General features: G+C 65.6%; 46 protein-coding genes (1 of these 46 running past the window's edge). 21 read left to right on the forward strand and 25 right to left on the reverse strand.

Annotation, left to right across the window (positions count from 1 at the left end):
- The first annotated feature begins 95 nt into the window (after positions 1 to 95).
- The 7 genes from FHY04_RS14470 to FHY04_RS14500 all read left to right on the forward strand — a co-directional run bounded on the left by FHY04_RS14470 (position 96) and on the right by FHY04_RS14500 (position 14508).
- Entirely contained in the window at positions 96 to 752 is a 657-nt protein-coding gene (locus tag FHY04_RS14470; RefSeq protein ID WP_031441816.1) for a response regulator transcription factor, read from the forward strand.
- A gap of 157 nt (positions 753 to 909) precedes the next feature.
- Positions 910 to 2106, forward strand: a complete 1197-nt coding sequence (locus FHY04_RS14475; protein WP_183936942.1) for a multicopper oxidase domain-containing protein — start codon at positions 910 to 912, stop codon at positions 2104 to 2106.
- Between the two features lie 26 nt (positions 2107 to 2132).
- The gene (locus tag FHY04_RS14480; RefSeq protein ID WP_183936943.1) at positions 2133 to 3194 is read left to right on the forward strand and encodes a multicopper oxidase domain-containing protein; all 1062 of its coding nucleotides are present in this window, start codon (positions 2133 to 2135) and stop codon (positions 3192 to 3194) included.
- Positions 3191 to 3841, forward strand: a complete 651-nt coding sequence (locus tag FHY04_RS14485; RefSeq protein WP_183936944.1) for an SCO family protein — start codon at positions 3191 to 3193, stop codon at positions 3839 to 3841. The genes FHY04_RS14480 and FHY04_RS14485 overlap by 4 nt, the downstream gene beginning before the upstream one ends.
- A gap of 369 nt (positions 3842 to 4210) precedes the next feature.
- Positions 4211 to 11434: a peroxidase family protein gene (locus FHY04_RS14490; protein ID WP_183936945.1), complete on the forward strand. Its 7224-nt coding sequence runs from the start codon at positions 4211 to 4213 to the stop codon at positions 11432 to 11434.
- Positions 11435 to 11437: 3 nt separating this feature from the next.
- Positions 11438 to 13198, forward strand: coding sequence for a type I secretion system permease/ATPase (locus tag FHY04_RS14495; RefSeq protein ID WP_183936946.1), 1761 nt, complete (start codon positions 11438 to 11440; stop codon positions 13196 to 13198).
- Entirely contained in the window at positions 13195 to 14508 is a 1314-nt protein-coding gene (locus FHY04_RS14500) for an HlyD family type I secretion periplasmic adaptor subunit (protein ID WP_183936947.1), read from the forward strand. Before FHY04_RS14495 ends, FHY04_RS14500 begins: the two co-directional genes overlap by 4 nt.
- Before the next feature lie 12 nt (positions 14509 to 14520).
- Here the strand turns inward: FHY04_RS14500 and FHY04_RS14505 are convergent, their stop codons facing one another.
- From FHY04_RS14505 to rfbC, 5 genes are all read right to left on the reverse strand, one after another.
- A complete protein-coding gene (locus FHY04_RS14505) occupies positions 14521 to 15402 on the reverse strand; it encodes a polysaccharide deacetylase family protein (RefSeq protein WP_183936948.1) in 882 nt (293 codons plus the stop codon).
- 118 nt (positions 15403 to 15520) lie between these two features.
- Complete coding sequence (rfbA, locus tag FHY04_RS14510) at positions 15521 to 16390, reverse strand: glucose-1-phosphate thymidylyltransferase RfbA (RefSeq protein WP_183936949.1); 870 nt, start codon at positions 16388 to 16390, stop codon at positions 15521 to 15523.
- Positions 16387 to 17328 carry a dTDP-4-dehydrorhamnose reductase gene (gene rfbD / locus FHY04_RS14515; RefSeq protein WP_260171529.1) on the reverse strand — a complete coding sequence of 314 codons (942 nt, stop codon included), beginning with the start codon at positions 17326 to 17328 and terminating at the stop codon, positions 16387 to 16389. The genes rfbA and rfbD overlap by 4 nt, the downstream gene beginning before the upstream one ends.
- Positions 17325 to 18380, reverse strand: coding sequence for a dTDP-glucose 4,6-dehydratase (gene rfbB, locus FHY04_RS14520; protein ID WP_183936950.1), 1056 nt, complete (start codon positions 18378 to 18380; stop codon positions 17325 to 17327). Before rfbB ends, rfbD begins: the two co-directional genes overlap by 4 nt.
- A 10-nt stretch (positions 18381 to 18390) precedes the next feature.
- Positions 18391 to 18999, reverse strand: coding sequence for a dTDP-4-dehydrorhamnose 3,5-epimerase (gene rfbC / locus FHY04_RS14525; RefSeq protein ID WP_311725004.1), 609 nt, complete (start codon positions 18997 to 18999; stop codon positions 18391 to 18393).
- A 132-nt stretch (positions 19000 to 19131) separates the two neighbouring features.
- Between rfbC and FHY04_RS22955 the strand changes: the two genes are divergently transcribed.
- The 4 genes from FHY04_RS22955 (at position 19132) to FHY04_RS14545 (ending at position 24776) form a co-directional block, all read left to right on the forward strand.
- Positions 19132 to 20556 carry an O-antigen ligase gene (locus FHY04_RS22955; protein ID WP_183936951.1) on the forward strand — a complete coding sequence of 475 codons (1425 nt, stop codon included), beginning with the start codon at positions 19132 to 19134 and terminating at the stop codon, positions 20554 to 20556.
- 162 nt (positions 20557 to 20718) lie between these two features.
- Positions 20719 to 21339: a polysaccharide biosynthesis/export family protein gene (locus FHY04_RS14535; RefSeq protein ID WP_311725006.1), complete on the forward strand. Its 621-nt coding sequence runs from the start codon at positions 20719 to 20721 to the stop codon at positions 21337 to 21339.
- Positions 21340 to 21351: 12 nt separating this feature from the next.
- Positions 21352 to 23541 (forward strand): GumC family protein, encoded by a 2190-nt coding sequence (locus tag FHY04_RS14540; protein ID WP_183936953.1) that lies wholly within the window; start codon positions 21352 to 21354, stop codon positions 23539 to 23541.
- Between the two features lie 59 nt (positions 23542 to 23600).
- Positions 23601 to 24776 (forward strand): hypothetical protein, encoded by a 1176-nt coding sequence (locus FHY04_RS14545; protein WP_183936954.1) that lies wholly within the window; start codon positions 23601 to 23603, stop codon positions 24774 to 24776.
- Between the two features lie 277 nt (positions 24777 to 25053).
- Here FHY04_RS14545 and FHY04_RS14550 read toward each other — a convergent pair whose 3' ends face one another.
- Genes FHY04_RS14550 through gmd form a run of 7 tightly spaced genes read right to left on the reverse strand, consistent with a single transcriptional unit; the run spans position 25054 to position 32721 of the window.
- The gene (locus FHY04_RS14550) at positions 25054 to 26295 is read right to left on the reverse strand and encodes a class I SAM-dependent methyltransferase (RefSeq protein ID WP_183936955.1); all 1242 of its coding nucleotides are present in this window, start codon (positions 26293 to 26295) and stop codon (positions 25054 to 25056) included.
- A 6-nt stretch (positions 26296 to 26301) separates the two neighbouring features.
- Positions 26302 to 27270 carry a GDP-mannose 4,6-dehydratase gene (locus tag FHY04_RS14555; protein ID WP_183936956.1) on the reverse strand — a complete coding sequence of 323 codons (969 nt, stop codon included), beginning with the start codon at positions 27268 to 27270 and terminating at the stop codon, positions 26302 to 26304.
- Positions 27263 to 28315, reverse strand: a complete 1053-nt coding sequence (locus FHY04_RS14560; RefSeq protein WP_183936957.1) for a glycosyltransferase family 2 protein — start codon at positions 28313 to 28315, stop codon at positions 27263 to 27265. Before FHY04_RS14560 ends, FHY04_RS14555 begins: the two co-directional genes overlap by 8 nt.
- A complete protein-coding gene (locus FHY04_RS14565; protein ID WP_183936958.1) occupies positions 28312 to 29340 on the reverse strand; it encodes a glycosyltransferase family 2 protein in 1029 nt (342 codons plus the stop codon). The genes FHY04_RS14560 and FHY04_RS14565 overlap by 4 nt, the downstream gene beginning before the upstream one ends.
- Complete coding sequence (locus FHY04_RS14570) at positions 29337 to 30104, reverse strand: FkbM family methyltransferase (RefSeq protein ID WP_183936959.1); 768 nt, start codon at positions 30102 to 30104, stop codon at positions 29337 to 29339. The genes FHY04_RS14565 and FHY04_RS14570 overlap by 4 nt, the downstream gene beginning before the upstream one ends.
- Before the next feature lie 10 nt (positions 30105 to 30114).
- Positions 30115 to 31623, reverse strand: a complete 1509-nt coding sequence (locus FHY04_RS14575; protein ID WP_183936960.1) for an oligosaccharide flippase family protein — start codon at positions 31621 to 31623, stop codon at positions 30115 to 30117.
- Between the two features lie 3 nt (positions 31624 to 31626).
- Positions 31627 to 32721 carry a GDP-mannose 4,6-dehydratase gene (gene gmd / locus FHY04_RS14580; RefSeq protein WP_183936961.1) on the reverse strand — a complete coding sequence of 365 codons (1095 nt, stop codon included), beginning with the start codon at positions 32719 to 32721 and terminating at the stop codon, positions 31627 to 31629.
- Between the two features lie 179 nt (positions 32722 to 32900).
- On the opposite strand from gmd, the gene FHY04_RS14585 reads away from it, so the two are divergent.
- Positions 32901 to 33830 (forward strand): glycosyltransferase family 2 protein, encoded by a 930-nt coding sequence (locus FHY04_RS14585; RefSeq protein ID WP_221211803.1) that lies wholly within the window; start codon positions 32901 to 32903, stop codon positions 33828 to 33830.
- 1022 nt (positions 33831 to 34852) lie between these two features.
- Here the strand turns inward: FHY04_RS14585 and FHY04_RS22960 are convergent.
- A complete protein-coding gene (locus FHY04_RS22960; protein ID WP_183936963.1) occupies positions 34853 to 35770 on the reverse strand; it encodes a glycosyltransferase in 918 nt (305 codons plus the stop codon).
- A gap of 275 nt (positions 35771 to 36045) precedes the next feature.
- Here FHY04_RS22960 and FHY04_RS14595 point away from each other — a divergent pair, with 275 nt between their 5' ends.
- The 3 genes from FHY04_RS14595 to FHY04_RS14605 all read left to right on the forward strand — a co-directional run bounded on the left by FHY04_RS14595 (position 36046) and on the right by FHY04_RS14605 (position 39543).
- Entirely contained in the window at positions 36046 to 37347 is a 1302-nt protein-coding gene (locus FHY04_RS14595) for a glycosyl hydrolase family 28-related protein (protein WP_183936964.1), read from the forward strand.
- 1 nt (position 37348) lies between these two features.
- The gene (locus tag FHY04_RS14600) at positions 37349 to 38164 is read left to right on the forward strand and encodes a glycosyltransferase (RefSeq protein ID WP_183936965.1); all 816 of its coding nucleotides are present in this window, start codon (positions 37349 to 37351) and stop codon (positions 38162 to 38164) included.
- A gap of 188 nt (positions 38165 to 38352) precedes the next feature.
- Complete coding sequence (locus tag FHY04_RS14605; protein WP_183936966.1) at positions 38353 to 39543, forward strand: exopolysaccharide biosynthesis polyprenyl glycosylphosphotransferase; 1191 nt, start codon at positions 38353 to 38355, stop codon at positions 39541 to 39543.
- A 63-nt stretch (positions 39544 to 39606) separates the two neighbouring features.
- Here the strand turns inward: FHY04_RS14605 and FHY04_RS14610 are convergent, their stop codons facing one another.
- A complete protein-coding gene (locus FHY04_RS14610; protein WP_183936967.1) occupies positions 39607 to 40551 on the reverse strand; it encodes a diguanylate cyclase domain-containing protein in 945 nt (314 codons plus the stop codon).
- Between the two features lie 549 nt (positions 40552 to 41100).
- Between FHY04_RS14610 and FHY04_RS14615 the strand changes: the two genes are divergently transcribed.
- The 4 genes from FHY04_RS14615 (at position 41101) to FHY04_RS14630 (ending at position 43744) form a co-directional block, all read left to right on the forward strand.
- Complete coding sequence (locus FHY04_RS14615) at positions 41101 to 42492, forward strand: exopolysaccharide biosynthesis polyprenyl glycosylphosphotransferase (protein WP_311725014.1); 1392 nt, start codon at positions 41101 to 41103, stop codon at positions 42490 to 42492.
- 83 nt (positions 42493 to 42575) lie between these two features.
- Positions 42576 to 42899 carry a hypothetical protein gene (locus FHY04_RS14620; RefSeq protein ID WP_031394409.1) on the forward strand — a complete coding sequence of 108 codons (324 nt, stop codon included), beginning with the start codon at positions 42576 to 42578 and terminating at the stop codon, positions 42897 to 42899.
- Positions 42900 to 42912: 13 nt separating this feature from the next.
- The gene (locus FHY04_RS14625) at positions 42913 to 43401 is read left to right on the forward strand and encodes a PilZ domain-containing protein (protein ID WP_159512266.1); all 489 of its coding nucleotides are present in this window, start codon (positions 42913 to 42915) and stop codon (positions 43399 to 43401) included.
- A 202-nt stretch (positions 43402 to 43603) separates the two neighbouring features.
- On the forward strand, positions 43604 to 43744 hold the full coding sequence (locus tag FHY04_RS14630; protein ID WP_156360375.1) for a hypothetical protein: 141 nt from the start codon (positions 43604 to 43606) through the stop codon (positions 43742 to 43744).
- Positions 43745 to 44031: 287 nt separating this feature from the next.
- Here FHY04_RS14630 and FHY04_RS14635 read toward each other — a convergent pair whose 3' ends face one another.
- A complete protein-coding gene (locus FHY04_RS14635; protein WP_183936968.1) occupies positions 44032 to 45162 on the reverse strand; it encodes a glycosyltransferase family 4 protein in 1131 nt (376 codons plus the stop codon).
- An 84-nt stretch (positions 45163 to 45246) separates the two neighbouring features.
- Here FHY04_RS14635 and FHY04_RS14640 point away from each other — a divergent pair, with 84 nt between their 5' ends.
- Both FHY04_RS14640 and FHY04_RS14645 read left to right on the forward strand, forming a co-directional pair.
- Positions 45247 to 46401: a glycosyltransferase family 1 protein gene (locus tag FHY04_RS14640; RefSeq protein WP_183936969.1), complete on the forward strand. Its 1155-nt coding sequence runs from the start codon at positions 45247 to 45249 to the stop codon at positions 46399 to 46401.
- Between the two features lie 223 nt (positions 46402 to 46624).
- Positions 46625 to 47926, forward strand: a complete 1302-nt coding sequence (locus FHY04_RS14645; RefSeq protein ID WP_159512269.1) for a UDP-glucose/GDP-mannose dehydrogenase family protein — start codon at positions 46625 to 46627, stop codon at positions 47924 to 47926.
- A gap of 66 nt (positions 47927 to 47992) precedes the next feature.
- Here FHY04_RS14645 and FHY04_RS14650 read toward each other — a convergent pair whose 3' ends face one another.
- The 10 genes from FHY04_RS14650 to FHY04_RS14695 form a co-directional block, all read right to left on the reverse strand.
- Positions 47993 to 48397, reverse strand: coding sequence for a hypothetical protein (locus tag FHY04_RS14650; protein ID WP_183936970.1), 405 nt, complete (start codon positions 48395 to 48397; stop codon positions 47993 to 47995).
- A 150-nt stretch (positions 48398 to 48547) separates the two neighbouring features.
- Positions 48548 to 48790 carry an XrtV sorting system accessory protein gene (locus FHY04_RS14655; protein WP_031396237.1) on the reverse strand — a complete coding sequence of 81 codons (243 nt, stop codon included), beginning with the start codon at positions 48788 to 48790 and terminating at the stop codon, positions 48548 to 48550.
- Between the two features lie 296 nt (positions 48791 to 49086).
- The gene (locus FHY04_RS14660; RefSeq protein WP_183936971.1) at positions 49087 to 50157 is read right to left on the reverse strand and encodes a hypothetical protein; all 1071 of its coding nucleotides are present in this window, start codon (positions 50155 to 50157) and stop codon (positions 49087 to 49089) included.
- Positions 50150 to 51604 (reverse strand): lipopolysaccharide biosynthesis protein, encoded by a 1455-nt coding sequence (locus tag FHY04_RS14665; protein WP_042467778.1) that lies wholly within the window; start codon positions 51602 to 51604, stop codon positions 50150 to 50152. The genes FHY04_RS14660 and FHY04_RS14665 overlap by 8 nt, the downstream gene beginning before the upstream one ends.
- Before the next feature lie 3 nt (positions 51605 to 51607).
- On the reverse strand, positions 51608 to 52438 hold the full coding sequence (locus FHY04_RS14670) for a polysaccharide pyruvyl transferase family protein (RefSeq protein ID WP_197977850.1): 831 nt from the start codon (positions 52436 to 52438) through the stop codon (positions 51608 to 51610).
- A complete protein-coding gene (locus tag FHY04_RS14675; RefSeq protein WP_162235403.1) occupies positions 52435 to 53163 on the reverse strand; it encodes a WecB/TagA/CpsF family glycosyltransferase in 729 nt (242 codons plus the stop codon). Before FHY04_RS14675 ends, FHY04_RS14670 begins: the two co-directional genes overlap by 4 nt.
- Before the next feature lie 14 nt (positions 53164 to 53177).
- Positions 53178 to 54065: a CpsD/CapB family tyrosine-protein kinase gene (locus tag FHY04_RS14680; RefSeq protein WP_037530233.1), complete on the reverse strand. Its 888-nt coding sequence runs from the start codon at positions 54063 to 54065 to the stop codon at positions 53178 to 53180.
- Positions 54062 to 55438 carry a GNVR domain-containing protein gene (locus tag FHY04_RS14685; protein WP_166746296.1) on the reverse strand — a complete coding sequence of 459 codons (1377 nt, stop codon included), beginning with the start codon at positions 55436 to 55438 and terminating at the stop codon, positions 54062 to 54064. The genes FHY04_RS14680 and FHY04_RS14685 overlap by 4 nt, the downstream gene beginning before the upstream one ends.
- Positions 55422 to 56735, reverse strand: a complete 1314-nt coding sequence (locus FHY04_RS14690; protein WP_183936972.1) for an ATP-binding protein — start codon at positions 56733 to 56735, stop codon at positions 55422 to 55424. Before FHY04_RS14690 ends, FHY04_RS14685 begins: the two co-directional genes overlap by 17 nt.
- A gap of 106 nt (positions 56736 to 56841) precedes the next feature.
- Positions 56842 to 57671, reverse strand: partial view of a glycoside hydrolase family 5 protein gene (locus FHY04_RS14695; RefSeq protein WP_260171531.1) — the 3' portion only. 253 nt of this gene lie beyond the right edge of the window; 830 of the gene's 1083 nt are visible here — the last part of the coding sequence; the start codon falls outside the window, past its right edge; it ends in the stop codon at positions 56842 to 56844.

Here is a 57671-nt window from a genome sequence, read left to right on the forward strand (position 1 = left end):
TAAGACCCGGCGTGGTCGCAGCCTCGGCCAATGGTCTAGGCAGCTTTGGTAAGATTATCGCGTAATATTACAAAAAAATCCAATGGAGGGGCGTCATGAATGAGCAGATCATTCGCAATGATGAATTGGATAGATCCAACGCTATTGTCGCAAGCAATGCCGAAATATTCCGCTACGCCATATCGAGCATTCTCAGCCAGCAGCATCTAGCCGATACGGTTCTGACGACATCGAACTGGAGCAGCGTCCAGGCGCATCTCCTGAGGGCGCACTGCACCAAGCTCGCCGTCATCAATACCGATGTTCTGAACGGCCAGGGTCACGGGATGATGCGCCGGCTGCGTCTGTCCTACCCGCACCTTCGGATCATCGTCGTCGGGCAGACGCGCGAGCGGATGAAGATCCTGTCGCTGATCAGCGCGGGTGCACACGCCTATATCCTCGAATCCATGCCGATGGACGAGATCGCCAAGGCGGTGCGGATGGTCGCCGCGGGTCACATCTACCTGCCCGACATGGTCGGCGACCTGTCGGCACCCGAACCGGACTCGGTGCGGGCCGAGGGCGCGCTCACCCGGCGGCAGCAACAGGTGCTGCAACTGCTCGTCGGGGGGGCGTCGAACAAGGAGATCGCGCATGCGCTCAACCTCGCCGAGGGGACGATCAAGGTGCATCTGTCGGGGCTGTTCAAGGCGCTCGGGGTGCACAACCGGACCGGTGCGGTCGCGTCGGTGCATGCGCAGGCCTATTGACCCGGCCTGCAACCATGTCGCGCGGCGACCCGCCCGGGCCCCGCATCGTCCATGGTCTTAGACCGAGCGGCCTACTTGATCCTGCAGCAGCGTCTGGCACCTAAATACCGGGAAATCGGGCAGATATTGCGCTGCGCGAACGTCATGGGGATAGTCGATGGAGCGCCGGGACTTTCTGAAGATTGGGGCCGGCGCAACGACGGTGGCGCTCGCGGCGACGGCGCAGCAGATGATCACGCCGACCGACACGCCGCTCAGCAGCCCGACGCCGACGCCGATGTCGCTGTCGGGGGCGTCCGATCTTGCGCAGTCGCTCCGGCTGGTCATCGAGCCGGTCGAGAAGGAGATGATCGACGGCAAGATCGTCTACATGGTGTTTTATTTCCACGAAAGCGGCCAGCCGCAGCCGGTGTTGCGGTACCGCGAGGGCGAGCCCGTCTCGATCAGCGTCACGAACAACGACCTCGTCCCGCACGGCTTTGCGATCACCGGCATCCCGCAGGCGACGGTCTCTGAAATCCCCCCCGGCCAGACGCGGCAGGTGCCAGACTTCGTCGCGCCAGTCGGCGGCTCCTATCTCTATCACGATCCGTATGAGCCGCCGCTCAACCGCATCCTCGGGCTGCACGGCGCCTTCATCGTCGACCCTGCGCTGGGCACGACGGTCGCGGGCTCGGCCACGCCGTTCAGCCGCGCGATGCACACGCCGCAGATCGCCGCGGTGTTCGATGCGTTCGGGCGGCACCCGCGCTTTCCCGGCGAGCGGTGGAAGGCGGGGGATCCGGCCCGCGACAAGCTGTGGCTGTTCTCGCAGACCGATTCGGCGATCAACGCGCGGGTTGCGGCGGGCTACCGGATATCGGGCCAGGCGCTGATCGATGCGTTCCTGCCCGATTATTTCCACATCAACGGCCTGAGCGGGTTCGACACCGCGGTCCACGACACCACGGCGAGCGTCGACAGGGCCGCCGCGCAGGCGATCGAGCCGGTCGGGAAGCAGGGGCAACCGACCTTGCTCCGGGTGATGAATGCCGGGCTGTGCACGCATTCGGCGCACATCCACGGCAACCACCTGTTCGAATGTACCGAGGCGGACGCGAGCGGCGTCCCCTATTGCGAGACCAACGTCTATGAACGCGACGTGTGGGTCATGCGGCCGATGGACCGCAAGGACATGATCCTGCCGTTCGAGCGGCCGCCCGACGTGCCGGTCTGGCCGCCGAGGGAGGAGCCGTTCCCGCTGAAATACGTCATGCACTGCCACACCGAGATGTCGCAGACCGCGGGCGGGGGCAATTATCCGCAGGGACTGGTCACGCACTGGACGATGACCAGCCCGATCTACGCCTTCTGATCCGGTCGAGACGATGGGGAATGACCATGGGCGATGAGAGTATCAGTCCGTCGGGGATCGACTGGACCAAGACCGCGGCACAGGGCGTCACCAATTTCCAGACGTTCGGGTGCAACGTCTTCAAGGCGAGCCTGCCGACGCCCGACCGGCTGACGCCCGACATCAGCTTCGTCCGGCAGGTGACGACCAGCGGCACCCTGGTCGCGCCCGACGAGGTGCGGCTGCGCTACTGGGCGTTCGAGGATCCGGCGAGCGGCATCAAATCGCCCTATCCCTCGCCGCTGATGCGCGTGCGGCAGGGGCAGATCGTGCATGTCACTTTGCTCACCGCCAAGCATGCGCACACGATCCACCATCACGGCATCGAGCCGACGACGATGCATGACGGCGTCGGCCATGTGTCGTTCGAGGTGGCGAACCAGTTCACCTATCAGTGGAAAGCGTCGAGCCCCGGCACCTTCTTCTATCACTGCCACCGCAACACCCCGCTGCATTTCGAGATGGGGATGTTCGGCGGGCTGATCGTCGATCCGCCGGAAGGGCCCGGCTATCTCTATTCGTCGCCGATGGCGAATGCGCCGTACCAGCGCTATCAGGTCGAGCGGCTCTGGGTGTGCGACGACATGGATGCGCGCTGGCACAATGTGCTGAGCAACAACCATGATGCGGGCATGTGCGGCGAGAATGTCGGGTTGAACCGGTTCGAGCCCAGATATTTCCTGATCAACGGCGTGTTCCCGACCAAGACGATGACCGATCAGCGGGTCGCGGCCAAGGCGCGGGTCGGCGAGACCATCCTCATCCGGCTGCTCAACGCGAGCTACTCGATCCTTCGGGTGACGTTCCAGGTGCCGGTGACCTGCGTGTCGTGCGACGGGCACCGGCTGGGCAAGGAAAACTGGAATGCGCCGATCGTCGTTCCCGCGGGCACGCCGATCGAGCTGACCAGCGCCGCTCGGCTCGATTTCCTGATCACCGCGACTCAGCGCGGGCCGATCGGCGCAACGATCGAATATCTCCACTGGATCACCCGCCGCGTCCAGGACAATGGCCGCGGCGTGGCCAAGACGCAGATTGTCGTATCATGACCACATTCCCGACCCGATCCGCTCCCCCGTCCGCACGTCCCGGCCATGCGACGCATGCGGCAATGCCCACGCAGCTGGGCGGGGCGTTCGACTTTTCCGATGTCGCAGGCCGCCCGATCGGGCCTTCGGACTTTCGCGATCGCTGGACGCTGCTGTTCTTCGGGTACAGCCGCTGCCGCGCGAGCTGCCCGATGGCCATTCCGCGGATGGTGCAGACGGCCGAACGGCTGCGCCAGTCGGGGATCGCGGCGCGTGCGCTGTTCGTCGACATCGACGTACCGCCGCTCGGCGTCGTGCGATTCCGCCGGCCGGGCGCGGCGGCGGCGATGGCGCTGCAGGCGCCGCCGCATCATGGTCATGGCGAGCTCGACCGCATTGCCGCGATGCGCGCGCTGGCCAAGAAGTTCGACGGGCGGCTGGTGGTCGCGACCGGCACGCGCGCGCAGCTGAACGCCGCGACGCAGGCGTTCAACGTCGCGCGCGAGCACATCCCACCAAGGCCCGGCGAGATGGGGCACAGCATCAACCATTCCTCGCTCATCTATGTCCTCGCGCCCGACACGCGTGTCGCGGGCTATGCGATGCACGACCAGCCGTCGGTCGCGCTCGAGGACATGATCCGTCATCTGGCACGCCGCCGGGGCTGACCCGGCGGCTCTAGTGTCCAGTATCGTCTCGACCGGCTGACTCGCTCGCCGGATCGGGACCCCGCCGCCGGAACGAGCCCCCCCTCACTGGCGGCGGGGTAGCGCCGCGCATGGCCCCGCTCGACCTCGCACAGACCGGGATCCGAAGCGTGTTCGGGTCCATCGCCAGGCGAAGCGGCCCCGAACCCGGCCGTTCGGCCTAGGACAGGGCCTAGGCTGCCAGGGGCCGGCGTAGGTCCTTCATGGGCCTTATCCCGCCGAACGAAGAATGGAAGGTTGGCGTCACGACGTGTGCCGGTCTTCGATCACGACCCGATCACGATCGCTCGAGACGTTTCGCGTTTCGTCATTCAGAGGGGAAATTGCATCATGTCTGGTGACTTTACCGTCGATCTGGGAGATCTGAACTTCATCCTGGCGCAGATCAGGATCAGCGAGCGCAATGCCGCCGGCGAGTCACTCGCGGATATCCTGGGTCCCCAGGCGCAATTGATCCCCTATGGCCTGCGGACCGTCGATGGCAGCTACAACAATCTGCTGCCGGGCAATGCCGTGCTGGGCGCGGCGGACCAGCTGCTGCCGCGGCTGACGACGCCGGTGTTCCGCAATCTGAACGACGGCGCGACGTTCGGCACCGGGCCCGGCGGGCCGGTCCTGACCAACACCGATTACGGCACGCCGGGCAGCGTGGTCGATGCCGATCCGCGGCTGATCAGCAACCTGATCGCCGACATGACCAACACCAATCCTGCGGCGATCGCCGCCTGGTACGTCAACGCGCATGCGCAGGCGGCCTATGCCGATGCGCATGGCGGCGACGCGCCACCCGATGGCTATATCCCGACCAACGAGGAACTGGCGTCGATCCCGAACCTGTCGCCGGACATCGGCCTGTCGCCGTCGTTCAACGCGTGGATGACGTTCTTCGGCCAGTTCTTCGATCATGGGCTCGACCTGATCACCAAGGGCGGCAACGGCACGGTGCTGATCCCGCTGCAGCCCGACGATCCGCTCTATGTCCCCGGCGGCCCCAATTTCATGCCGCTGACCCGGTCGACGCAATATGACGCCAACGGCAACCCGGTCGTCGGCGGGACCGAGACGGTCAACACGACGACGCCGTTCATCGACCAGAACCAGACCTATACGTCGCATGCGTCGCATCAGGTGTTCCTGCGCGAATACAAGTTCTCGGTCGATTCGGATGGCGACGGGGTGAAGGATTCGCATGCGATCTCGACCGGGCGGCTGCTCGACGGCGCGATCGGCGGGATGGCGAACTGGGCCGAGACCAAGGCGCAGGCGCTGACGATGCTCGGCATCCGGCTCGACGATTACGACGTGCACAATGTGCCGCTGCTGCTGACCGACGCGTACGGCCGGTTCATCCCCGGCGCGAACGGCTATGCGCAGATCATGCTGAAGGACGGCACGCTGCTCGAGGGGACGGCCGAGGGCGTCGCGGTGCCCGCGAACGCGTACTTCACCGGCCACGCGTTCCTCAACGACATCGCGCATCATGCCGAACCGGTGCTGGTCGACCTCGACCATAATCCGGCGACGCCCGCGGTGCGACAGACCGCCGATACCGACCTGCTCGACTTTAATGGCGACGGCGTGTCCGACGAGGCCGACCTGGTCGCGGGCGAGGGGCGGATCGTCGATGTGGATGGCGACGACGTGATCACGCTCGACGACCTGCGTGACGTCAATCTGGACGGCGTGATCAACGCGCGCGACCTGATCGCCGACGACAACAACCCGCTGACCTATGACGACGAGATGCTCGACGCGCATTTCGTCACGGGCGATGGCCGCGGCAACGAGAATATCGGGCTGACCGCGGTCCACACGGTCTTCCATTCCGAGCACAACCGCGTGGTCGAGGCGGACAAGCTGACGATCATCGCATCGGGTGACCTTGCCATCGTCAACGAATGGCTGCGGCCCGCCGCGGACGGCACGCGCAGCGCGATCACGCAGGCGGAGCTCGATGCGATCGAGGCGCTGACCGGGACGGCGAAGACGCAGGCGATCGCCGCGCTCGACTGGGATGGCGAGAGGCTGTTCCAGGCGGGGCGGTTCAGCACCGAGATGCAGTATCAGCATCTGGTGTTCGAGGAATTCGCGCGCCGGATCCAGCCCAATATCGATCCGTTCATCTTCAGCAACACCGCCGACATCGACCCTGCGATCACCGCGGAGTTCGCGCACGCCGTGTACCGGTTCGGCCATTCGATGCTGACCGACACGATCGAGATCACCGATCCGACGCTGTCGACGCAATCGCTGAGCCTGGTCGAGGCGTTCCTGAACCCGCAGGCCTTTGGCGAAGCGGGTCTGGATCCCGTCACCGGCGAGGAGGATGCCGAAATCGCCGCCGGCGCGATCATCCGCGGGATGACGCGCGTCGAGGGGAGCGAGATCGACGAGTTCGTGCCCGATTCGCTGCGCAATTTCCTGGTCGGGCTGCCGCTCGACCTCGCCGCGCTCAACATCGCGCGCGGCCGCGATGCCGGCGTCGCGGCGTTCAACGTGGTGCGTGCGCAGCTCTATGCCTCGACCAACGATTCGCAGCTCAAACCCTATACGAGCTGGTTCGACTTCGCGCAGAACATCAAGAACCCGCTGTCGATCGTCAATTTTGTCGCCGCCTATGGCACGCATCCGCTGATCACCGGCGAGACGACGCTGGAGGGCAAGCGCGCCGCCGCGACCCTGCTGGTGATGGGCGGCGCGGATATCGTCGTCCATGCGAATGCCGCGATGGGCGTCGAGGAACATGTGCTGCAGGCGCCGGCCGATCGGCTCAACTTCCTGCAGAGCAAGGGCAACTGGGCGCCGAGCATCGTCGACGGGGTCAATAGCCACGAAACCGGGCTGAACCTGGTCGATCTGTGGATCGGCGGTCTGGCCGAGGAGAAAATGGAATTCGGCGGGATGCTGGGTTCGACGTTCAACTATGTGTTCGAGCACCAGCTCGAAAGCCTGCAGAACGGCGACCGCTTCTATTATCTCAGCCGCACCCAGGGCATGAACATGCTCAACGAGCTGGAGAAGAGCAGCTTCGCCGATCTCGTCATGCGCAATTCCGACCTTGGCGACGTGCATTCGACGCATGTCGACGGCCAGATCTTCAACACCGCGGACTATATCCTCGAACTCGATCCGCTGACGCCGCAGGTCACCAATATCGGCGAGGACGGCACGTATCTGGCGGGCGGCACGTTCGATCCGGTCTGGGAGGACAGTTTCCAGCAGGCGTTCGATCCCAAGGTGGATCGGATCGCCCCGGGCGAGGACGTCGACGGCGACGGCCATGACGATGGCGGGATGCTCAAATATAGCGGGGGCGAGCATGTCGTGCTCGGCGGGACCGAGGGCAATGACCGGCTCTATGGCGACAAGGGCATCGACACGCTGTGGGGCGATGGCGGCGACGATTACCTGAACGCGGGCACGGAATCCGATCAGGTCTATGCCGGTGACGGCGACGACATCATCGAAGATCCGTTCGGCGACGATTTCCTGCGCGGTGGCGAGGGCAATGACGTCGTCAGCGGCGGCTCCGGGCTCGACATCATGTTCGGTGGCGGAGGCCAGGACTTCATGGTCGGCGGCACCGACGCGAAGGAGATGTTCGCCGGCCGCGGCAACGACTTCCTGCTGGGCGGCAGCGGCAGCGACGGTCTGATGGGGAATGAAGGCGACGACTGGATCGAGGGCGGCGACGGCTTCGACAGCGTGACGGGCGAGAATTCGAACCTGTTCTTCAACAGCCCGATCATCGGCCACGACATCCTGAACGGCGGCGGCAACGACACCGATTATGACGGGGAGAGCGGCGACGACATCATGATCCAGGGGGCGGGGATCCAGCGCAACAACGGCATGGCCGGGTTCGACTGGGTCATCCACCAGGGTGATACGACCGCCGCCAATTCGGATCTGGGGCTGAGTGCCGCGGTCAACCAGCAGGCGTTCACGCTGCGCGACCGCAACGACCTGGTCGAGGCGCTGTCGGGCTGGAAATATGCCGACACGCTGACCGGCCGGCAGATCCCGCTTGGCCTTGTCAGCACGGGCGCGAATTTCCCGGACCTGCTCGGCGACGACAATCCCCGGATCCTCGGCAACAACCTGTACGAGGACGGCGTCCGGCTGATCACCGGGCTGCGCGAGCTGTTGAGCTTCAAGACCTGGGATGCGAACGATGTCGATGCGCTGGTGATCGACGGCAGCACGACCGACGACCTGCTGATCGGCGGCGGCGGCGCGGACGTCATCAAGGGGCGCGCGGGCAACGACATCATCGACGGCGACGCCTATATGCACGTCTTCATCAGCGTGCGCGAAAACAAGGACGGGTCGGGCGCCGAGCTGTTCCGCGCGGATTCGCTGACGGAGATCCAGGCGCGGCTGCTGAACGGCACGATCAACCCCGGCCAGCTCGTCGCGTCGCGCGAGATCGTCTACCGCGAGACCGTCAACGGTTATGCCACGGGTGCGGCGACGATCGGGTCGGGGATGGATACCGCGGTCTATATCGGCAACCGCTCCAACTTCACGATCACGCTGCGGCCCGATGGGCGGGTCAGCGTCGTCGACAATATCGGCGACGAGGGCAGCGACATGCTGCGCAATGTCGAGCGGATCCAGTTCGCCGACAGCGTCGCCGAGATCAACCGGCAGCATGTCGGCAGCTTCGGGATCGATAACGTCGAGCCGGAAATCGATCAGGTGCTGAAAGTCACGACGGGCAGCTTCATCGATTATGACGGCACGACGAGCTTTGCGCGGCAGTGGCAGCGTCAGGTCGAAGGGACGTGGGTCGATATCGCGGGGGCGACCGACGACACGTACAAGGTCACGGTCGACGATATCGGCCAGCCGCTGCGCGTCGCGACCAACTATACCGACAATCGCGGGTTCAGCACGCAGGGGACGAACCAGCCGGAGGCGGTGGTCTATTCCGACGCGACGATGGCGGTCGCGATCCCCGATTACGCGATCCTTGGCGACGAGGAGGCCAACGCGCTCACCGGCACGGAGGACGCCGACCTCGTCTTCGCGCGCGGCGGCGATGACACTTTGCTCGGGCTGGACGGAGACGACCGGCTGTTCGGCGAGGCGGGGAATGACAGTCTCGACGGCGGGGCCGGGGCCGACCGGATGGCGGGGGGGCTGGGCGACGACACCTATGTCGTCGATGACGGCGGCGACACGGTCGTCGAGGGCAGCGAAGGCGGCACCGACACGGTGACCAGCAGCATCAGCTACACGCTGGGCGCGAACGTCGAGAATCTGGTGCTCGGCGGCTCTGCGGGGATCAGCGGGACCGGCAATGGCGGCGACAACGTGCTTACCGGCAACGGTGCCGCCAACACGCTGACGGGGCTCGCCGGTGCCGATTTCCTTGATGGGGGAGCGGGCGCCGACACCATGGCGGGCGGGCTGGGGGACGACACCTATGTCGTCGACAGCACCGGCGATGTCGTCAGCGAAAGCGGTGGCGACGGGACCGACACCGTCCTCAGCAGCATCGGCTACACGCTCGCGACGGGGCTGGAAAACGTCACGCTGACTGGAAACGCGGCGCTGAACGCCACCGGCAACGCGGTCGCGAACATCGTCACCGGCAATGACGGGGACAATAGTCTGGCGGGGCTCGCGGGGGACGACCGGCTGACCGGCGGCGGCGGCAACGACCGGCTGGACGGCGGCACCGGTGCGGACGCGATGGCGGGCGGGCTCGGCAACGACACCTATACGGTCGATAATGTCGGTGACGCCGTCGACGAGACCGGCGGGGACGGGGTCGACCAAGTCAACAGCAGCGTGAGCTTCGCGCTGGCGGCCGGGGTGGACAATCTCACGCTGACGGGCAGTGCGGCGATCAACGCGACGGGCAATGCCGATGCGAACGTCCTGACGGGCAATGCCGGGGTGAACCGGCTGACCGGTCTCGACGGCGCGGACACGCTGCGCGGGCTGGCCGGCAACGACCAGCTGTTCGGGGGCGGCGGGGCGGACGACCTCGACGGCGGCATCGGTGCCGACCTCCTGTCCGGCGGCACGGGCGACGACATCTATACCGTCGACAATGTCGTCGACGTCGTCGACGAAACCGACGGTGACGGCGTCGACCTGGTCAAGAGCAGCGTGACCTTCACGCTCGCCGCCGGTGTCGAGAATCTGACGCTGACGGGGAGCGGTTCGCCCAGCGCGACGGGCAACGCCGCCGCCAACATCCTGACGGGCAATGGTGCGGCGAACACGCTGACGGGTCTCGACGGCGACGACACGCTGATCGGGCTGTCGGGCAACGACCGGCTGAACGGCGGTGCGGGCGCGGACATCCTGAACGGCGGCACCGGCTCGGACATCATGACGGGCGGCGACGGCGACGATCTCTATAGCGTCGACACGACCGGCGACATCGTCGACGAGACCGCCAGCGACGGTATCGACACCGTCACTAGCAGCATCACCTACACGCTCGGCGCCGGCGTCGAACGCCTCACCCTGACCGGGACGGGGGGAATCGCGGGGCGGGGCAATGCCGCCGATAACGTCATCACCGGCAATGACGGCGCCAACGCGCTGTCGGGCTTTGCCGGCAACGACCAGCTGTTCGGCGGCGCGGGCACGGATACGCTCGACGGCGGCACGGGCCAGGACATCATGTCCGGCGGCCGCGGCAACGACAGCTATGTCGTCGACGACATCGGCGACGTCGTCGACGAGACCGGCGGCGACGGTCTCGATACGGTCACCAGCAGCGTGTCCTTCACCCTGGGGTCCGGGGTCGAGCGTCTGACGCTGAGCGGGGTGGCGGCGATCGATGCGACGGGCAGCGCGGATGCCAACATCCTGACGGGCAATGCCGGCGTCAACATCCTGTCGGGCATGGAGGGGGCCGACACGTTGCGCGGGATGGCCGGCAATGATCAGCTGTTCGGCGGTGGCGGCGCCGACACGCTCGACGGCGGCACCGGCGCGGACGTGATGGCAGGCGGTCTCGGCGACGATATCTACATCGTCGACACTCTGGGGGACAGCGTCGACGAGACCGACGGGGACGGCGTCGATCTCGTCACCAGCAGCATCACCTTCACGCTGGCCGACGGGCTCGAAAACCTGACGCTGACGGGCACTTCCGGGGTGCACGGCAACGGCAATGCCGGCGCGAACGCACTGACGGGCAATAGCGCGGGCAATATCCTGTCCGGGTTCGACGGCGACGACCTGTTGCAGGGGCTGGGGGGCAACGACCAGCTGCTGGGCGGTGCGGGGCAGGACCGGCTCGTCGGCGGCACGGGCAGCGACCGGCTGACCGGGGGCACGGGCGACGACGTGTTCGTCTTCGCCACCGGGCAGGGCAATGACACGGTGGTCGATTTCGACTTCGATGCGGCCGGGGGACAGGACCTGCTCGATGTTTCGGGTTGCGGCATTACCGCCGCCAATTTCGGGGCGCAGGTGCTGATCTCGCAGGTCGGCGTCAACACGGTGATCACGATCGGCACGCAGACGATCACGCTCACCGGGGTGAACGCGACGACGATCGACCACAGCGATTTCGGGTTCTGATCGATGATGCAGATGTTCGAGGACCGGCTGCCACTGCCGGTACGTGACGCGGTCAGGCAGTGCCGGTCGCATGTGGTGGCCGCTCTGCTGTTCAGCGCGCTGGTCAACATCCTGTACCTCGCGCCGACGCTGTACATGATGCAGGTCTATGACCGGGTGGTGCCGACCGGGGGCGTCGTCACCTTGGTGATCCTGACGCTGGTGCTGGGGGCGGCGATCGCCACGATCGGGGTGCTCGAGTCCCTGCGGTCGCGGCTGATGGTCAAGGTGTCGCTGCGGCTCGACCAGCGCGTGTCGCGAGCGATCCTGGCGCGGCTGATCGAGCGCGGCCACACCCGGCAGCGCGACCCGACGACCGCACAGGCGATGCGCGAGTTCGACACGCTGCGGCAGGTGATCACCGCGCCGACGCTGGTCGGGATCTTCGATGCGCCCTGGACGCCGATCTATGTCTTGGCCGCGGTGCTGATCCATCCGCTGCTGGGGCTGTTCATCATCGCCGCGGGCGCGTGCCTCGCGGTGCTGACATGGATGTCCGAGCGGGGGACGCACGGGCTGATGAGCGTCGCGCACACCGCCAATGCCCGGTCGGCGATCGTCCAGGAGGATATCGCCCAGCAGGCCGAGCTCGTCCGCGCGCTGGGCATGGGCCGGGCGATGGTCGACCGGCAGATCGCCGAACGCAGCGACGGGCAGGCGGCGCTGGCCGCGGCGCAGATGGCGACCGCGCGCTATGCCGCGATCGCCAAGTTCATGCGGCTGTTCCTCCAGTCGCTGGCGCTGGGGCTCGCCGCGATCCTCGCGGTCCAGCGGCAGATCTCGGTCGGATCGATCATCGCCGCCTCGGTGCTGCTCAGCCGCGCGTTGCAGCCGGTCGAGCTGCTGATCGGCGGCTGGTCGAACCTGCAGAGCGCCAACGAGGCGCTGAAATCGCTGAAGCAGCTGTTCGACACGGACGCGGCGGCGGCACCCGCGACCGTCCTGCCGGCGCCGCTCGGCCGGATCACCGCGCGCAAGATCACCACGCGCAGCGCCGATGGCGCGGCGATGCTGCTCAAGGGCGTGAGCTTCGATCTGCAGGCGGGGCAGATGCTGGGCATCGTCGGGGCATCGGGGGCGGGCAAGACGACGCTGATCCGCATCCTCGCCGGGGGTATCGCGCCCGAATCCGGACAGGTGCTGCTCGACGGCGCGGACTCGATCCTCTGGGATGCGCAGCGGCTCGCGCGGTACCGCGGTTATGTGCCGCAGGAGCCCGGCTTCCTGACGGGCACGGTGGCGCAGAACATCGCCCGGTTCGTCGATCCGAACGCGGTGGACCCGGTCTCGTTCGACCGGCGGGTGATCGACGCGGCCAAGGTCGCGGGGTGCCACGCGCTGATCCTGTCGCTGCCCGGTGGCTATGACTGTCCGATCGGGCGCGGCGGGCTGGCGCTGTCGGCGGGGCAGCGGCAGCGGATCGCGCTGGCGCGGGCGATGTTCGACGACCCGCCGATCCTCCTGCTCGACGAACCCAATGCTGCGCTGGATGCGGAGGGCGAGGCGGCGCTCATGCGCGCGCTGGAGACCAGTCGCCAGCGCGGCGCGACGATCGTGATCGCGGCGCACCGCACCAGCGTGCTGGCCGCCGCGGATCGGCTGCTCGTCCTCAACGCCGGGTCGGTCGACTGCGAAGGTCCCTGCGAGGAAGTTCTGGCCGAGCTGGCGCGTCGCGCCGGCGGAAGCCGCGGCAATGTCGTCGGACTGAAGGGGGCGGTGTCATGAGCATGATCGACGATTCGGCGCGGGTTGAGATCCGGCGCGGCCTGCGCGTCGCGGCGCTGTTCTTCATCGGGCTGCTGGGGGGCGCGTCGATGATGCCGCTCGACGCCGGCGTCTATGCCCGCGGCGCGGTGATCGTGTCGGGCAAGCGGCAGGCGGTGCAGAATCGCGACGGCGGCATCGTCACGGCATTGCGCGCCGTCGAAGGCCAGAAGGTCGCGCGCGGGCAAGTGTTGCTGGAGATCGCGTCGGCGGACCTGCACGCGCTCGAACGCGGGATGACCGCCGAGCTGATGATGCTGTTCGCGCAGCGCGAACGCCTGCTCGCCGAACGCGACCGGCGCTCGGTGATGGCCGAGCCGGTCGAGTTCCGCGCGCTGCCGGCGGCGGACCGGGTGCTGGCGGAGGATGCGCTGCGCGGCCAGCGGTTGCTGCTGGCGGCGCGCCTGCGGACCGCGCAGACCGAGAAGGCGGTGTGGATGCGGCGCGCCCACGCCAATGCCGAACAGATTGGCGGGTTCGGCGAACAGATCGTGGCGAACCGCCGGCAACGCGCGCTGCTCGACGACGAGCTGACGGGGATGCGGGTCATCGCCGCCAAGGGCTTTGCCTCGATCAACCGGATCCGCGCGCTCGAGCGTACGCAGGCCGCGCTCGACGGCGAGCATGGCGCGCTGGGGGCACAGATCCTCCAGACGCGCGATGCGATCGGGGAAGCCGAACTGTCGGCCGCGGGCGTCGATCGTCGCCAGATCGAGGAGGTGGAGGGGAGCCTGCGCGATCTGCTGGTGCGGATGAACGAGCTGCAACCCAAATTGCTCGCGGCGCGCGAACAGCTCGCCCGCTCGATGGTGCGCGCGCCGGTCGCCGGCACGATCGTCGGCCCGACGATCTACACGATCGGCGGCGTGGTCTCGCCGGGGCAGACGCTGATGGAGATCGTCCCCGATCGCAGGGCGCTGGTGATTGAGGTGCAGGTCTCGCCCGACGATGCCGACGACATGCGCCCCGGCCAGACGACGCAGGTCCGCTTCACCGGATTCCACGACCGCGCGATGCCCGCGCTCGACGCCCGGATCGACACGGTGTCGGCGGACAGCTTTACCGAGGAGCGGACCGGCAACCGCTTCTTCCGGGCGGAGGCGTCGTTGCTGCCGGAAAGCTATCGGACGCTCGTCGCGCTCAAGGGGCCCGGCGCACTGACGCCGGGCATGCCCGCCGAGATCCTCGTCCCGCTCCGGAAACGGTCCGCGCTCGACTATCTGATCGGCCCGTTGAAGGAGAGCCTGTGGCGCGGCGGTCGTGAAGCCTGAGTGAGTGCGGGGTCAGGCGGCCAGCCCGTTCGCCTCGACATGCGCCGCGATGTCGCCGGCGGTGGTCCACCAGATGCGCGGATCGTTCGCCGCGCGGAGTTCGGTCAGTACGCGGGCCAGTGCGGGGACGCGGTGTGCCTGTCCCATGATATAGGGGTGGAGCGCGATGCCCAGGACGAGCGGACGCCGGTCGCATTCGGACAGCAGCTGTTCGACGCCGTCGCGGATCATGGCGGCGAACGTCGTCGCCTCCTGCTTGCGCGCGATGATCGCGGGCAGGTCGTTGATTTCCTGCGAATAGGGAATCGAGAGCAGTCCGCCATGAGAGGTGGCGAGCCGGGTCGGCTGGTCGTCATGTGCCCAGTCGAGGACATAGCGATAGCCGTTTTCGGCGAGCAGGTCCGGCGTGGCGTCGCTCTCCGAGATCCACGGCCCCAGCCAGCCGGTGGGACGCACCCCGAGTGTCGCCAGCCGCTCGGTCACGTCGGCGATCATCCGGGTCTCGTGCGGGTGCGCAAGGGATCCTTGCGCGGTCGCGTTGGTGCCGCCATGCGCCGCGATCTCGCCGCCGCGGTCGCGGCATGCCTCGGCGAGCCCGGGGCAGCGATCGAGGACGTCGGCGTTGAGCAGCGCGGTGGTGCGCAGGCCCAGCCGATCGAACAGATCGAACAATCGCCACGCCCCGACCCGGTTGCCATAATCGCGCCAGGCATAGTTCATCACGTCCGGGTCGGTCTGCGCGGGGGCCAGTTCCGGACCCAGCCCGCCGCCGAAATCGAACACCTCGTAATTCACCCCGAAATAGATGGCGAGGCGGCGGCCGTCGGGCCAGTCATAGTCCGGGCGGTCGACGATCGGGCGATAGGCGTAGCGGCCATGGTGCGAAGTACTCATCACGCTGGAACGCGTGAACCAGCCGATAGAATCACGCTAGCGCAGGTACTTATGCCACGAATGGTCGCGTGCCGACCGACGCCGCGCCGTCACGGCAGCCGATCGCGGCCGGAACGGCTCAGTCGCCAGCGATCGCCTGAAGGATGGCCTTGCCGTAATTCGTCTTCTGGAACAGCTCGCCGCGTGCACGCGCCTGATCGACGGTGATGAAGCCCTGCTGAAACGCGATCTCCTCGAGGCAGGCGACCTGGATACCCTGCCGGTTCTGGATCGTCCTGACGAACTCGCTCGCCTCGAGGAGCGAGTCATGCGTGCCGGTGTCGAGCCAGGCGTAGCCGCGGCCCATCTGTTCGACGAACAGGTCGCCCGCTTCCATGTAGATGCGGTTGAGATCGGTGATCTCGAGCTCACCGCGGGCAGAGGGCTTCAGGTCGCGCGCGAACTGGACGACGCGGTTGTCGTAGAAATACAGGCCGGTGACCGCATGGTGCGACTTGGGCTTTGCCGGCTTTTCCTCGAGGCTGACGGCCTTGCCGCCTTCGCCGAACTCGACCACGCCGTAGCGCTCGGGATCGTCGACGCGATAGGAGAACACCGTTGCGCCGCCCTTGCGCGCGACCGCGCTCGCCAGCAGGTCGGTCAGGTGCGCGCCAAAGAAGATGTTGTCGCCGAGCACGAGCGCGACATCGTCGTCGCCGATGAAGTCCGCGCCGATCGTGAACGCCTGGGCGAGGCCCTCGGGCCGGGGCTGTTCGGCATAGGAGATGGCGAGACCGAACGCAGATCCGTCCTCAAACAGGCGACGGTAATTGTCGATATATTCGGGGCTCGAGATGATCAGGATGTCGCGGATGCCGGCCAGCATCAGCACCGAAAGCGGATAGTAGATCATCGGCTTGTCGTAGACCGGCAACAGCTGCTTGTTCACGGCGAGCGTTGCCGGATGAAGCCGCGTGCCCGAACCGCCGGCGAGAATGATGCCCTTCATTGGGAGATGTCCTTCTTGGGGGCCCCGAGCAGTTCGTCGAGGATGTTGCCGAGCGCGGTCTGCCACGCGGGCGGATGGATGCCATAGTCGCGCGTGATCGCGTCATGGCTGAGCAGCGAGTTTGCCGGGCGCGTCGCAGGCGTCGGATAGTCGCTGGTCGGGATGCCATCGACCTCGGCGCTGGCCCCGCCCCGCGCGGCACTCTGCGCGAAGATCTCGCGTGCGAAGCCGGCCCAGGTGACCGCGCCGGCGTTGCTGAAATGATAGATGCCGGTGGGAGCGGCGGGATCCTCGACGAGCCGCATCGCGATCGTCGCGAGCGCCGCGGCGAGATCGGCCGCGGACGTCGGGCTGCCATGCTGGTCGTCGACCACGCGCAGGGTCGGGTTGGTCGCGCCGACGCGCAGCATCGTCTTGACGAAATTGTTGCCGTGCGCGCTGACCACCCAGGCGGTCCGGACGATCGCATGGCGTGCGCCCGAGGTGCGGACCGCGAGCTCGCCGCCAAGCTTGGACGCGCCATAGACGCCGAGCGGCGCGACCGGATCGGTGACCTCCCACGCGCCCTCGCGCGCGCCGTCGAAGACGTAATCGGTCGAGACCTGAACGATCGGGATGCCGGCCTTGGCGCAGGCTTCGGCAAACGCCGCGGGGGCCATCGCGTTGACCGCCCAGGCGGTGACGATGTCGCTCTCCGCCTTGTCGACCGCGGTATAGGCGCCGGCCGAGATCACCGCGGCCCAGGGCTCGCCGTCATGGCCGCCCGCGACCATCGCGGCGATCGCCGCGGTATCGCGCAGGTCGAGTTCGTCGATGTCGATCGCGGTGACCGCCCAGCCTTCGGGCCAGGCATAACGCTTGAGCTCGGTGCCGAGCTGGCCGTTGCCGCCGGTGACGAGGATCCGCTTCATACCGCCAGCTGCGGAAGCATCGCTCATACCGAAAGCCCGCGACGCTGGTCGGCCTTGTGCTCGGCGACGATCGCCTGCCACCAGTCCTGGTTGTCGAGATACCAGGCGACGGTCTTCTCGATGCCCGTCTCGAACGTCTCGGCGGGCTCCCAGCCGAGCTCGTCCTTGATCCGGGTCGCGTCGATCGCATAGCGCTTGTCGTGGCCGGGGCGGTCGGCGACATAGGTGATCTGCGTCGCGTAAGGCTGGCCATCGGCGCGCGGGCGGAGGCGATCAAGGATCGTGCAGACAGTCTTCACGACCTCGAGATTCTGCTTCTCGTTGTTTCCGCCGACATTGTAGGTCCGGCCGGGCTCACCCTTTTCGAACACCGCGTGGAGCGCGCGGACATGATCCTCGACATACAGCCAGTCGCGGACCTGATCGCCCTTGCCGTAGACGGGCAGGTCGGCGCCCGCGAGCGCCTTGACGATCATCAGCGGGATCAGCTTTTCGGGGAAGTGATACGGCCCGTAATTGTTGGAGCAGTTGGTGATCAGCACCGGCAGGCCGAAGGTGTGGCCCCAGGCGCTGACGAGGTGATCCGACCCCGCCTTCGACGCCGAATAGGGCGAACGCGGATCATAGGGCGTCTCTTCGGTGAACAGCCCGGTCTCGCCGAGCGAGCCGTACACCTCGTCGGTCGAGATATGGTGGAAGCGGAACGCCGCCTTCGCGTTGTCGCCGAGCGACAGCCAATAGGCGCGCGCCTCGCTCAGCATCGTGAAGGTGCCGACGACGTTGGTCTGGACGAACGCGCCGGGGCCGTCGATCGAGCGGTCGACATGGCTCTCGGCCGCGAGATGCGTGATCACGTCGGGCTTGAACCCGGCGATCGCGGCGCGGACCGCGTCCGCATCGCAGATGTCGCCCTGGACGAAGTGGTAGCGGTTGGAATCCGTGACGCGCTCGACCGTCGTCAGCGTGCCCGCATAGGTCAGCTTGTCGAAGTTGAGCACTTCATGGTCGGTGTTTTCGATCAGATGACGGACGAGCGCCGACCCGATGAAACCGGCCCCGCCGGTGACGAAAATGCGCATATGTTATCCTTCAGGCCAGGGGCGCGAGCGGGCGGCCGTCATAGGGGAAAGGGCTGTCGAAATCGGCGAGCAGGGGCTGGATCGTGTCCTTGGCCGAAAGCTCGGGCGTCGATCCGGCGGGCATCGGCCAGTCGATGCCGATCGCAGCGTCGTCCCAGCGGATGCCGCCGTCATGATCCGGCGCATAGGTATCCGAGCATTTGTACGTGACTTCGCAATCGGGCTCGAGCGTCAGGAAGCCGTGCGCGAAGCCGATCGGGATGAAGAGCTGATCGCCGTTCTCGGCCGAGAGTTCGGCCCCGACCCACTGGCCATAGGTCGGAGAGTCGCGCCGGATGTCGACGGCGACATCGAAGATGCGCCCGCGGATGCAGCGGACCAGCTTGTCCTGTCCCCGCGGCGGCGTCTGAAAATGAAGACCGCGCAGGGTAAAGACGGGCACGGACAAGGAGTGATTGTCCTGCACAAAACTGCAGCTGATGCCGCGGTTCTCAAAGGCTGGAACCGAGTAAACCTCGGTGAACCAACCCCGTGCATCGCCGTAGCGCTTCGGTCTAATCAACTGAACGGGGCCATCTGTCATGGCCGACCGGATAGAAACTTGCTTGACGAACGGCAATGCAGGATATGCGATGCATCAGGTTTTTTAGGGTAACCGGCGCGCGTTTGCGGCTGACATGAGTGTGCGCTATCGGCGCATTTTCCATATCGGTAGCACTGGGCGCCCGTGAAGTTGAGCATTGGAGCAAGCGTGGCTAGTCATTCCCGGTCCGCGCATACGTACGACGCCGGCGGGCGTGGCCGATCACGCGGTCGGGGATCGCGTCCAAAGACCCTATCGTGGCCAAGTGCCGATGCCTGGGTCGCCTGCCTGTTCGTCGTGATCTGCTTCCTGTTCGGCGGGAATTCGAAGTTTCAACTTCTCGCAGATGTCGTCCTTCGCCTCGTCTCGATCCTGGTAATCGGCTATGCGCTGGTGCGCATGACGCCGGGTGATCGCCGCCGTGCGCGTCCGTTTGCATGGGCGATTCTGGCGTTCGGCGCGCTGATGGCGGCGCAGTTGATCCCGCTTCCCCCGGCGCTATGGAATGCCATGCCGGGCCATGGCTTCTACCGGGATGCGCTGACCACCGTCGGGCTGGCGGACGAGTGGCGGCCGTGGTCGATGTCGCCCGACCTGACGCTGAACAGCCTGTTCGCGCTGTTCCCGCTGCTGGCGGCGGCGCTGCTGTTCGCGGTGCTGAACGATGACGGTCGCCGCTGGGTGCTGGATACGCTGCTTGCCTGCCTGGCGATCGCCGCGCTGCTGGGCATGCTCCAGCTCGTGTCGGGCAGCTATTACGTCTATCCGCACAACAACGAGGGGACCGGGGTCGGGTTCTTCGCCAATCGCAACCACCAGGCGTTGTTCCTCGCGATCGGCATGATCCTGATATTCGGCCGGTGGCAGCTAGCGGAGCATCGCAGTGCGCTGCCGCGTGTCGCGGCGATGCTGGGCGCGGTGCTGCTGCTGTTCCCGGTGCTGATCGTGACCGGATCGCGGGCGGGACTGGTGGCCGGCCTGATCGCGTTCGCGGCGGGGGGCGCGGTGTTCGCGCGCAGCCTCATCGCGGGGCAGATCGGGTGGAAGCGCCTGGCGATTCCGGTGGCGGGGCTGACCGTCGCCGGACTGGCGCTGGCCGTCGGGGCCATGTCGTCGCGTCAGGTCGTCGTGCAGCGATTGTTCGAAACGCGCTCGACCATTGGCACGACGGAATTGCGGACTGCCAATCTGCCGGCGCTGGTTGAAACGACAAAGACATTCTTCCCGCTTGGTGCAGGATTCGGCACCTTCGATGCAGTGTTCCGGCGATTCGAATCCAACACGTTGCTTCGTCCGACATATTTCAATCATGCCCATAGCGAGCCCATCGAAATCCTGATCGAGGGCGGGCTGCCGGCTGCGCTACTAATGATCGGTCTACTGGTCTGGCTCGCCCGCCGCAGCAGTATTCTGGTATCGTCGCGCAGGAGATCGTTGATCGTCGTGCTGTCGCAGGTTGGAGTTCTGGGGCTGATCCTGCTGATGCTCGGATCGCTCGTCGATTATCCAATGCGGACGCCGTTCCTCGGTGTCCTTGCGGTTCTCTTCCTGACATGGGCGAGCGGCGAGCGCGACGAGACTGGAATTGCCTGAGTGGCCCTTGGCACCGTTGACCACATGGGGTAACGCGGCGCCATTCAACAAGCGAGAATTTATATAGTGATGCGGCGTTTTTTGATCGCGGTCCTTGCCGCGTCCTCCCTCACAGCGTGCGTCCGGGACGATCCGCCCCTGATGCCCGGCTCGCATCTGGTCGTGACCAAGGACACGGACCTGCCCGCGCCGTCCGGGGGTGATATCGTCCGCTCGTCACGCGAATATCGGATCGCGCCGTTCGACCAGCTGAAGATCAGCGTCTTTGGCGTCGACGAACTCAACCAGACCATTCGTGCGGATTCGGGGGGCAATATCTCGCTGCCGCTCGCGGGTACGATCAAGAGCGCCGGCCTGACGCTGGAGGAATTCAGCGCCCTGCTGCGGACGCGTCTCGCGCAATATATCCGCACGCCGCAGGTCGCCGTGAACCTCGAGGAAACGACCAGCCAGAGCGTCACCGTCTACGGGCAGGTGCAGCAGCCGGGTCAGTTCCCGATCATGGGCAAGATGACGCTGCTCCGCGCGATCGCGCTCGCCAAGGGCGCCAGCGACGTCGCCAATCTCGAGGAAGTCGTCGTGTTCCGTACGATCAACGGCCAGGACATGGCGGCACTCTACAATCTGGAAGCCATCCGCCGCGGCACCTATCCCGATCCCGACATCTACGCGAGCGACGTGATCGCGGTCGGCGATTCTTCGAGCCGACGGTTGTTCCGCGATATCCTGCAGGCATCGCCTCTGCTGGTTACGCCGATCGTCGTTCTGCTTCAGCGTCTGTAGGAGCAGCGTTTCATGAATGCTTCCGAATCGAATTCGCACGATGGCTTTGCCGTGGCCAGCCGTGACGAGCATCTGGCGGTAACCACCAGCCGGACGCCGATGCTGACCCAGTATCTGATGATGGCGGTGCGTCGGAAATGGACGATCGTCGGCGCCATCGTCGTCTGCCTTGCGGCGGCGATCCTGATCACGCTGCTCGCCACGCCGAAATACACGGCCGTGACGCAGATCGAGATCAACCGCGAGGGTGCGCGCATCCTCAACAATGTCGAGAATGTGGAGCCGGAAACGAGCACCGCCGACCAGGAATTCTACCAGACGCAGTACACGATCCTCGAGTCGCGGGCGATGGCGGACCGGGTCGTCCGCAAGTTGCGCCTTGCCGACAACCAGCAGTTTTTCGAGACGATGCGCGCATCGACGATCGCCGACAGCTTCACCAACGGCCGGTCGAGCCTGTCGCGCGCCGCGCGCGAGGATGCGGCAGCGCATATCCTGACCGCCAATGTGTCGGTCGAGGGCATCCGCACGTCGCGTCTGGTCAACATCGAATGGACGAGCCCCGACCCGACGCTGTCCGCGCAGGTCGCGAGCACCTGGGGCACCAGCTTCATCGAGTATAATCTCGAGCGTCGCTACGATGCGACCGCCTATGCACGTACGTTCCTCGAGGGTCGGCTTGTCCAGTTGCGCCAGCGTCTCGAACAGTCCGAGCGCCAGCTCGTCAGCTATGCGCAGAACCAGGCCATCGTCAGCCTGCCGATCGGTGCATCGGACGCATCCGGCAAGGTCGCCGAGCGCTCGCTGACGGTCGATCGCCTCGGCGCGCTCAACACCGCGCTGTCGGAGGCAACTGCCGATCGTATCCGTGCCGAGAGCCGCATCGAAGGCAGCCGGTCGAGCGCGAGTTCGGAGCAGCTGAGCAACGCGACGATCAACAGCCTGCGCCAGCGTCGCGCCGAGCTGTCGGCGGATTACGCCCGACTGATGACGCAGTTCTCGCCCGACTATCCGCCCGCCAAGGCGCTGTCGGCGCAGCTGTCCGCGATCAACGCGAGCCTGTCGCGCGAGGAGTCGCGGGTGACCGGCGGACTGCAGAACGTGTACCGCGATGCGCAGCAGCGTGAGAACCTGTTGCAGAAGCAGGTCGACGCGTTGCGGGTCCAGTTCCTCGACCAGCGCCGCAGCGGCATCCAGTACAACATCTTCCAGCGTGAGGTGGACACGAACCGTCAGCTTTATGACGGCCTGTTGCAGCGTCTGAAGGAGATCGGTGTCGCCGCGGGTTCGAGCGAGAACAACATCTCGGTGATCGACACCGCGCAGATCCCGACGCGTCCGTCCTATCCGCGGCCGTTGTTGAACCTGCTGGCCGGGCTTGGCCTTGGTATTCTCAGCGGTCTCGCACTGGCCTTTGCCCGTGAGCAGATCGACGAGACGATCGCCGATCCGGCGGACTTCGAGCGGCGCATCGGCCTGCCGATGCTCGGCGGGGTCCCCAATGTCCGCAGCGCGCACCCGCTGGAGGATCTTCGCGATCCGAAATCGGGGCTCACGGAAGCCTATCTGTCGATCCAGGCCAGCCTGTTGTTCTCGACCGACCACGGGCTGCCGCGATCGCTGGCCGTTACCAGCACCCGGCCGGCAGAGGGCAAGTCGACCACGGCGCACGCCTTTGCCTATGTCATCGGCCGGTCCGGTTCGCGCACGCTGCTGATTGATGCCGACATGCGGTCGCCGTCGCTGCATGCCGACCTGTCCATTCCGAACGAGATCGGCCTCAGCGCCGTCCTGTCGGGGCTGGTCGATGTCGGTGAGGCGATCAACAAGGTCGACGGGCTGTCCTTCGACGTGATGACCGCGGGCAAGTCGCCGCCCAACGCCGCCGAACTGCTGCGTGGCCACCTGTTCACCGACCTGCTGCGTCAGCTTGGCGAGCGTTATGACTGCGTCGTGATCGATTGCCCGCCGGTCATGGGGCTGGCGGATGCGCCGATCATCGCCAGCGTCGCCGAGAGCACGGTCTTCGTGATGGAGGCCCGCGGCATCAAGGCACGCCTCGCGCTGATCGCGATCGATCGTCTGCACCAGGCACGGGCGCGCCTGACGGGCGCGGTGATGACCAAGCTGCCGCTCAACAATGGCGGTTACGGCTATGGTTACGACTATGGCTATGGCTATGGCAGAAGGACCGACGACTGATGCCGAAACGGCGTTCGTTATCGTTGACCCTGCCAAAGACATCGGAGTGGCCACGCTGGGTGATCGGGCTCTGGCTGGTCGTTCTGATCGGCAGTGCGGTAGCGGTCGTCTGTTCAGGCGTCGCGGCGGGGCTTCGCAACCGGCGTCCCGCCATCGCGCTGCAGTTCGCTCCCGGCGATGCGCGTGCGCTGTCGCGGATGGCGGATACGAGCCTGCTGGTCGAGGACGGGCAGCTCCGCGACCCGAGCGAGCCCCGGCGCTATGCGCGCGCCGCGCTCGCCCGCGATGCCACGCTGCCGGCATCGTGGCGCGTGCTGGGACTGACCGCGCCGGATGGTTCGGCCTTGTCGGTCAAACTGCTCGAAACCGCCGAACGGCTGTCCCGGCGGGACGCACCGACCCAATTGGCGCTGATCGAACTTGCGGTCGGTCGTGGCGACATCCTCGGCGCGCTGGCTCATTATGACATCCTCCTCCGCATCTCGAGCGCCTATGATGCGGTGCTGTTCCCCGTCCTCGTCGGTGCGAGCACCGAGCCGCAGATCCGTCAGGTGCTGGGTCAGCAACTGCTTCGCGCGCCGATGTGGCGGCGTCGGTTCCTGGCATACATGGTGAACGCCGCGACGCCCTATCCGGTGCAGGCTGACCTGTTTTCCGCGATCGCGAAGGGCGGCAAGGCGTTTCCCGACAGCGACATCGTCGCGTCGCAGGCGACCAACAGCGCGCTTGGCGGCAACTATGCGATCGCACGCCATCTGTACGGCCTGGTCGCACCGGGCGAGGTCACGCAGCGCCTGCGCAATGGCGGTTTCGACAAGGATGGCGGCGTGCCGCCGTTCGACTGGCAATATGACAGCGACGGCGCGTTGACCGTTGCGGTTGCATCCTTTGGTCCGGGTCGGCGACTAGAGATCATCAGCGAGCGCGGCGACGGCGCGCGCGCGGCACGGCAGCTGTTGTTCCTGGCACCCGGCCGCTATCGGCTCGCGGCACAGGTCGGCGCGATCGAGGGGGAGCCTGCGGGGCGCCCGTACATGACGATGACCTGCGCCGATGCCGGAACCCCGCTCCTGACGGTCGATACGCAGCCCAAGGCACGTCGCGTGGCCGGGATGGTCAGCGTGCCGAATGGCTGCGCCGTCCAGTGGCTCGAGCTCGGTATGCGGCAGGATCCGAATGGCGCGCGCGCCGCGGCCTGGGTCGACGGCGTCGCCATCGACCGCGTCGGCGGCTGAGCGCAGCTCGCTGCCGGCGCTGCAATAGCGCCTGTACTGCATAAAGGGAAACGGCGCCTGACGCGGCCGCGGTAAGCGCCGGGCGTGGCGGCAGGGGGCGGCTGGTCGCCATATGACGGCGTTATCCGTCCCGGATCACCTAGCGGCTGTTTGAATGCCTGGGACGTGGCCGTCGGCAAGCTGAGTGCCGGGGGCCCGGACCGGATTTGCGTCTCCGGTCGATCGTAGGAAACTGTGGCGGAGCAGGGCGCGAAACGCCCCGCTCCGCCTGCCGACATCAGCCGACGGTCACGGTCTCGAGCTGTGGCAGCGGGAACACCAGAGTCTGTCCCTTGAACGCAGCCGAGCCTTCGAAGAACGCGCGGAAGTGCCACGGAAGCACGATCAGGTAATCGGGCGACTGACCGAGAAGATCGGTTTCGGCGACGATCGGCAGGAACGTCCCCGGCGTGAACTTGCCATACTTCTCCGGGTTCACCTCACCGACGGCGACGACGCGGTCGGGGGTCAGATCGCAATATTGCAGCAGCACATTGCCCTTGGTCGACGCGCCGATCGCCGCGACGGTCTTGTTCTCCGACCGCGCGCGATCGAGGAATTCGAGCAGTGCGGTGCGCGATGCCGCAACGCGCTCGGCAAAGGCGTTGAACGGTTCGAGCGTGTCGAGACCGGCTGCGGCCTCGCGGTCGAGGATCGTCTGCACGGCCGGATCGATCGCCTCGCCATCCTTGGCGCGACGGACGGTCACCGAGAAGCTGCCGCCGTTGACGTCGTTGAACTCGACATCGGCGATATGCAGACCGACGCGCTCCGCCATCCACTGGATCTGGCGCAGCGCGTAGAATTCGAGATGCTCGTGGCAGACCGTGTCGTAGGAATTGGTCTCGAGCATCAGCGGCATGTAGCTCTGCTCGAACACCCAGACCCCGTCGTCGGCCAGAATCTCGTGGACCTGGCGCATGAACTCCATGGGCGCCTCGAGGTCGTAGAACATTGAGAAGGATGTGACGACCTTCGCCTTGCGACCCGGAAACCGCTCCTTGACGAGCGCCGACGAGAAAAAGTCGGGGATGAGGTCGACATAGTCGGGGTAATATTCGCGGAACTTGGTGCCCGTCGGATCGACGCCAACCAGCGTCAGGCCGACATCGCCATAGGCCTGGAGCGTGGTGCTGTCGTTGCTACCGATGTCGACGATCAGGTCGCCGGGGGCGAGTTCGACCATAGAGCGGATATGCGCGACCTTGCGCTTGAGATGCGCGACCATGCTGGCGTTCAGACCCGAGCGATAGCCGTAATTGTCGCCGTACATCTCGCCGAGATCATAGCTGTGCGCGAGCTGCAACAGGCCGCAGCAGCCGTCCTTGCCGAAGCACTTGACGAGCTGCAACGGACCGGTGGTGACGTCCTGGTCGGTGCTCGCGGGGAAAACGCCGGTCAGCATCTGCTCGCCGAGGTCGAGCACGAGTTCGAGGTTGGTGTTGCCGCAAATGCGGCATGCGTTGGCTTTATGGTACATCGGCGATCAGTCCTCGCGACTTGTGGTGAGAATATCTAGGTCCATGACGTCGGCTTCCACCATGCGGCGGACCAACTCGTGAAAGCTGACCGATGGCGCCCAGCCAAGCGCCTGCAGCGCGGATGGGTCGCCGACCAGCTCGACGCCGGCTCTAGGCCGACTGAAGCGTGGATCAAGTCGAACATATTGCTGGTAGTCGAGGCCGACGATGTCGAACGCCGTCCTGGCGAAGTCACGGACGCTGTGCGTGTGCCCGGTCGCGACGACATAATCCGCGGGTCGCTCGGCCTGCAGCATCGTCCAGGCCGCCGCGACATAATCGCCGGCATAACCCCAATCGCGTCGCGCATCGAGGTCGCCGAGCATGACATGATCGTCGAGCCCGGCCTGGATGCGTGCCGCGGCGCGGGTGATCTTGCGGGTCACGAAGCTGGTCGGCCGAAGCTCGCTCTCGTGATTGAACAGGATTGCCGAGCAGGCGAAGATGCCGTGTCGGTCGCGGAAGGCGTCGATCATCGCATGCGCATATTGCTTGGCGGCGCCGTACGGGCTGCGCGGATCGAGCCGCGTCTCGGCGGATTGCGGGGCAGGGGACCGCGCGCCGAACATCTCGCTGCTCGACGCCTGGCAGAAGCGCGTCGCCGGCGCGATAGTCCGGATCGCCTCGAGGATCCGCACGGGGCCCTGGCCGTTGACGTCGCCCATCGCGACCGGATCGTCGAACATCCCCGAGCCGGTCGAGAATGCGGCGAAGTTGTAGATCTCGTCGGGGCGGATTTCGGCGATGAGGTCGTTCACCTCGTCCTGGCTGGTCAGTCCACAGCGGCGCAGGTCGATGCCCTCGACGCTGCGATCGCCCGGGTTGGCGTGCCGCGACGTGCCCGTCACCCGGTATCCCCGGGCGAGCAGGTGCCGCGTCAGCAGCCGCCCGTCCTGACCGGTCGCACCGGTGATCAATGCGCTACGCTCACCCATGCGACGCAGGCCGTTCGGTGCCGTAGCCACCACGTGCGGCGATCCAGCGGCTGAAGCGATTGGAGAAGCGACTGCCCTCGACGAGCTGGTAGACGCTCGACGCCTGTGCATGGCCGCGCGCGCTCAGCAACGCGACGACCAGCGCATGGGTGGCGGCGCCCGGCAGGATGGCGATGGGATACATCCAGAGCTTGTCTTTCCACGTGATGTTCGGCCGGAGCCGTTCGTCATACTCTTTCGTGCCGTAGACGCCGTAGGCCCGCCAGACGAGCAGCTTCTGCGGCTGGCGCCACGGGTGGCGGACGACGACGTCGGCCTTTGCCGTGTCGGCGAAGCCTGGAAAGCTCCAGATCAGATCGGGCCAGAGGAACATCCAGATATGGAAGCCGCGCGCGGTCCACATCGCATTGCCGATGCGGATGCGAATCAGCGGCTGGCCCAGCGCGGTTACCCGGTCGAGTCCGTGCTGGAACAGCACGCCGACATGCACGAACAGCGAGCCGTAATAGGGCTGGCGCGCACGGGACAGCCAGGTCGACCGCCGGACGATCGCGCAGCCGATGAACGACAGGGCGTCGCCCAGATCGGTCAGCATGCGATCGGCGTCCGCCGCACCATAGGTCCTGCGCCCGTCGAACTTCAGCCGGCGCCGTTCGAAGACGGTATCGAGGGTACGATCCCGAACTTCGGCATCGACCACGACGAGATCGGGATCGCTGGTCGCGAGTTCGGCGAGCACCGCCGCGATCGCGCCGGGGACCAGCGTGTCGTCGTCCGAAAACAGCCAGCAATGCGCGCCGCGGGCATGGCCGACCGCCTTGTCGAAATCGGCGTCGATCCCCGAATTCGTCGACTCGCGAACATAGCGCACGGCGGGGTGCCGCGCAGTATAGGCGGCGACGACGTCCGCGGTGTTATCCGGCGACGCGCCGTCGAGCACGACCACCTCGACGCCGTCCTCGAGCTGCGAGACGATCGAGTCCAGCGTTTCCCCGATCATGTCGGCACGCTTGAACGTGGCGATGCAGATTGAAAGACGGATCATGCGGTACGGCCCAGTACGCGGTGGCGGACCGCGTTCGCCGCCTCGAACGCCGAAATGAATGTCGTCGCCGGTAGCCGGAAGGCCAGCCGGACAAGCGCGAACTCTGCCGAACGGGGATAAATCTTGTCGAACAGTCGTTCCAGATCCTGCAAGCTTTCCCGCTCGGGTTTGCGCGCCGCGGCCTGTTTTGCATACATGAACATGACGATCGTGAACTCGTTTCGCAGTATCCTGAGCGTTTCGCGATATTCGATACCGTCGTAGCCAAAGATGTCGCCGACGAGCGACGTATAGCCGTCGATGGCCAAGGCGTAACGCGGCACGATGCCACGGTCGGCAAACGAGTCATTCTCTCCGCGACGACGGACCAGGGGATCGCATACAAAAGCGATCTGCAGTCCGTGGTGCCGCATCTGCAACAGCAGGCGGGCCGCGTGCGCCCAGCAGCTGCCGTACCGAAGATCCGCGGTATCGCGGTCGACGTTCCATGTCGAACGGCGCACCACGAGGCCGGAGATGAAGCTGAACAGTGCTTCCGACGTCAGCGCGTCCTTGAAATACGCGGCTTGGGAAGACGGATCCCGCACGGCGATCGTCCGCGTTGCGCCGGCAAGTACGGGATGGCGGGGCTGGATCGTCTTCATCACGGCGTCGCAATTGCTGTGCGACAGGAGAACGACGTCGGGTCGGCGGGCAATATAGCCGAGGACCGTCTGCACGGCGCCCGGTTCGACGAGATCGTCGGCGCTCAGCAACCAGCAATAGTCCGCGCGCGCCAGTTCGACGACCAGTGCCATATCGACATCGATGCCGTCGCGGGTTTCCTTGCGATGATAGACGATGGCGGGACATCGATCCGCCCATGATCGTACGACCGCCTCCGTCGAATCCCGCGATCCTCCGTCGACGATCAGTATCTCGACATCATCGGGAAGCTGAGCCGTGATGCTGCTCAGCGTTTCCCCGATGATGTGTCCAAAATTATAGGTTGGAATGCCGATCGTCAGGACTGGCGTGCTGGTCATCGACCACGCAGCCAGCGTACGATCATCGTCGCGCCGGGGACTTTCCGTGCGAGACGCAGCGGCGCGCCGCGGCGATAGGCCCGGCGGATATCGTCCGTGGCGCGCTGATAGTCAGATAGCGCATCGGTCGAAGCCAGGTCATGATTGTCCTCACGGGCATACCAGTCATTGACGCCGGTCCGGCGAAACGGAACATAGCCCTTGCCGGCGAGATACCGGCGCACCGTGAGGTCGGTGCCCTCGCTGTTGTCCTCGATCAGCAGGATCGTCGGGATCCAGCGATCGAGATCGAGCCCGCGCAGGGCGCTCATCTCATGGCCCTCGACGTCGATCGAGATGAAATCGATGCCCGGGGTCGCCTTTGCTTCGGCCAGTATCGAGTCCATCGTTCGGACCGCAACGTCGATCGGCCTGCTCTCGAACCCAAATCGCGCGATCTTCTTGGCGGCCGAGGCTTCGTTCGTCGCAAGAAGCGATACCCCGTCGGCATGCGGTGCACCCTCCGCGATATGCAGGGTGGCGGTGCCGGCCTGATCCGATGCTGCACATTCGAACACCTGCGCCTTGCGTTCCTGGCGCAGCTTTGCGGCCAATGCCGGGTTCGGTTCCACCAGGACGGTCGACCACCCAAGCTGCTCGAGGCGCAAGGTCGTGCTGCCGTAGACGCCATCATTGGCGCCGACCTCGACGCACTGGCCGCGATAGTCCGGCGCAAACATGGTTTCCAGGATTCGGTCTTCGCCGAACTGCGAATAATAGGTCATCGGCGTTCCTTCAAGAAAAGCTCAGGCGTCGCAGGAGCGATGCAGCCTGTTCGCGCGCCGCAACATAGCGCAGCGCCGTCGCGGCAAAGCACACACCGGTTGCTACCGCGGCGCTGGCACCCGCGACTAGTATTCTGGTCACATCGTGCATCGGCGTCAGCCACAACAGCGGAATGGTCACCGCGGCAATGGCCAGGCTGATCGCGAATGCGATGCCGACGTCGCCAAACAGCCACCGCAGCGCGATTGATCGCAGAATCCGGCGATGAGTAATCCAGGTGCCGAGCGGCACGTAGAGCGCGAACAGCACGCACCAGGCCAGGGCCGCGCCGAATATCCCCTTCATGGATACGAACACGAGCAGAAGCGGGACATAGAGGGCGACCAGCATCAAATTGATGATGACCGGCGTTCGCGCGTCACCCGATGCGACCTGCGCGGCGAAGGGAAAATACATCGCGCCGTGCAACGCCGATCCGGCCGCGATCAGTCCGATCAACGGCGCGACCTCACGCGCGATTACGGCGTCTCCCGTCCACAAGCGGACGATCGGTTCAGCGGCGATGATGATCGCCATCGACGCGGGGAAGAAGAACGAGCAAAACAGCGACGTCCACTCGCCATACCGCTCTGCCAGCCGGTCATCCTCGCCGCGCTCGAGCATAGCGGTAAACCGGGGATACACGACGTTGTAGACCGGGTTGATCAGGCCGTAGAGCGCACGCCCCATCACGCTGGCGAGCGCGTAAAGTCCGAAGGCCTGCAGCGAGACGAGCTTGCTGACGATCGCACGATCGAGTTGCGATAGCGTCACGGCGAGCACGGTCAGAATGCTCATCCCGACGGAGAAGCGCCAGATGGTCGAAAGCGTCCGGAGTTCGAATGAACCGCGGGCTTCCGATCCCAACCGGCGCCACGTCATCGTGCGGAACACCAGAAGCTGGATGAACGCGGCGATGGCCTGCCAGACGAACAGGATCTCGATCCGCGGGACGATCGCGATAACGATGGCGCCGCCGATCTGGCTGACGATGGCGAATGCCAGCGTAATCAGGCTCACGGTTCGGACCTGATGCGCGCCGATCAGCGCGCCGCTATAGATGCCGACTGGCCACCGGCATGCGAGGATCAGCCCCATGATCGCGATGCTGGTCGTGACGACGCCGATATCGAGCGCGTCCGGGTGAAGCCAGCGGCTCGCGACCAGCGGCGCCGCGACGGCAAGCGCGATGCCGATGACCAGTCCCACGCCGAGATACAGGCGCGCGAGTGTGCGAAAGAGCGGGATCGCCGCCGCATAGTGTCCGGTCGTTCCGGCGCGTGCGACTTCGCGGCTCACCGTCGGGCTCAGGCCCATGTCGAGCAATTGCAGCGAGCCCTGGAGCAGCGCGAGAAAGCCAACCAGCCCATAGGCTTCGACACCGAGAATCCGGATATAGACCGGCACCACGGCAAGGCCGACCGCCATCGTGATGCCGGTTGCGCCGATGCCGACTATGATGTCATCACGGCCGCGCATCATTCACTCGTGGAAGTCGGCCGCGCGAAATCCGTGCTGGACGATCAGTTCGTCGCGCTGGGCGGCGCGCAGGTCTTCCTCGACCATTTCGGTGACGAGCGTGTCGAAATCGATGCGGGGCTTCCAGCCGAGCTTGGCGTGCGCCTTCGACGCGTCACCGAGTAGCGTCTCGACTTCGGCGGGGCGATAATAGCGCTCGTCCACGCTGACCAGGCAACGCCCGTCTGCGGCATAGCCCTTTTCGGAGGCGCCGGTCCCTTCCCAGCGGATCGCAATGTCGAGCTTGGCAGCCGCGGTGGTCACGAATTCGCGCACGCTGTACTGAACGCCGGTCGCGATCACGAAATCCTCGGGCTCGTCCTGCTGCAGCATCAGCCACTGCATCTCAACATAGTCCTTGGCATGGCCCCAGTCGCGCTTGGCGTCGAGATTGCCGAGATACAGGCAGTCCTGCAGCCCGAGCTTGATGCGGGCCAGCGCGCGCGTGATCTTGCGCGTCACGAAGTTCTCGCCGCGCAGCGGGGACTCGTGATTGAACAGGATGCCGTTGCAGGCATACATGCCATAGGCCTCGCGGTAGTTCACCGTGATCCAATAGGCATAGAGCTTGGCGACGGCGTAGGGCGACCGCGGATAGAAGGGGGTGCGCTCGGTCTGCGGGGTTTCCTGAACGAGACCGTAGAGTTCCGACGTCGAGGCCTGATAGAAGCGCGTCTTCTTCTCGAGGCCGAGGATCCGGACCGCTTCGAGAATGCGCAGCGTACCCAGCGCGTCCGTATCCGCCGTGTATTCGGGGACTTCGAACGACACCGCAACATGACTTTGCGCGGCAAGATTGTAGATCTCGTCGGGCTGTACTTGCTGGATGATGCGGATAAGGTTGGTGGAGTCCGTCAGGTCACCATGATGCAGGAAGAACCGGACGCCGTCTTCGTGCGGATCCTGGTACAGGTGATCGATACGCGCGGTGTTGAACAGCGAGGCGCGGCGCTTGATGCCATGGACGATATAGCCCTTCTCAAGCAGCAGCTCGGCCAGATATGCGCCGTCCTGCCCGGTAACACCCGTGATCAGGGCGACTTTTCTTTCCGACGACATGGATCGTAGACCTCATTGATTTTCCGGGCGCAAGGCGAACACGGCGCGGGACGCGCGTCCGCTCCTCGGGCGAGCGGGGTTCTTAGCCGCTCGACCGCCAAAAGCAACCGCGCTGTGGGTTGCGGCTCCGCCAGTTATATCGCACTGGCGAGCCGTCCTCAGAAATTCGGGTGAACATCTTGCCAGCAGTCGATATCGTCATCGTGAACTGGAATGCTGGGTCTCAGCTGAAAGACTGTATCGAGTCGCTGTTCCTGCATGAGCAGGCTCTGTTGGGATCCGTCACGATCGTCGACAACGCCTCGGTAGACGGCTCTGCGGACTTTTGCCGGACGGATGCACGGGTCCGCTTAATTGAGCCGGGGCGCAACCTCGGCTTCGGTACCGCGTGCAACCTCGGTACGGCGGGGGGGGATTCGGACTATGTTCTGTTCCTGAATCCCGATACGCGCTTTCTCCGGCCGACACTTGCCTCCGTCGTCGCGTTCATGGAGCGGCCGGAGTCTGCGCAGATCGGCGTGTGCGGCATCAGGCTGGTCGGCGAGGACGGCACGACATCGAATCACTGTGCGCGACTTCCATCAGCAATGACGTTTCTCAATCTGAGTGCGGGGCTCTCGAAATTCTGGCCCGCGACATTCAAGCCGGTCGAGCTGGTCGAATTCGATCACGAGCATGACTCGACCGTGCCGCACGTCATGGGTGCGTTCTTCATGATCCGGCGCGCGCTGTTCGATGCGATCGGCGGCTTCGACGAGACGTTCTTCGTCTATTACGAAGACCTAGACCTGTCGCTGCGCGTCCAGCAGCGTGGTTATGCGATCCAGTATCTCGCGTCGGAATCGGTGTTTCACCGGACTGGAGGTACCAGTCGGACGGCGCGTGCCAAGGCGCTGTCCTATCTGTTCGAAAGCCGTCTGGTCTATGCGCGCAAGCATTATGGGATACTGGGGCGCTCGATCGTCGGCGTCGGGATATTCTTGGTCGAGCCTGTCCGTCGCATCGGTCATGGCCTGTTGAGCGGGTCCGGTGAGCAGGTTCGCGAAACGATCAAGGCCATGCGCCGACTGCTCGCCATCCTGTTTGGCGGGCACGCCGATCGAACCTGAGCGGCCAAGCGATCGCGGCGCGCGCCGTCAGATGACGCGGCTGAACTGGAAGGCGAACATTCCGCCCGCAACAGCAAGAAAGACGAAGTGGCCGATGCTGCGCCAGCCGACCTTGTGCCAGGGGAAGATGCTGAACGCGGGCAGCACCCAGAACGGCGTCTGGCGAAACGCCGCGATCGGCGAGAACGCGAAGAAGGTGAAAACGTAGAAGGCGTAGGAGACGATCAGGAAGATCGAGACGCTGCGCGTTCGCTGGTCGTTGAGCAGCAGGAACGCGACCAGGAAGATGGTGATCGCGACCAGCAGGACGAAGTGGCCGACGGCGAAGCGCGAGGTGATGCTGGCGACGCCCCCCGCATCGGACATGCCGACCGCGAAAACGAGATACTTCCCGAGGAACGGGACGCTGTTCAGGATCGAACTCGTTGCGGAGAAGATCGCCGACCCGGCCGCGACGAAGATCCCGCCGACGAGGATGAACGTGATGATCAGCGCCCGCGGCTTTTGCAGGAAGTTGAGCCAGGTCAGCTTCGACTTGAAGAAGAGCGCCAAGATGGGGATCAGCGCCAGCACCGCAGAGATGTGGAAGAAGATCGCCAGTCCGGTAAACAGGAATGCCCGGTTCTGCCCGCGAATGGCCTGCATGACTGCGACCGATGCGATGATGTACGCCGGTGTCGCGCGGATCGTCACGAAGGCAAGTTGCGAACCATACAAGGCGAAGGCCATGATCAGCCCGCGCCAGTTCGCTTCGGACGGACGAAAGATCGCCAGCGTTCCGAACAGATAGACGAAACTGATCACATAATGCGCATAGCCGACCGTCGTCTCGGTGCTGCCGGTCGATGCACGCAGCAACAGCAGCATGATCTTCGAGAACGGCTCGAAGATGAACCAGTCACCGGACCTGTAGAAATACAGATTGTCGGTATAGGTGAGGTACTGGACGGCATCTGCGAAGACGATCTCGTCCGAGACGACAATGTGCAGGACGATCGTCAGGAAGGCGATCGCGAACCACGTCAGGAAGTAGAGCTGGCGCTCATCCGCGCTGGCGACGACGACAATGTCCTGCCCGGGGGCGCGGTCATTCCGTCGAAAACCCCGCGCGCTACCGCGCGCAGCGTCTGGCTGCGTGCCGAGCTGAACAGAATGTAGCTGGGGATGCGGGCGGCCAATTTGACCGTTTCTGCTAAACGCCATCGGCGCGGAATGAAGGAACATCGCGCGAGCCACAAGGTGTTTCGTACGATGTGGAAATGGCGGACCGGCGAGCGATGAACGGGCTTGTACCGGCCGAACAGCTTGATCCCATGGTCGCCCATGTCGTGCGGCATGGGCACCGATGTCGCGGCGATGACGGCAAGTCCGGCGGCGCTGGCGCGGAAGCACCATTCATGGTCGATCTGGTCGATGAACAGCTCGTCCCACATCCCGCCGACCGCTTCGATCGCGGCGCGCGGGATCATCATCCCCGACGAGATGATCGTCGCGACCTCGGCCAGATCGGCGTCGCGGACACCGCCCGTGATCGTCGCGGCCAGAGTGCGGGCATCGGGCATCTTGCGGTCGACCGGCACGGGACCGATGCAGCCGAGCCGCCGGCCCGACGCCTCGACCCGCGATGCCAGCGCGAGCAGCCGTGTCGCCATGTCCGGTGCGGGCCGCGTGTCCTGATCGAGCAGCATGACATGCGCGGCACCCGAGGCGAGCGCGTGGTCGATGCCCTGGTTGAACGCTGCGGCCAGCCCGATGTTGGTCGCATTGACGATCAGGTCGATCCCCGCGCTGCGCAGCCGCGCCAACTTTGCAGAATCGATCGCGTTCGCTACTACGACCGGCGCATAGTCATGACTTGCGATCGCGAGGACCATATCGATCGCGCCGTCATCGGGATGGTAAAGGACGACGACAGCCCGTAGCGGAAAGACAGGTATCACGAGCGGCTCTCGACTTGAGGAGCCTTGTCGTTAGGGCAAGCGCGGTGCGCGATACAAGAGTAAGGAACATCCCACTGACTCCCCCTCGCTATCAAAACCACCCGGCGCTGGCCCGGCGTGATCTTCTGCGTGCTTCGGGCGTCGGGGTTGCAGCTATCGTCGCAGCCCCCTCGTGCGCGCAGGCGCCGCCAGCCAAGCCGGCGACTCAGACCTCGCTTATCGAGGGCGCATCCGCCCGCGCTTTCGGGGCGATCGGTGACGGGCAATTCCATCCCTTGTCGAGCCGGTTCCCGACACTGGCCGCAGCACAGGCGGTGTACCCGTTCGTCGAGCGGCTGGACCAGTCGATCGACTGGGCCGGGATTCAGGCGGCGATCAATTCGATCGAGGCGTCGGGTGGCACCGCGACCATTCCGGTCGGGCGATTCGCTATTTCCGACTCCATTCAATTGCCGAGTCACGTCACGTTGCGGGGCGAATCGCGCAACGGTACGATCATCGACAACCAGTATCATCCGCTCGCCGCGCCGCAGCTCGTCAACAAGGATCCGATCGCGTTCCTCTACGCGACGATCCGCGACCTGACCTTTCATGGTGGTACGCACGCGATCAAGATCCGCGCGACGCGCGAGGTTGCCGGGATCGTTATCCAGGGGGTGACCACCAACCTCCAGTCCGAGAGCAACATCACGTTCAGCAGCATGCAGACGACGGTGATCCGCGACTGCCATCTCATGAACGGCAAATACGGCGTGTCGGTCGAAGGTTTCCCCTGCAATTCCATCCACCTCGACAATACGCGTCTGGGCGATCATTCGGATGCCTCGATCCGATTGCGCGGCGTCGACGGCTTCGTGATGTTCGGCGGAAGCATCGAGGGTAGCGGCGCCCCCGGGCGCGGGACGATCGATATCGAGACCGGTGGCGCCTATGCCAATGCGATCCATTTCCAGAACGTGTATTTCGAGAACACCCACGAGTTCCTGTTGCGCAGCCGTGGTGCCAAGACGGTCGTCTTCAGGGGCTGCAAGATCACGGGAACCGGCGCCGCAGGGAAGGGCATGGGCCCCTATCATTTCGACTGCGCCGACGATCTGATCGTGTTCGACGACAATCACTGGGACCTGCCGACACCCGGTCCGCGCAACATGCTCATGAAGGGGCGCAACGACGGACTGGGTGGCGCGGGCACGCTGTGGAGCGAGCGTAGCGGGCGCAGCGTCAAGCTGGAGTCACGCCGGTTCGCGGCGGGCGAGGTCGGTCGCGGCCTGTTCACGGTCGACTTTGGCGGGCAGGGCGGGCGCGTCTATGGCACGCTCGAGATGTTCTTCGACACCGGCGACACGCAGCCGATCAAGCGGGTCGCGGTGCCGATCGATATCGCGGTCTCGACGCAAGGCGCCGCGGCGCTTGCGCGGTCGCCGACGGGAGAGGTCCAGCTGGTCGCCAGCGTGGCCAACAAGCTGCTGACCATCGGCATGAAGGCGGGCGCCGGTATCGGCAGCTACCGCCGCCTCTGGTACACGCTCGACGTCGCGGCCGATACGCCCGGCGCGATGAGCGTGGGCGTATTGTAAGATGGCCGTGCTGACCGTCTCCTTCGTCCTGTACAAGACCGAGATCGCCGAAGTCGAACGCGCGATCGACCAGGTCTACGCCTCCAATCCCGATGCGCGGATCATCCTCGTCGACAACAGTCCCGAACCGCTCGTCCTGGCGTTCGACGACCGTGCGAACGTCGCGGTGATCCGGCCGGACAGCAACCTTGGCTATGGCTCCGGCCACAATCTGGCGTTCGCGCTGAGCAAGGACGATCGCTATCACGCGGTGCTCAACACCGACCTTGCCTATGGCGCGACGGTTTTCCCGGAGCTGATCGCGTTCATGGATGCGCACCCCGATGTCGGTCTTGCCATGCCGCGGATCTGCTATCCCGACGGATCGATCCAGCATCTGTGCCGGCTGCTGCCGCATCCGCTCGATGTGTTCGGGCGCGGCTTCTTTGCAAACGCCGGTTGGACCAGGGCACGCAACGACCGTTACGAATTCCGGAAGTGGACCTATGATTCGGTCGCGCAGTTTCCGTTCCTGTCGGGGTGCTTCATGATGCTGCGCCGGTCGGTGGTCGACGAGGTCGAGGGTTTCGACGAGCGCTTCTTCATGTACGGCGAGGATGCCGACCTGTCGCGCCGCATCGCCCAGCGGCACCGGACGATGTTTGTGCCGACCGCGATGGTGGAACATGAATATCGCAGCCAGGGCGGCGGGTATCGGCGCCTCATCAGCAAGGTGGTCAACCTGTCGCGGTATTTTTCGAAATGGGGCTGGTGGGTCGACCGCGAGCGCGACGAAATGAACCGCAAAGCGATTGCATCACTCGATGCCGGCGTGTGACAGGGCTTTCTCGCGAATGTCGCATCAAAACAAGATCCACTGTCCTGGAAGCCAGCCGCCTTTCCTGCCCCGGATGCGGCCTTACAGCCTAAATAGCGATCGGTAATATGGACTTTTTTCGCATTCAGCGTCCCTATGCATTGCGACTGCCGCGGTATCAACTGTCGGGCGGTCTCATCGTCGCTGGGGTGATTCCATATCTCCTGCGCCTGCTGTCCTTCGACGACAGCGCGTCGGTCGCGCTGCATACGCAGACATTGTTCGTCGTGCTTGCGTCGACGGCACTCGGCTATTGGTTCGTCCGCAACTTCGTCGCCTATCCGGGGGTCGAAAAGTCGAGCAACATCTTTACCTCGCTGTCGATCGCTTATGGCATCGTCGTGTCGATACTGGTGGTGTCGAGGATCGAGTATAGTCGTTTCATGCTGATCTGCGGCTACAGCCTCAGCATCGCCTGGTTCTACTGGGCGACGATCACCTATGCGCGGAAGACACGGTTCCGGGTCGGGCTGGCGCCGTTCGGCGACTGGTGCGGGATCGAAGAAAGCACGCTGGTGGCCTGGGTCAAGCTGTCCGATCCCCAGAACGAGAAGGCGTTGATCGATGCCGTTGCAATCGATCTCCGCGCGGACATGCCCGACGAATGGGAGCGCGCGCTCGCCGATTTCGCGCTGTCGGGGATCCCGGTCTATCATATCAAGCATCTCAAGGAATCGCTGACGGGGCAGGTCGATCTCGAGCATATCTCGGAGAATAACTTCGGCTCGTTGTCACCGGTGTCGGCCTATATGACGCTGAAGCATATCTTCGACTCCATCGCCGCCGCGGTCGCGCTCGTCATCCTGCTGCCGGTGCTGGTGATCTGCGGCATCGCCATCAAGCTCGATTCACGGGGCCCCGCGCTGTTCCGGCAGACCCGGATCGGGTTTCAGGGCAAGCCGTTCATGGTGTACAAGCTGCGCACGATGACGACCGGCGGGGCGCAGTCGCAGGACGCGCTGCGCGCCGCGATGACGCAGAGCAACGACGTGCGCGTGACCAAGGTCGGGCGTTTCCTGCGTCAGACCAGGCTCGACGAGCTGCCGCAGTTCATCAACGTCCTGAAAGGCGAGATGAGCTGGATCGGTCCGCGTCCCGAGGCGCAGGTCCTTGGCAACTGGTATGAGGCGGACATTCCGTTTTACCGGTATCGGCACATCGTCCGTCCCGGAATCACGGGTTGGGCGCAGGTCAACCAGGGCCATGTCGCGGAGATCGAGGACGTAAAGCAGAAGCTGAATTACGACTTCTATTACATCAAGAACTTCTCGCCCTGGCTCGACATGCTCATCATCGCGCGGACGGTCCGCACGATGATGACGGGGCATGGCGCCCGGTAGCCGTTTCTCGGGGCTTATCGGTCCGTGTCCGCCGGTTGACGGTGTCGCGCCGGTCGGCCCTGATCAGGGCTCGACCGGGCTGAGCGCCCGGACTGCGGCGCGATGCAGGTCGGCGCGGGCCTGGCTCAGGGCGGCGTCCTGGTCGTCGCCCTGGCCGACCACCAGTCCCGCGAGCGCGCGGACCGGGCCGATCCATGCGCCGCTGCCGCGCAGCTTGAGGCGGCGGGTTTCGAACGCGGCGATGGCTTCGTCGGCAAGATCACGGGCCGCCGTCAGGGCGACGTCGGTCACGACCACGACGAATTCATTGCCGGTCCAGCGAATGATCTCCTCGTCGGGGAACACCCGTCGCAGGTTCGCGACAAAGGCGCTCAGCACATTGTCGCCGACGGCATGGCCGAAGCGTTCGTTGACCCCGGCGAGATCGGCGACGCTGAAGATCATGAGGACATAGCTTCGCGCCTGTTCGGCGAGCTGTGCGAAGATCGGCCGCGCGCCCTCGGACGTCAGCGCGCCGGTAGCTGCGTCGCGCATCGGATCGTGCCGCGCCGTACCGAGCGAGCCGAGGTCGGACTGGAGCCGGGCGACGTCGCGGCGCAGCTCGGCCAGCTCGCGTTCGGCATCGGCCAGCCGGGTCACGAGCAGCGTCGCATCAGGCCAGTTCTCCGCCTCGCTCGCCATCGCGCTGACGTCGTGGCTGAGCGACCGCGTCAGCGTCTGCGCATCGGTGGTCAGCGCGCCAAGCTGGTTCGCGCGTGCGGTGACCGCGCTGTCGCGTTCGGCGGTCGTGTCGCGCTTGATCGCAAGATGGCGTTCGCTGAGCGTTTCAAGCGCGCGTGCGGTCAGCCTCAGGCCGCCATCCGTCTCGGCCGCCACGGCGCGCGCCAGGTCCGATCCGGGATCGGCGACCACGGCAAGCGCGAACGTATAGTTTTCAGCCACCGGTGCGAGACGATGTGCCTCGAGAAAGGCGAGCGCGTCGCGCGCCGCACGAAAAGCCTCTGGCATGCTTGTCTCGAACCTTTTTATGTACTGGATTGTACAACGCGGGATCGCGCGCGTCCGTTTCATCCCGCCGCCCCCTAGCGCGAAAGAGCGTGCGATCAATCCTTGCGCGGCGATTGGTTCCGCGCTCGGGGGCGTGTCGCGGCTACGGGCGGCGGCTGATCGCGGGCGGCAGCGGCGCGGTTTTTCTTATGATGGGGGGCATGTTCCGGGATGGGACGGCCCGCCGGCGCCGGTTGTCCGCTATAGAGGGATATGTTGCGCCAAGGGGGGAGTCCGGTCGTACCGGTTTCAGTCCATTGCCGGGGTAGCCGCACCGGCCTGCTGGGCGGTGCTGCGCGCTTGCTGGGGGCGCTGACGCGACGGCAAGGTGGTGGCGGTGGCATCGCGACGGCGGGCCGCGTTGCGCAGGCGGCGCGGTGCGTGCCGACCGGGTGGCGCCCCGATGGGATGAGCCGCGCATCTCGGCTCTGGTTTCTTCAAACCGCCTATGGCAGAGCCTTGGCCCTGCTGAGCATAAGTCGAGATTGTGGCGGGCAGGGAGCTGGCACTGTGGAAAATACTAAAGTTACCGGCACGCGCGGTGCAGTGTTCGATCGTATTGGCTCGACCTCGCATCGTCACCAACTGCGCATCGCTCTTTATATCCTGTTGGTGTTTGCTGATCTGCTCGCGGTGGTTGCTGCATTCGAGCTCGGTATATTTGCAAAATATGGCCGTTTTGCTGTTACGTCGCATATGAACGTCGTCATCGTCACGGCGCCGATATATGTGCTGACGGCGTTCAACAATGGCGCCTACTCGATCGACGTGCTGCGCAAGGCCCGGGCCGGCATCATGCGCTCGGCGACGGCGCTTTTACTAGCCTTTTCAAGCTTTTTGTTCATCTCCTACTATTTTCGGGCGGTGCAGGCGGAATCCCGGGGCGTCATCAGCATCGGAATGCTCGGCAGCTTCGTGCTTCTGGCAGTCTTTCGATTGGTCATCGATCGGTTTGTCCGCCTGACGATTGGCGGCAACGTGACCACCGATCTGGTGATCTTGGACGACGTCGAATTCGCGGTGCCTGCACATTGCAAAGTCGTCGAGACGCGGGCCGCGAACCTTCGCCCGAACATGCAAGATCCGATGATGCTCGATCGACTCGCGCGTCAATTGCGTGGTGTCGACCGCGTCGTGATCGCCTGTCGGCCCGACAAGGAGCGCGAATGGGCGATGCTCCTGAAGGGGGCGGGCATTCGCGGCGAGATTATTTCGAACGAAATCGACCAGGTCGGCGCGATCGGGCTCGACACTTTCGTCGGGCGGTCGACGCTGGTCGTCGCGGTCGGACCGTTGAGCACGCGCAACCGGATGATCAAGCGGACGTTCGACCTGGCCTTTGCGGTGCCCGCGCTGATCGTCGTGCTGCCGCTGCTGCTGATTACCGCCGCCGCGATCAAGATCGACAGCCGGGGACCGGTCTTCTTCCGGCAGGATCGCGTCGGGCGGGGCAACGCGCTGTTCAAGGTGTTCAAGTTCCGATCGATGCGGGTCGAGCAGTCGGACGCCAGCGGCAGCGTTTCGGCGTCGCGCACCGACGACCGGATCACGCGCGTCGGTCGCGTGATCCGCGCGACCAGCGTCGACGAGCTGCCGCAGCTGCTCAACGTGCTGCTCGGATCGATGAGCATCGTCGGGCCGCGACCGCATGCACTGGGGTCGCTGGCGGGACAGCAGCTGTTCTGGGAGGTCGATGAACGCTATTGGCACCGCCACGCGCTCAAGCCGGGGATCACCGGTCTCGCGCAGGTGCGGGGATTTCGCGGTGCGACGCATCGTCGCGACGATCTGACGCAGCGCCTTCAGGCCGATCTGGAATATATCCTGGGCTGGTCCGTGTGGCGCGACTTTGGCATTCTCGTGTCTACGGTACGGGTCGTTGTGCACCGCAACGCGTTCTAGTGCACCGTAAAACACGTACAAAAAATGCCGCGACAGCAATTTAACATACGCTTTCTTAACCACCAGTATGGCATGGTGTCGTCATGCCCCTTCACGCACCTCTTGCTAACCTGGCTGACCCCGTATCGCCACATGCGGCGTTTCGTGGCGGCGATCCGCTTTCCGGCGCTACGACGGATTCGTTCGACGGGGCGCGTTCCGTCGCAGACCCGCTCGCGGCCGAGCTTCAGGTCGTCGACCCGCGTGCCGCCAACCCGTTGGCCGGCGACCGGATCGACTACGAGAACTGGCTCCTTCCGGTCGAGCCCGCCTCGTTGGGTGAACGCGCGATCCGGGCCGGTTCGACCATCGCCGGCGTGGCGGTCTTCGCCGCGGCGCTCGCTGGTGTCCTTGCCTGGATCATCTAGCGTGCGGGCGGAGATGACGGCGATCGAGCCGGTGGCCGAGCGCCGGCGAAAGCCGAGTCGTGCGGCAATAGCGCGCGCGAGCACGGTCCGTGCGGCCGATGCGCGGGCGATCGACGTTCGTGTCGAGGATCTGTCCGAAGGCGGTTTCCGATTCTCTAGCGCCAGCGTCCTGCCGGTCGGTGCCCATATCCGCGTCGGCCTGGCCGGTGCGGGGCAGGCGACCGCGCGGATCGCATGGCGCGATGGCGAGGCGCATGGCTGTGCGTTCCAGCCCCTGCTGACGAACGACCAGATCCAGTCGGCCTTCACACACACGATCTGCGAATCTGCGGTCCTGTCGTTGATTCCCGACAGCGCGGTGGTGCCCATGCCCGCCGCGGGTGCGGCGCTGGCCCCGCCGCAGCGCTTTGCAGCGCCGGTGCGGCTTATCCTGCTGGTCGTGGCGAGCTGCGCATGCTGGGCCTTGGCGACGCTGCTGCTGCGCGGACTTTCATCGTTCTGAACCGCAGCTGACGCCGGTGTGGTGATCTGCGCGTTGCAACCCTGCTCCGGGGGCGTTTGCCGGCCTCGTCGACCCGCTGAACGCACAAGATTTTCAGGATCTTAGCTAATTTTGCGCTAGTCTAGATATTAGTATTGATTATTTATGACCCCTGTCCCATGTTGAGACAAGACGGTTGAAACGACCGCTGAGGAGAGTGTTCATGACTGCGCTTCCCGGCCCGGCTATCCAGGCCCCATCCTATCCCGAAATCCCCTCGGCCGTGCTCGGTCTTATCACTGGCCTCGCGGTCAGCGTTGCGCTCTGGGCATTGATCGTCCTGATGGCGTTTTTCCTGGCCTGATTTCAAGCACATGGGCGGTCGCCATTTCGCGTCCGCCTGTGTCTGACGATCCCGGCCGTCGGATCGCCAAAGTGTTTGGGCGCCCGGGATATGGCGATTCGCCTTCGCCGTAGGGCTGCGGTGATCCTCAGGCTTGAGCGTTGGCCCGACCTGCTCGAAGCACCAGGCCTTGGACGCTCGCGGTAAACTCGGCTTTGGCGATGTGGGCATCGTGATCGATGCCGAGCGACGATACGCTCCTCCTCGGCGAATCGCCCCGGAATACGCGGCCAAGTATCCCGACGTTTTCAGCCCTGCACGCCGCGTTTCCGCAGGACATCTTCATACACATCGGCGAACTGCCGCGCGACGCTACGCCAGTCATAGGCCAGACTCGCGGCGATGTTGTTCGCGCGGTTCGACTCATAGGCAGCGCTCGCATCGCGGTGCGCAGCTTCGATCCGGCCCGCACCAGCCTCGACATCGTCGATGTCGAACAGGATGCCGCTGCCGGACGAGCGGACCAGCCGACGGAAGGGCGGGATGTCGCTGACGATCGGGGTCAGGCCAGCGGACAGGCCTTCGACCACGCTCAGCCCGAAGCCTTCATAGCGTGACGCCGAGCCGATATAGCTGGCCTCGCCGATCAACGCCTTGATACCCTCGTCGCTGGGCGACGGCACGAGCGTGACCGCCCGTTCGGTACCGGTCCGGCGCATATGCTCCTCGATCTGTGCAGGCGTGACGTCGGCCGGGCCGCCCGCGATGATCAGCCGCCAGTCGCCGTGAAGCCGGCCGAGCGCGGCCACGAGGTCGATCAGGCCGGTGATGTTCTTGTTCGAGGAAAAGCGGCCGATATAGATCATCGTCCGGGTCGGCTGTGGCGACCCTGCACCCTGCCACTTGCCGATATTGACGCCATTCTCGATCGTCACCGTCTTGCTCGCGGCGATCTGGTTGAACCGGGCGGCGTCGCTTTCGCTCGAGGCGATGATCCGGTCGTAGGCGAGCGACGACGCGCGCGTGACGCTGGCGAAATAGGCGAGCTTCAGCCGGCTGGCGAAATCGGTGTGGAAGAAGCCGCCATGCGTCGAGGCGACCATCGGCCGGCGGTGGAGCGGGCGGGTGAGCGCCATGCCGTCGAAGAACGAATCGATCGCATGAACATGGACGATGTCCGCCTGGCCGAGATGCTGCAGCACGGTGGGCGCGAGCGGATAGCGCGTCGAGCCGCGGAACGGGATCCGCTGCACGGGCACGCCCTGATAGGTGTCGCGCGGCGGCAGCGTCGCGTCGAGACGCGAAAACTGCCGGTCGAGCGTGACCACCGACGTCGTGATTCCGCAGTCCCGCTTGAGCGCGACCGCAAGATTGCTGACGGCGTCTTCCAGCCCGCCAATGGCCGGATAAAATTGACGAACGACGTGAAGAACGTGCATCGGCTTCCCAACGTGATCCAGATTGCCAGCCCCTTTGTCTGATTACGGCCAACCGTCCAGCCCAAAGTCGATGGAGTGTCATGCATGTCCGATAAGCCAGCGCCGGCGCAGCCAAAGCGTTCCCGTGTCGTCATCCTGTCGGCATTTCAGGATTACCGGACGCCCAAGCGCGCCAGCATCCACCAGGTCGCGCATGCGCTGGCGCAGGATGGCTGCGACGTGTCGTTCATCTCGACCCGGTTCAGCCTGATCTCGAAGAAGAAGGGCGATTCGCGCCTGTTCCTGTGGGACCAGGCCAATGCCTGGCACAAGGTGGACGGCGTCAATTGCTATCTCTGGCGGACGCCGCTGCATCCCTTTGCGACCAACAATGCGGTCGCCGATGCGGTGATGGCGAAGCTGTTTCCGCTGTTCGCCAGGCTGCCCAATGCCGATATCGACGGCGCATTCCAGGCGGCGGACTATATCGTCATCGAATCGAGCGTCGCGGCGATCTTCATCGACCGGATCAAGCGGCTAAACCCGACCGCCAAGATCATCTATTACGCCACCGACCGGCTCGATACCGTCGGCGCGCATCCCTATGTCCGCCGTCATCTGGTGAAGAACGCGCGGCATATCGACCATGTCTGCCTGCGGTCGACCAAGATGGTGTCGGATTTCCTGTGGGCGAAGGATCGCCTGTACCGCGCCGAATTCGGGATCGATCCCGCCGACTTCGAGACCGTCGGGCCGTCGCCCTATACCGCGCAGCGCAATGCCGTAGCGGTCGGGTCGATGCTGTTCGACGAAAGCTTCTTCCATGCGGTCGCGCCGCAGTTTCCCGATGTGCATTTCCACGTGATCGGCTGCGGGAAGAGCTTCAAGGGGCCCGACAACGTGTTCGTCCAAAAGGAAATGCCGTTCCGCGCCACGCTGCCCTATATCAAGCATGCGAGCATCGGCATCGCCCCCTACCGGCTGGCGCCGGGGGTCGAGTATCTTGCCGAGTCGAGTCTGAAATTGGGACAATATGAATATCTGCAGATCCCCGCGGTCTGCCCCGATTTCGCGGTCGGGACGAACCCGTTCCGCGCGGGCTATGTGTCGAACGATCCGGCGTCGATGATCGCGGCGACCGAAAAGGCACTGGCGCTGGCGGGACAGGTGCCCGCGCGGCATTTCTCGACCTGGACCGAGGTCGCCGACCGCGTGCTTCGTCCCGAAAACTACCCTGACGCCCGCATCGTCGCGGATTAAATGGGCGGGGCTGGCGCGTCGTCCGCGGGCGCGGGCCGGCCCGCCAACCCCCTCGGATATCGGCGTTTGATCGGTATCGGCACGGATCGGTGGAGCAGCGTACCGGCCCGCCGCATCAGGTGAACCACCTTATTGATGGCCGGCGGTTCATCTTCTAGGAGTTCCGCCGAATATCAATGTCCGTACGACGATCGTAGGGACCAACATCGTCTGAGGGATTATAATGCGCATAGCGATGGTGGGATCGGGTTACGTTGGTTTGGTGTCGGGCGCATGTTTCGCCGATTTCGGACATGACGTGATCTGCATCGACAAGGATGCCGGCAAGATCGCGGCGCTCGAAAACGGCATCATGCCGATCTACGAGCCGGGTCTGGATGCACTGGTGGCGCGCGGCGTCGAGGCCGGGCGGTTGCGCTTCGGTACCGATCTTGCCGCGAGCGTGAAGGGTGTCGACGCGGTCTTCATCGCCGTCGGTACGCCGTCGCGGCGCGGTGACGGTCATGCCGACCTGTCCTATGTCTATGCCGCCGCCGAGGAAATTGGCGGCGCGATCGACGGCTTCACTGCGATCGTCGACAAGTCCACGGTCCCGGTCGGCACCGGCGACGAGGTCGAGCGGATCATCCGCCGGGTCAATCCGGATGCCGACTTCGCGGTCGTGTCGAACCCCGAATTCCTGCGCGAAGGCGCCGCGATCGACGATTTCAAGCGTCCCGACCGCGTCGTGATCGGCAGCGACGACGAAAAGGGTCTGGCGGTCATGCGCGAGATCTATCGTCCGCTCGCCCTTGGTCGTTCGCCGCTCGTCGAGATGAGCCGGCGTGCTGCCGAGCTGACCAAATATGCCGGCAATGCGTTCCTCGCGACCAAGATCACCTTCATCAACGAGATCGCCGATCTGTGCGAGAAGGTCGGCGCGGACGTGCAGGATGTCGCGCGCGGCATCGGCCTCGACAACCGCATCGGCTCCAAGTTCCTGCATGCCGGCCCGGGCTATGGCGGTTCGTGCTTCCCCAAGGACACGCTCGCGCTGCTCAAGACCGCGCAGGATCACGACGCGCCGCAGCGCATCGTCGAGGCGGTCGTCGCGGTGAACGACAATCGCAAGCGCGCAATGGGCCGCAAGGTCATCGCCGCCGTGGGCGGCGACGTTCGCGGCAAGACGATCGCGGTGCTCGGCCTGACCTTCAAGCCGAACACCGACGACATGCGCGACAGCCCGGCGATCGCGCTGATCCAGACGCTGCAGGATGCGGGCGCGACGATCAACGTCTATGATCCCGAGGGTCATGAGCAGGCGAAGGCGGTCATCAAGGACGTGACCTATTGCACCGGTCCCTATGAGACGATGGAGGGCGCCGAGGCGCTTGTCATCGTGACCGAATGGGACATCTTCCGCGCGCTCGACTTCAAGCGCGTCAAGTCGCTGCTGGCGTCGCCGGTGCTCGTCGACCTGCGCAACATCTATCCGCGCGACATGGTCGAGAAGGCCGGGCTGACCTATCACGCGGTCGGCCGCTGATCGACCGGGACAGGCGGCGCGCCGATCGGTGCGCCGCCTGTCTAATTAAGCCAAGGGCCAGTCGGGTTATTCGACCAGGCTGGCATATTGCATATGATCCGGGTCCCGCATCGTGTCGGGGGGGATGACCGCATCGTCGGTATCGCTGGTGGCTGGTGTGCCCGCGTCGGCGCCGGTCGCCGGTGCAGGCGGTGCCGCTGCTGCAACCGCAATACCGGGTTCGCTCGGTCCGGCCCCCGATCTCACGACGACGATCCCCGCCTGTTCGGGCGCTTCGACTGCGGATCCGCAGGCGGCGAGCATCGCCAGCGTTGCGATGCCGACCATGCCGCGCAGGGCGGCGCCGATGCGGGCAGGTCGACCGCCATCATAAGTTGAGCGCGGCAGCACGCGGTTCAGGGCATGCGGGCGAGCGACCGGGGCCGGCGCGGCGGACGCGACGGCGCGATGCGCGTCGTGGATCAGGGGCATTGGAAATTCTCCGTTGGCACCCGATCCTTCACTCGGCCGATGCAAAGGAGGTCTCTTCAAACCTGGTTAGCGGCGGGTTTAGGGTAATGCAGATCCTGTTCTACCATGATCGACCACTGCTGCCGGGGCCGGCGCGTCCGGCCGGCCGGATCAGCGCCCGGGCAGGGATGGGCGCAGCACGTAGATGATATAGCCGACACTGGCCGCAAGCACGAGCACGGCGGGGATCGCATAGCCTTCGTTGCCGAGCCAGTTGCTCAGCGCACAGGCGATCGCGGGCGGCAGATAATGCCACACCGTATCGACCGGCTCATCCTCCATCGAGCGTTGCAGATAGAGCAGCGCCAGGCCCGCAAATACCGCGACGCTCAGCCAATCGTAAATTGTTTCCATGATATACTTCCCAAGCCGCCCGGAACCCGGCCGGCGCCACATTCCGTCAGAGGCGATCCCTATGCCCGGTCCTTCTAGATTTTCTCATCGTCTCGGGCAAATGCAGTATCTTGCCCCCGCTCTCGCGCTGGGACTGCCCTGACGACGACCACGGCGCTGCGGGAGAGGCTGAGCGGGCGCAACGTCGAGGCCTAGCTGGCTGGCGACCACGCAGCTGCGATCGGGAACCAGCCAGCGTCAGGCGGCGCTGCGCAAGGCGGCGAAGATCGACGATGCGAAGGGCTTCGCGCCCAAGGTCAGCCCGACGCCACCTTCTTGAATTGCGCGAGCATTGCCTCGGACAGTCGCATCGGATCGAGCGGCTCCAGATCGGGGCGGCCGCCCGGCGGGCTGGTGCGAAGCGTGTCGATGCTCGCGCGCAACGCCGTCGGCGCGAGCGGCGGATCGAACAGCGTGACCCAGCCGCCGGCGATCTCCGCCGCCAGGCTGGGCAGCGTGCCGACCGCGGGGGCGAGCAGCGGGCGGTCGAGCGACAGCGTGACGAGCGCCGTGCCCGAGTTGAGCGTCGATGTCTGGTTCATCAGACAGGCGTCGCAGGAGGCGATCGCCGAGGCGAAGCGCGCATCGTCGAGCGGGCCGGTTACGATACGGATCGTCCCGTCGGACCGGTCCGCGACCGCGGTCAGCCGCGCGGCGATGTCGTCATCGCCCGCATCGCCGGCAATCAGCAGCATCTCATCGGGCCGGCGGATCGCGAGGAACGCCTCGGCGGCCTCGACCAAGTTCTTGCTGGGACGGAGCGACCCGATCATGCCGAGCACCCAGATACCGTCGGGAATCGCCCAGGCCGCGCGCGCTTCGGCACGAGGGATCGCCGGATAGTCCTCACGGTAATGCGGGTGCGGAACGATCGTCCCCGCCACCGCGGCGATCGCCGGATGCGCGGCGCGATAGCGCTCGAGCGAGGCGGCAGACAGGCCGATCAGGTGATCGATCTGGCCGAGGAGCCGTGCATGATAGGCGTGCCAGACCCGGTGCCGCCAGCCGGTCAGGTCGCGGTGCGGCGTGACATTGTGCGCGGTGACGACGAGCTTGCCGCCCGATCGACGGATCCCCCGCGCGGCGTTCAGCACACGCGCGGCCTTGGCCGCGACGATCGCCGGGTTGTTGCTGCCCGAGCCTTCGAAGATCCCCTCGGGCCAGTGGATATGGAAGATGTCCGCGGTGGGGATGCGCCGCATCAGCGGACGGAATGCGGTGACCGAGGCCGCGGGCGCGCGGAACGCGCCGTACATGCGGCGGACATAGGGGTTGAGGTCGCCCGGATCACCGGCGGGCCAGGCGAGGATGCGCAACGGATCAGCCACGGGCCACCGCCGTCCGGGCGAAGCGGATGAGCGCGAGCATGTCGCGGCGGCCGATCACGAACAGCGCCGCGGCATAGACGACCGCGCCGACCGCGACGTGGATGACCAGCGCGAGCAGCGGGGAGGGGACGTCGATCGTCCGGTGCAGCAGAAGCAGCGCCCCGACCATCACCGCGGATGCGGCAAGCGAGGGTGCTATGCGGGCAGCATAGGCCATCGGTTTTATCCTCAGCAGGTGGAGGGCCGCGCCGACCGAGAGCGGGTAGAGCAGGACGGCGCGGACGGTGAAGCCGATCGCGAGCGCCTGGAGACCATAGCGCACGACGACGAGGAACAGCGATATGTTGCTGACCGCGTAGATCGAGGTGAGGACCGTCTGCCAGTGCGGCTTGTCCTTCACCAGGATGATCGCCTGATTATACTGGCCGATTGTCGTCAGATAGGCGGTGCCGGCGATGATCGAGATGATCGGTGCCGCCTCCATCCATTTCGCGCCGAGCGCGACGCGCACGACCAGATCGCTGACCGCGATGAGCGACAGGAACATCGGCGCGGTAATCGCGGTGGTGAACGAGACCGCGTTCAAAAACGCGCCGCGGAGCCGTTCCTCGTCGTCGCGAAGCCCGGCAAAGGTCGGCAGCGCGACGCGCGACAGCGCGGATGCCATCAGCTGGTTGAGGCCGAGCAGGATGCGCTTGGCCGCGTTGTAGATGCCCGTCGCCGACGCGCCGAGATAATAGGACGAGAAGAAGGTATCGCTCTGCGTGTTGGCGAAGTTGGTAAAGCCGGTGATCGCGACATGGCGGCCATAGCGCCAGGTCGCGAGCAGCTTGGCGCGCTCGACGCGCAGGCTCGGCCGCCAGTCGCTGACGACCCAGAGCAGGATCGTCGACAGCAAGGAGGTGGTGAGCTGCTGGACGACGAGCGCAGTCAGGCCCCAGCCGTTCATCGCGAGGAACAGGCCCGCACCGCCGCCGACAAGCAGCGCGAGGATCGAGCGGATCGCGAGCGGCTTGAACAGCAACTGGCGCGTCATCCACGCCTCATGCGTGCGCGACAGCCCTGAGCTGAGCAGCAGGACGGAGGTCAGCCGCAGCGCGAACTCGATCCGCTCATTGTGCATGATCTCCGAGATGAACTGCGCCGACAGCAGCATCAGCGCCGCGCCGATCACCGCGCCGATCTGGATCAGCAGGAAGCAGGCGTTGTAGTCGCCGGCGTCGGGCGCACCGCGCGAGACGATCGCGGTGGCGAAGCTTTCCACCGAGATCTGCTTGAACAGCTCGACGAAGAGCAGACAGGTGGCGAGGATGCCGAAATCGGCGACCGGGACGAACCGCGCGGTCACCAGGAAGACCAGGAGGTTGATGACCTGGACGAGCGCGCTGTTGACGACCGACCAGATTGCGCCGCGTCCGACCTGTTTACCTAATGAGGGGGCAGCCATGACTCACTCCCACAAATCGTGCGGGAATGTCGCGAGCAGCGCCTGGGGATCGAAGGATATCGGCGGCGCGCCCCCCATTTCGAGCGCTTCGGCGACACTGTTCGCGGAGTCGATGCCGGATCGTCCGGTCCCGCGCGCATAATCGTCATATTTGAACGGCGGCTCGGTCTCGGTCAGGCGGACATGCCGCGCGGGAATGCCGAAGGCCTCGGCGATCACGACGCCGTGGAGCGAACTTGCGAGCACCAGATCGGCGCCGACGATCTGCTCGACGACCGCGTTCCAGCCGCGCAGCGGCGACACGAACGGCAGGCCGAGCGTCGGCGCGAGCGTGAGGTCGTGGAGGTTGGGAACGAACAGGACCGGCTGGGCGCTATGCCGCTTGAAGCGGTCGGGGAACAGCGTCGGCAGCAGCAGCGCCGGGTCGCCATAGACCGCCGGGACGTCCAGCCCGCGCTCCGAAAGGAACGCCGCCGTCAGCGGACCGCGGACCGCGCGGATGTCGAGTGCGTCGAAAGCGTGACGATCGGCGGGAATCTTGCCGTTGACGCCCGAGCCCCAGACGGTGTCGCCGGTCTTGGCGAAATGCATCACCGATCCGACCGTGAACAGCGTCGCGTCGCGCGCCGTCTCCTCGTCGAGGCTGCGGCCGTGCAGCGCGAGGACACGCTCGGCGACGACCGTCGCCAGCCGGTCGCCGAAATTGATCGCGCTGCCCGCGGGACGCCATTCGAACACGTCGACGCGCGGATAGCGGTCGTCATAGGACGGCGGCGGGGCATGCCGCAGACGCGAGAGTGCGCGGTGCAGGCGAGGAGGCATCATCTGTTTCATCGCTTCATCCGTTGTCCGAGCGTCGCGGCCAGGAAGGTCGCGTTCCCGACGAGATAGCGTGACGCCATCCGTCGGGGCTCCTGCAGAAGGCGGAAGGTCCATTCGATGCCCGCGCGCTGCATCCAGAGCGGCGCACGGACGAACTGGCCCGCAGTGAAATCGAGAAAGGCGCCGATGCACAGGATCACCGCACCGACCGCGCCCGCATTGGCGGCCGCCCATTTTTCCTGACGCGGCTGTCCCATGCCCGCGAGCACGAGCCGCGCGCCCGATGCGCGGATCCGCTCCGACAGGGCGGGCGCCTCGTCGGCGCTGAAAAAGCCGTGATGGCTGCCCGCGATACGGATGTTCGGGAAGCGCTCCGCCAGGATCGCAGCGGCCTTTTGCGCGACGCCTGGCGGGCTGCCGAGCAGGAACACGCCCGTTCCCGCAGGCAGCGCGGCGAGCACCGCGGGCGTCAGGTCGGTGCCGTTGAGATTGGCCGGGAAGCGTGTGCCGTAGAGCAGCCGACTGGCGATATCGACGCCGCTGCCGTCGTTGAAGAACACGCCCGCCCGCGTCGCGGTCACGAAGGCGGGATCCGCCCGCGCAAGGTTGACGCTGTGCGCATTGCAGAAGCCGAAGATGGCCGGACCGTCGCCTTCTACCGCGGCAACGACCTGTGCAACGGCACCCGGTACATCGGTGGCGACCACATCGATGTGGCCGATTCGCCGAATCTCCATCATGCCCACCATGCTCAATCGATCAGGATCGAGCCGAGCACGGGGGTGGCATGCTCCTGCAGCACGGCCGCGGCGTTGCGCAGCGCGCGCGCATCCGACCGGTTGCGGCGCGCGACGATGATCGCCGCGTCGAGCCCGAAACAGGCCTCGAGCTGTGTCGCGCTGGCGGGGCCGGCATCGAAGATGACCAGCCCATAATGGTCGCGCAGCGGATCGAGCGTGTTGGCGAGACGCTGCCGGTCGAAGAGTTCGGACGCGTTGGGGACGCTAGGACCCGCCGACAGCAGCGACAGGCCGGGGATCGCGGTGGTCTGGGCGATCGCCTCGACGCGGCCGCCCGACGACAGCAGGGTCGACAGACCGGTGCGGTTGGGCAGGCGGAACAGCCCGTGCTGACGCGGTGCGCCGATGCCGCCATCGACCAGCAGCGTCGAATAGCCGGCCTGGGCGCACGCGACCGCCAGATTGGCGGTGAGCACGGTGGTGTGCAGCGTTTCGTCGTCGATCCCGATCATCGCGATCCCCTGAAGCGGGGAGCCGTCGGGACGGACGTCGCGCGTCACGATCGCGCGAATGTCGCGCGCGGTGACCGCGATGGGATCATCGGGCGCGAATGCTGCGACGACCAGCGGATCGACGCGCTCATCGCCCTCGGGAAGAACCGTGAAGCCCTGTTGCAGCTCGATCGCGCGGCGCACCTGCTCCTCGGTCGCAAAGCCGAGCTGGACCGCCGCCTCGCCGAACAACAGCCCGGTTTCAGCCTGGCGATGCTCGATCTGGCGATGCGCCTCGGGCGACAGCGACAGCAATTTGCCCAGAAGCTGCCGCTGGCTGGGCGCTTCGGCGCCCGGCGCGACCGCGGGACGAACGACATTTGCCGTTTCGCTCGAACGAAGCCTCATGACGTCTGCCTTCCACCCAGCAGCGACGCGACGCGCGACTGCGAAAACGATACCGAGCCCAGCACGGGCACACCCATGGCCGTCGCTGCGCCACTCGACGTCCGCACCCGCGGCCGCCACAGTTCTAGTGCCAGCGCCGTCCCCGCCGCCAGCATTCCGCCCAGCACGAGGCCGAGCGCCAACCGCATCGGCACGTTGGGCGAGGAGGGGAACATCGGCGGCTGCGCGACGTCGAGCTGGACGACGTTGGTCGACGGCGCTTCGCTCTGCAGCCGCATCGTGCCGAGACGCTGGGTCACGGTGTCATAGGCCGCACGCGCCGAATCGACGTCGCGCTGGAGCACGTCGAGCTCGGCGCGGTCGCCCGCGAGCGACAGCATCTTGCCGCGCTGCTGGTTCAGCAGGGCGCGCATCTGGCTTTCCTTGCTGCTTGCCGCACCGCTGGCGACGCGCACCGCATTGGTGCTCGTCCCGGTCTCGACCGCGAGCCGGCGACGCAGTGCCGACAGTTCCGCCTCGGCGGCCTGACGCTGCGGGTGGTTCGGGCCGAGATCCGCGCTGAGCTGTGCGACTTCGGCCGTCTTGGCCGAGATCTGCGTGCGCAGACCCTGGACGACACCGGCCGACTGCACGTCGAGCCCGGTGCTGCCGCCGCCCGCCCGCGCGCCGGCATCCGCCGCCGCCGCTTCGGCTGCGGTCAGCTGGCCGGACAGTTCGGTCAGGCGGGCGGCGTCGGTGTTGTTGGTCGTCGTGTCGACGATCCCGGTGCGACGCTGGAACGCGGTCAGCCGGCCCTGCGCCTGCTCGAGCGCGGTGCGGACCTCGCGCGTGCGATCCTCGAACCAGCGCGAATAGGTGCGGGCGGGATCGGTCTGCAGCTGCAGGCGCGCATCTAGGTAGCTGGTGGCAAAGCCATTGGCGACCTGGGCCGAGAATTGCGGATCGGCCGATTTGAAGCGGATCGCGAGCACGCGCGAGGTCCGGCCCGGTATGACCTCGAGCCCGCCGAGCAGCTGACGACCATACCAGGCGTTGACGTCGCCGGTGCCACCGGTGCGCGCACGCCACTGGTCAGCAACCTGCGGGTTGGCGGCAAGCTTCAGGTCGCGGACGACCGCGGCGGCGATCGCCTCGCTCTGCAGGACGTCGGCCTGGGTCGCGACGAGCGCGGCCACGCCATCCTGCTGCGGCGCCGCCTCGTCGGTTACAGACTGGGCCGGGCCACCGTCGAACAGCAATGAGGACTGCGCGACATAGGTCTTGGGCGTGACGGCCGTCCAGAGCGCGACCAGCACGACGATCAGCAGAATGATCGCCAGCTCGATACGCCAGCGCGCCTTCAGCGACGCGATCAGATCAGCGGGTATTAGCAAGGTTGCTCTCCTGCGGTGCGCCAAGCCGGGCCGCCGTGGTGGAAACAGGGGTAGTCATCAACAGCGCGATCAGCATCTGCGGCGCGGTACTGTCACGGAAATACACGCCATCGTGTTCGCCGTCATCGCCCCGTTCGCGGACCAATGCGGGGTCTAGCATCGAAATGGCACGATCATATCGATCGGTATCAAGCAAAACGACGTCCATCGTCGCGGCAGTGCGGGCCAAGGCCTCGAGCGCATCGCGCTGTTCGAGCGTGCAGCCGAGCACGACCTTCGCGAACAGCCGCGCATCGGGTTCGTTCATCTGCGCCCAGTGGCTGAACGCATCGACGAAGCCGGTGCGGGTATGCGCCTTGGTGACGATATCCGCGTCGCTGCTGACAGCGGCGAGCGATGAATGCCCGGCCAGCATGCGCAGGTGATAGGGCGAGCCACAGGCGGCATCGGCGATCATCGCGCGCGCATCGGTATCGAAGCGGACGCCGGTATTGGCCTCGCCACGTGCGATCAGCGCGTCGACGCTGTCGGCGCCGATCCGGCCCAGCGACACGATCCGCATGTGCCGGCGCAGCGACGGGTGGCCAGCGACGACGTCGGACACGGTCCGCGCGATCCCGACCAGCACGAACAGCACAGGCACGAGCGCGTCGGACAGCAGCTTCATCGCCGCCGCGACGTCGCTCTTCACGCTCGCATCCTCGATCCGGTCGAACTCGTCGAAGATCAGGATCGTCGGCGCGGTGACGCGGTCTGCCACCAGATCGACGAACGCCCGCGGGCCGAAATTCTCCGGCATCTGTTCGAGCTTCTGCGCAAAGGCACGCTGTCCGCCCGGCGCGAAGGCTGCGGGCGGGAGCGCGTCGAGATAGAGCCGGATGATGTCGGCGAAGGTCGCATGCGGTTCGCACGCGAAATAGAGCACGACGGCGCCCGATTCATCCGCATGCTCGCCGAGCACGCGCACCAGCGAGGTCTTGCCCGAGCCACGTGCGCCGTGGATCACCGCATGCTGGTGAAAGTCGAGCGTCGCGGCAAGCAGATGGTCGAGCTCGACCGCGCGTCCGAACAGCTCGCCGCGGGTCCGCACCGGGCGTGCGGCGTCGAACGTGTCCGCGATCCTGCGCCGGTCGCCGATCAGCCGCGTCGCGGTGCTTGCCGGGGCGGGATCCGCGGGCAGGTCGACGACCGGCGCGGCGGGCGGGGTGTAGCGATGCGTCAGCTCGATCACGGGGGGCTCGGCCCATCCGCGGCCGTCCAGCCAGCGCGTCAGCGATGCAATCCATGACTTCAACATAATTCTTGTATCTGCCTTGCCGATCCGGGGAGCGGGTACGCGACGTTGCTGCAACGCACAATAGGATTGCCGTACGGCTCCACGGGGCCACTATACCCTGTGATCATTAAGATTTGTGCCGTATCAGGATAGACATTTGCGGTTTGTCCCCGGTCTTGTCGGGTTGCACGCTGTACATATACGGCCCCCACAGGGCGCCGCCTGCCCAATAGGTCCAACCGAGCCAGACGTCCGAGCCCGCGTCAAGTGTGCCGAGCACCGCATCGAGCGCGGCGAGGCAGTTCGGGTCGCCGCTTGCGCCGAATTCGCCGAGAAATCCCCGTGCCTTGTTGGCGCGCAGCCAGGCGGTGGCCGAGTCGAATGCCTGTGCGGCGGCCTTTGGCGACACGCATTCCGGATGCGTTCCCGACGAATCGGCATCCGGATATTGGTGCATCTCGAATGCCATGTTGTTCGCCGGGTCGACGAGCGTTTTCAGCGCTTCGCCGTTCGAGTCGCTGCCTTTCGTCCAGGAATGGGCACCCGACCAGTTCGTCCCCGGGACAAGTACCAGATTGCGCGCGCCTGTCGCGCGGATCGCCTGTAACGACGCCTCCGCAATCGGTCGCCACGCCGTGGCGGAGAGGCCATTGGGTTCGTTCATCACGCCGAACGCGATACGCTTGTCCCCGGCATAATGGCGGGCGAGGCGGGTCCAGAGGTCGGCGAGCATCGCGCCGCGCGGGTCGATCTGGTCGAGCCGTTGGCCCCGGTATTTGGCGTAATTGTGCACGTCGAGGATGATCAGGCCGAACCCGCCGAGCCCCGCGATCGATTCGTCGAGCCGCGTGAGTTCCGCGGCGTCGATCGGGGCATTGGGCTGCGGTTGCAGCCGTTCCCAGAGAACGGGCACGCGGATCGCGTTCATGCCCGCAGCGACGAAGGGCGCGGTCTCCT

This window comes from Sphingomonas sp. BK481 (assembly GCF_014194875.1).
Lineage (GTDB): Bacteria > Pseudomonadota > Alphaproteobacteria > Sphingomonadales > Sphingomonadaceae > Sphingomonas > Sphingomonas aerolata.

What these genes read in the sequence shown, in the direction of transcription:
- FHY04_RS14655 (WP_031396237.1), bottom strand. Translation starts at nt 48,790, where the DNA reads ATGGAAACAATTTACGATTGGCTGAGCGTCGCGGTATTTGCGGGCCTG.
- FHY04_RS14630 (WP_156360375.1), top strand. Translation starts at nt 43,604, where the DNA reads ATGACTGCGCTTCCCGGCCCGGCTATCCAGGCCCCATCCTATCCCGAA.
- FHY04_RS14675 (WP_162235403.1), bottom strand. Translation starts at nt 53,163, where the DNA reads ATGGAGATTCGGCGAATCGGCCACATCGATGTGGTCGCCACCGATGTA.
- FHY04_RS14690 (WP_183936972.1), bottom strand. Translation starts at nt 56,735, where the DNA reads ATGTTGAAGTCATGGATTGCATCGCTGACGCGCTGGCTGGACGGCCGC.
- FHY04_RS14620 (WP_031394409.1), top strand. Translation starts at nt 42,576, where the DNA reads ATGCCCCTTCACGCACCTCTTGCTAACCTGGCTGACCCCGTATCGCCA.
- rfbD (WP_260171529.1), bottom strand. Translation starts at nt 17,328, where the DNA reads ATGAGCGATGCTTCCGCAGCTGGCGGTATGAAGCGGATCCTCGTCACC.
- FHY04_RS14485 (WP_183936944.1), top strand. Translation starts at nt 3,191, where the DNA reads ATGACCACATTCCCGACCCGATCCGCTCCCCCGTCCGCACGTCCCGGC.
- FHY04_RS14670 (WP_197977850.1), bottom strand. Translation starts at nt 52,438, where the DNA reads ATGAAACAGATGATGCCTCCTCGCCTGCACCGCGCACTCTCGCGTCTG.
- FHY04_RS14640 (WP_183936969.1), top strand. Translation starts at nt 45,247, where the DNA reads ATGTCCGATAAGCCAGCGCCGGCGCAGCCAAAGCGTTCCCGTGTCGTC.
- FHY04_RS14635 (WP_183936968.1), bottom strand. Translation starts at nt 45,162, where the DNA reads ATGCACGTTCTTCACGTCGTTCGTCAATTTTATCCGGCCATTGGCGGG.
- FHY04_RS14645 (WP_159512269.1), top strand. Translation starts at nt 46,625, where the DNA reads ATGCGCATAGCGATGGTGGGATCGGGTTACGTTGGTTTGGTGTCGGGC.
- rfbB (WP_183936950.1), bottom strand. Translation starts at nt 18,380, where the DNA reads ATGCGCATTTTCGTCACCGGCGGGGCCGGTTTCATCGGGTCGGCGCTC.
- FHY04_RS14540 (WP_183936953.1), top strand. Translation starts at nt 21,352, where the DNA reads ATGAATGCTTCCGAATCGAATTCGCACGATGGCTTTGCCGTGGCCAGC.
- FHY04_RS14560 (WP_183936957.1), bottom strand. Translation starts at nt 28,315, where the DNA reads ATGATCCGTCTTTCAATCTGCATCGCCACGTTCAAGCGTGCCGACATG.
- FHY04_RS14625 (WP_159512266.1), top strand. Translation starts at nt 42,913, where the DNA reads ATGACGGCGATCGAGCCGGTGGCCGAGCGCCGGCGAAAGCCGAGTCGT.
- FHY04_RS14570 (WP_183936959.1), bottom strand. Translation starts at nt 30,104, where the DNA reads ATGACCTATTATTCGCAGTTCGGCGAAGACCGAATCCTGGAAACCATG.
- FHY04_RS14555 (WP_183936956.1), bottom strand. Translation starts at nt 27,270, where the DNA reads ATGGGTGAGCGTAGCGCATTGATCACCGGTGCGACCGGTCAGGACGGG.
- FHY04_RS14550 (WP_183936955.1), bottom strand. Translation starts at nt 26,295, where the DNA reads ATGTACCATAAAGCCAACGCATGCCGCATTTGCGGCAACACCAACCTC.
- FHY04_RS14470 (WP_031441816.1), top strand. Translation starts at nt 96, where the DNA reads ATGAATGAGCAGATCATTCGCAATGATGAATTGGATAGATCCAACGCT.
- FHY04_RS14505 (WP_183936948.1), bottom strand. Translation starts at nt 15,402, where the DNA reads ATGAGTACTTCGCACCATGGCCGCTACGCCTATCGCCCGATCGTCGAC.
- FHY04_RS14495 (WP_183936946.1), top strand. Translation starts at nt 11,438, where the DNA reads ATGATGCAGATGTTCGAGGACCGGCTGCCACTGCCGGTACGTGACGCG.
- FHY04_RS14575 (WP_183936960.1), bottom strand. Translation starts at nt 31,623, where the DNA reads ATGCGCGGCCGTGATGACATCATAGTCGGCATCGGCGCAACCGGCATC.
- FHY04_RS14475 (WP_183936942.1), top strand. Translation starts at nt 910, where the DNA reads ATGGAGCGCCGGGACTTTCTGAAGATTGGGGCCGGCGCAACGACGGTG.
- gmd (WP_183936961.1), bottom strand. Translation starts at nt 32,721, where the DNA reads ATGTCGTCGGAAAGAAAAGTCGCCCTGATCACGGGTGTTACCGGGCAG.
- FHY04_RS14610 (WP_183936967.1), bottom strand. Translation starts at nt 40,551, where the DNA reads ATGCCAGAGGCTTTTCGTGCGGCGCGCGACGCGCTCGCCTTTCTCGAG.
- FHY04_RS14480 (WP_183936943.1), top strand. Translation starts at nt 2,133, where the DNA reads ATGGGCGATGAGAGTATCAGTCCGTCGGGGATCGACTGGACCAAGACC.
- rfbA (WP_183936949.1), bottom strand. Translation starts at nt 16,390, where the DNA reads ATGAAGGGCATCATTCTCGCCGGCGGTTCGGGCACGCGGCTTCATCCG.
- FHY04_RS14665 (WP_042467778.1), bottom strand. Translation starts at nt 51,604, where the DNA reads ATGGCTGCCCCCTCATTAGGTAAACAGGTCGGACGCGGCGCAATCTGG.
- FHY04_RS14490 (WP_183936945.1), top strand. Translation starts at nt 4,211, where the DNA reads ATGTCTGGTGACTTTACCGTCGATCTGGGAGATCTGAACTTCATCCTG.
- FHY04_RS14680 (WP_037530233.1), bottom strand. Translation starts at nt 54,065, where the DNA reads ATGAGGCTTCGTTCGAGCGAAACGGCAAATGTCGTTCGTCCCGCGGTC.
- FHY04_RS14650 (WP_183936970.1), bottom strand. Translation starts at nt 48,397, where the DNA reads ATGCCCCTGATCCACGACGCGCATCGCGCCGTCGCGTCCGCCGCGCCG.
- FHY04_RS14565 (WP_183936958.1), bottom strand. Translation starts at nt 29,340, where the DNA reads ATGACCAGCACGCCAGTCCTGACGATCGGCATTCCAACCTATAATTTT.
- FHY04_RS14600 (WP_183936965.1), top strand. Translation starts at nt 37,349, where the DNA reads ATGGCCGTGCTGACCGTCTCCTTCGTCCTGTACAAGACCGAGATCGCC.
- FHY04_RS14500 (WP_183936947.1), top strand. Translation starts at nt 13,195, where the DNA reads ATGAGCATGATCGACGATTCGGCGCGGGTTGAGATCCGGCGCGGCCTG.